Below are 56,951 nucleotides of genomic sequence, written 5' to 3'. Positions count from 1 at the left end.
ATTCGGTGAGGGCGCCGTCGCGATGCACGCCCAGGACCGCGATCCTGGTGCAGCAGTTGGTCTTACCCTGGCGGCAGGCGATGCACTGGCCGCAGGACAGGTAGGGCACCACATAGACGATGTCCCCCGCCTGCAGACGCCCGCTGTCGTCGGTTTCCTCGACGACGCCGGAGATCTCGTGGCCCATCACCCGTGGGTATTCCAGATAGGGCTGGTTGCCTTCGTAGATGTGCAGGTCGGTCCCGCAGACGCCGACCCGGCGGATACGGATCAGGGTTTCGCCAACGCCACGGGCGGGCTTGGGGGTATCGCGGGAGACCAGCAGGCCGGGTTTTTCACAGATGACGGTCAGCATAGGAAGACTCCGCATCGCTCGGGATGCACATTGGATTCATGGTGCGGCGCGCGCCGGGAATGGCAGCCAGCGTCCGGCGCCCGGGAGCGGGGCGGCAAGGGCTGTGCAATTTCATGCCGGGGCTCCTGCCACGGGGGCATCGGCGTCCAGCAGGCCGCGCTGCTTGAGGGTGCTCCAGAAGGCCGCCGGAATGGGCGTCTGCAGCCAGGCCAGGTTGCTGGCCACCTGCTCGGCGCTGCGCGCGCCGATGACCGCGGAGGCGACCGCCGGATGCGCCAGGGGAAATTGCAGGGCCGCGGCGGCCAGCGGGATCGCGAAATCGGCGCAGACAGCCTGCAGGGCCCGCACCTTGGCCACCACCGCTGGCGGCGCGGCGCCATAGTCGAAGTGCTGGCCACCGGCTAGGATCCCGGAGTTGAACACCCCGCCGGCGACGATGGCGTGGCCCTGGGCCAGGCAGCGATCGAGCAGAGGTCTCAGGCTCTCCTGCTCCAGCAGGGTGTAGCGACCGGCCAGCAGGGTGCAGTCCAGCGGGCACTCGTCGAGGCTGTCGACCACGACCTCCCATTCGTTGACGCCCAGGCCGATGGCCTGGATCTGGCCTCCGCTGCGCAACTCCTCCAGCGCGCGGAAACCGCCGCCGCGGGTCAGCGCCTGCCAGTGCCGGTCATGCCGCTCGCCATGGGTGCGGTGGCCGATGTCGTGCACATAGAGGATGTCGATCCGCGCCAGCCCCAGTCGCTGCAGGCTGTCTTCATGGGACCTGAGGATGGCGTCGTAGCTGTAGTCGTAGACCGGCTTGAAGGGCAGTGGCCGGGCCCAGCCGTCGTCGTTGGCGCGCTCGCTGCCGTTGGGCGCGAGCAGCCGGCCCACCTTGCTGCTGAGCACGACGTCATCCCGCGGCAATTCGTCGAGAAAGGCCCCGAGGCGATGCTCCGAGCGGCCATAGCCATAGAAGGGCGCCGTATCGAAATAGCGGATGCCCTGCTGCCAGGCGCCGGCCAGGGTGTCGACGGCCTGCTGCAGGGGCATGTCCCGGTACAGTCCGCCCAGCTGGGAGCAGCCGAGCCCGAGCACCGGCAGGGCCAGCGGGCTTTTCGCCAGGGGACGCCGTTCGGAGAGATTCATCGCCAGGCCTCCGCTCAATAGAGCACGTTGCGTGCGTCAGGGCTGTCCAGGTTGGCCTTGTCGATGAGCAGGACGCCGGTGTCGATGAACTTGGGCACCTTCTGCTTCTCGATGACCTTGATCACCGTGGCGACCGATTCCAGGCCCATGCGATAGGAACTCTGCACCACGATGGCGTCCAGGGTGCCGTCGCGCACGAAGCCCTGCAGGTCTTCGTTGCCGTCGAAGCCGATGGCCTGCAGCTTGCCGGCCTTGCCGGACTGAGCGATGGCCCGGGCCATGCCGACCGCGGTGGGTTCGTTGGCGCCGTAGATGCCCTTGAGGTCGGGATTGGAGGCCAGGACGTCGGTGGTCTGGTTGAGGGCGTTGGCCATCTGCGACTGGGAATAGAAGGGGCCCACCACGGTCAGCTGCGAATGCTGCTCCAGGTATTTGCGGAAGCCGCCGACCCGGCCCGTTTCCGAGCCGGTGCCCGGCACATAGGACATGATGGCGATCTTGCCGGTCTTGCCGACCTTCTCGATCATGCGCTGGGCGGACAGCTCGCCGGCCTTGTTGTTGTCGGTGGAGAGAAAGGACTGGTAGTAGGGCGCGCCGCTTTCCGCCACCGAGGAGTCGATCAGCACCACCGGGATATGGGCTTCCCAGGCCTGCTTGATGGCCGGCACCAGGGCGTCCGGGTCGGACGGCGCCAGCACGATGCCCGAGACGCCGCGGTTGACGGCATTGACCACCATGTTCACCTCGTCGGCGATCGCCGATTCCGAGGCCGGTCCCTGGAAGGTGACCTTGTAGCTGGTGTGTTGCTTGGCCGTCTCCTGCACGCCCTTCTGCACGTTCTGCCAGTAGTTGGAGTTGGCACTCTTGACGATGACGGCGATCTCGCCGTTACCGGCCAGCGCCAGGGAGGTCGCGGCGGAGAGGGCGACACCCAGGACCACTTTCTTGAAGTTTTTCATCGGTCGTTCCTTGTTGTTGTTATCGAGGGTTCACTTCTTGCGGTTGCGGAGCTGGTCGATACAGACGGTAAGCAGGATCACCAGGCCGATGATGATCTGCTGGGTGAAACTGGAGACGCCGAGCATGTTGAGGCCGTTGCGCAGCACGCCGATGGTGAAGGCGCCGATCAGGGTGCCCGACACGCTGCCGATGCCACCGGAGAGCGAGGTGCCGCCGATCACCGCGCTGGCGATGGCGTCCAGTTCGTACATCACCCCTTCGTTCGGCTGGGCGGTGACCAGGCGCGACATCAGCACCGCGCCGGTCAGGCCAGCCAGCACGCCGGACAGCACATAGGTGAAGAGGGTGACCGCGCGCACCTTGACCCCGGAGAGCCTGGCCGCTTCGGCGTTCGAGCCCACGGCATAGATGTGGCGGCCCAGGCGGGTGCGGCTGAGCACCAGCCACAGGGCGATGGCCAGGACGATCATGATGATCACCGGGTAGGGGATGCCCGGAAAGATCACGTTGGGAAAGCCGTCGTCGCCGATGCGTTCGATGCGGCCCAGGGTACCGTTGCCGAGCACGCCAAAGGCCGCGCCGAGGCCGGAGATGGGTTGGGCATCGGTCAGTCGCAGCGCCAGGCCGCGGGCTACCAGCATCATGCCCAGGGTGGCGATGAAGGGCGGCAGCTTGACCAGGGTCACGAACAGGCCGTTGATCGCGCCGCAGATCCCGCCGACGATCAGGCCGACCAGGATGCCCACCTCGATGGACGCCCCGGCCTTGACCGCCATGGCGTTGGCCACGCCGGCCAGGGCCAGCACCGAGCCCACCGAGAGGTCGATGCCGCTGGTGATGATCACCGCCGTCGCACCCAGGCCGAGAAAGGCGATGGAGGTGACCTGCAAGGCCACGCTCATGCCGTTGCCCATGGTGAGGAAGGCACTGCTCATGGAGGAAAACACCGCGATCAGGGCCAGCAGGCTGACCAGGGCGCCAAACTTCTGCAGAAATTCTTTTTGTTTTTCGGTCATTTCTCTGTCTCGCTCGACACGCGTGGCGAGCTGCCGTCAGTGCGACGTGCAGCCGGAGGCGTAGTGCATGATCTGGTCCTGGGACGTGGCCCGGGTCTCGACATCACCGGTCAGGCAACCTTCGTGAAAGACCAGGATCCGATCGCTCATGCCCAGCAATTCCGGCAGCTCCGAACTGATCAGGACGACGCCGATGCCCTGGGCCGCCAGCTGGTCCATCATTTCGTAGATGGCGTACTTGGCGCCGACGTCGATGCCCCGGGTGGGCTCGTCGAAGAACATGATCCGGGCGTCCCGGAACAGCCATTTGCCGATGATGATCTTTTGCTGGTTGCCGCCCGAGAGGTAGCGGGTGACCTTGTCGATCGAGGGCGTGCGGATGTCCAGCCGCCGCACGTAGTCCTGGGCGACCCGCGCCTCCTCTTTGAAGCGGATGAAGCCCAGCGGCCCGCAGAGGGCATCCAGATTGGCCAGGGTCAGGTTGTGCGCCAGGGTCATCTTGACCGCCAGGCCGTCCTTCTTGCGGTCCTCGGACAGGTAGGCGATGCCCTGGTCGATGCCGTCGCGCGGACTGCGGATAGTGACCGCGCGGCCGTTGATCTCCACCTCGCCGGCATCCAGCCGATCGGCGCCAAAGATCGCCCGGGCGATCTCGGTGCGCCCGGCGCCCATGAGGCCGGCGAAGCCGAGGATCTCGCCGCGGCGCAATTCGAAGCTGATGTCCTGAAAGGCCCCCTTGCGGGCCAGGCCTTGCGCCCGCAACAGTACCTCGCCGGTGGGCACCGAGGTGCGCGGCGGAAATTTCTCGTCGAGGGAGCGCCCGACCATGCCCGCCACTATGGCGTCGACACTGGTGTCGGCAAAGCGCTGGGTGGAGACGTAGCGACCGTCGCGCAGGATGGTCACCCGGTCGACGATGTGGCGCATCTCGTCCAGCCGGTGGGAGATGTAGAGCATGCCGACGCCACGCGCCTTGAGGTCCTGGATGACCTTGAACAGCGCCTGGGTCTCGCTTTCGGTCAGCGAGGAGGTCGGTTCGTCGAGGATGAGCACCCGGGCGTCCAGCGACAGTGCCTTGGCGATCTCCACCATCTGCTGCTGGGCCACCGACAGCTTGGCCACCGGGGCGCGGGGGCTGATGGCCACGCCCAGGCGGGCCAGGCAGGCTTCGGTGTCCGCCTGCATCTTGCGTCTGTCGATCAGGCCGAAGCGCGCCGGCTCGCGGGCCAGGAAGATGTTTTCCGCCACCGTGAGGTGGGGCACCAGGTTGAGTTCCTGGTGAATGATGGCGATGCCGACATGCTCGGCTTCCGACACGGACTTGAAGTGCCGCTCTTCGCCCAGGTAGCGGATCCGCCCCGCGTCCGGCGGCTGCTGGCCGCTGACGATCTTCATCAGGGTGGACTTGCCGGCGCCGTTCTCGCCGCAGATGGCGTGGACTTCACCCGGGTAGAGGCTGAGGCTGACGTCGTCGAGGGCCACGACGCCGGGAAAGCGCTTGGAAATGTTTTCGAGCGTCAGGCAGGGCGCGGGCGCGGCCGGTACGGGGCCGCCACCTTCGCCGCCGGGCGATGGGGTATCCAGCATGGTGCTCTCTCTTTTTGTTGTTCTAGGGTCGTTGCCCTATGTGAGATCCATGGCAGGGAAAGCTACACCCCCGTTTGGATGCCTGGCAAGACCAATTTGATTTTTTAGAATTGGTCTTGCCAGATATCCGAACGGGTTAGTGAAGACGTCAGTGCGCAAGGTCGGTGATGGGTGATGGACGGACCAGGCGTTCAGCGGGGCGTGGCTTGGTGGAGAGACTGGTGCGGGAGGGAAACGGAAAGGGCAGACCAACAGGCGCAACGTCTGGTCCATGGGTCCATCTGAAGTATCTGGGGAAAGGCGCTTTGGGTGGCCCGACGCTATTCAGGTCGGGCCACCGCCCGAGAGGTCCTAGCGCACGGGCGCAGCCGCGCCGGCACGCGCCGGGCGGGCGTCGCGGAAGCTGACCAGAAAGGCCAGCAGCACGCCAAGGGAGAACACCGCCGGGAACAGCCAGATGCCCTGCCAGTCGTGGCCGGCGGCGCTGGCATAGTGATCCGAGACCATCCCGGCCACCCGGAAGCCGACCAGCATGCCCACGCCGTAGGTGGCCAGGGTGATCAGGCCCTGGGCCGCACTCTTGTTCGCTTCGCCGGCCTTGGCGTCGGTATAGATCTGCCCGGACACGAAGAAAAAGTCGTAGCAGACCCCATGCAGGGCGATGCCGAGCAGCAGATAGGCGAGGGCGTCACCCTGGGCACCCAGGGCGAAGCAGCCATAGCGCACCGCCCAGGCCAGCATCCCCACCAGCAGGGTGCGCTTGAGGCCGAAGCGGCGGATGAACAGCGGCAGGAGCAGCATGAAGCCCACCTCGGACACCTGGCCGAGGGTCATCATGCCGGTGGGGTTGGCCACCCCCAGCTCAGCGAGAAAGAGGTTGGCGTTCTGGTAGTAGAAGGCCAGCGGAATGCAGATCAGCACCGAGGCGGCAAAGAACACCGCGAAGCTGCGGTCCTTGAGCAGGCGTAGGGCGTCCAGGCCGAGCATCGCGCCCAGTCCGCCGCGGGTGGCCGGCAGCGGCGCGGTGCGCGGCAGGCTGAAGCTGTAGAGGCCGAGGAGGAGGGAGGCCGCGGCGCCGAGCAGGAAGGTGTTGCGCAGGGCGCCGGCGGCGATGCCGCTGCGGCTGTCCCAGGCGAAGACGAAGCTGATCGCCAGGCCGGCGGCGATCCAGCCCAGGGTGCCCCAGACGCGGATCCTGGCGAACTGCCGGGCCGGATCGGCCAGGTGGCGGAAGGCCACGGAATTGGCCAGCGCCAGGGTCGGCATGTAGCAGAGCATGTAGGCCAGCACCAGCGGATAGAAGGTGTTGAAGTCGGCCGCCGCATAGAGCTGGTAGAGCAGCACCGCACCGGCCAGGTGCAGCAGGCCGAGGATGCGCTCGGCGTTGAAGTAGCGATCGGCGATCAGGCCGATCACGAAGGGCGCCAGGATCGCGCCCCAGGACTGGGTGGCGAAGGCCTGGCCGATCTGGCCGCCATTGGCCCCCAGGGTGTTGCCGAGAAAGGTCGCCAGGGTGACGAACCAGCTGCCCCAGATGAAGAACTGCAGGAACATCAGGGTGCTCAGGCGAAGCGAAAGTGCGTTCATCGTCGTTTCCTTATTGTGGGTTATGTGACGAAAAAACGAAGGGGGGCCTTACTCCAGGCCGAGCATTCGCCGATTGCGCGCCGGATCGGCCTCGCTGCCGGCGAAGTCGTCGAAGGCGCGGGTGGTCGGCTGGATCAGGTGACGCTGGATGAAGGGCGCCCCTTCCGCCGCGCCCTGGGCTGCGTCCTTGAGGCAGCACTCCCATTCCAGCACCGCCCAGCCGTCGAAGCCGTACTGGGTGAGCTTGCTGAAGATGGCGCCGAAATCGACCTGGCCGTCGCCCAGAGAACGGAAGCGCCCCGGCCGCTCGGCCCAGTCCTGGTAGCCGCCATAGACGCCGCTGCGCGCATCGGGACGGAATTCCGCGTCCTTGACGTGGAACATGCCGATGCGTGCGTGATAGCGGTCGATGAAGCCCAGGTAGTCCAGCTGCTGCAGGACGAAATGGCTGGGGTCATAGAGGATCCGCGCCCGGGGATGGTCGTCGACCGCTGCCAGGAAGCGCTCGAAGGTGGCGCCGTCGTGCAGGTCCTCGCCGGGATGCAATTCGAAGCAGAGGTCGATGCCCTCTTCGCCGTAGACGTCGAGGATGGGGCGCCAGCGACGGGCCAGCTCGGCGAAGCCCTCGTCCACCAGACCCGCCGGACGCTGCGGCCAGGGATAGACATAGGGCCAGAGCAGGGCGCCGGAAAAGCTCGCCACCGCCTTGAGACCGAGGCGGCGGCTGGCCTTGGCGGCCAGCTTGAGCTGCTTGACTGCCCAGGCCTGGCGCTCTTCCGGGCGGCCGCGCAGTGCCGGCGGGGCAAAGGCGTCGAAGGCCTCGCTGAAGGCCGGATGCACGGCGACCAGTTGTCCCTGCAGGTGGGTGGAGAGTTCGCTGATGGCCACTCCGGCGTCGGCGCACTGCCCGAGCAGTTCGTCGCAGTAGTCCTGGCTGGCGGCGGCGCGCTCCAGATTCGGGCACTGCGGGCCCAGCGTCGGCAGCTGGATGCCCCGGTAGCCGAGGTCCGCCGCCCAGCGCGCCAGATTGGGCAGGGTGTCGAAGGGCGGCTGGTCATCGAGAAACTGGGCGAGAAAGATCGCCGGGCCCTTGAGGCCGGGACGAGCGTTGGCGGCCATGTTCAGGCTCCTGGGGTCGGTAAGGGGGTCCAGGCGCCCTGGCGCCGATGGCTGGCCAGGGCGGTTTCGATAAAGGCCAGCCCGCGCCAGCCCGTATGGATGCCAGGCAGGCCCGGCGCGGGATCGGCGGGATCGCGAATGGCCGCGGCCAGCTGGCGATAGAGATTGGCCAGGGCTTCGAGATAGCCCTCCGGGTGCCCGGCGGGCAGGCGCAGGCGCTGCTGGGTGCCGGCACTCAGCCAGGGCAGACCGAGGCCGGCGCGCAGGTCCTGCGGCGGTTGGTCGAGGCTGCGCTGTAGCAGGCTGTTGGGTTCCTGCTGCCGCCATTCCAGACTGCCGCGCTCACCGTAGAGGCGGATGCGCAGGCCATTTTCCTCGCCGATGCAGACCTGACTGGCCAACAGGCTGCCGCTGGCGCCCGCGGCGGTTTCGAACAGCACCATGACATCGTCGTCCAGCCGCCGACCGGGCAGGTGGCTGCGCAGCTGGGCACTGAGACGGGTGATGGGCTGGCCGCCGATGAATTCGGCGAGGCTGAAGGCATGGGTGCCGATGTCGCCCAGGCAACCGCCCGGGCCGGAGGCGGCCGGATCGTCGCGCCAGGCCGCCTGCCGATTGCCGGTGGCGGCCAGGTCCTGGGCGAGCCAGCCCTGGGGGTATTCCACATGGATCTTGCGCAGGGCGCCCAGCTCTCCGCGGGCGACCCGCTCGCGGGCCTCCCATACCAGCGGATAGCCGAGGTAGCTGTGGGCCAGGGCGTAGCGCAGGGGCAGGGCGGCCAGCGTGTCCGCCAGGCGCTGTACCTCGGCCAGCGAGATGCCTGCGGGTTTTTCCGAGAAGACGTGGAAGCCGGCGGTCAGGGCTGCCTGGGCGATGGGCACATGGAGGTCGTTGGGCGTGACGATCACCAGCAACTCGACCCGCTGCTCGGGGGGTAGCCGGGCTTCATCGGCCAGCAGGGTCTGCCAGGAGGCATGGACCCGCGCGGGCGCCAGACCGAGTTCCCGTCCAGTCGCGCCGTTGTTGGCGGGATCACGGCTGAAGGCGCCGCAGACCAGTTCGAGCGCGCCATCCAGGGCGGCTGCGCGCCGGTGGGCCGCGCCGATGAAGGCGCCCTGGCCGCCACCGATCATGCCGTAGCGGACCTTGCCGCCGGTTTCCGCCTGCATCCTCTTACCCTCGGTTTATTGTTGTGTTGAGTGTAACCGGTTACATCTACAGGTATTTGGAGCCCGTGGCGGTCGTTAGTCAAGCGCCCGGCGGACGTACGGCTTGCCCGTACGCAGGGCTTTGCGCACAGTGACAACCTTTCCCACGCTCACCGAGGCCGCATGTCCAACATCCGCCGGGTCGCCGAACTGGCCGGGGTATCGGTCGCTACCGTGTCGCGCACCCTGAAGAATCCCGAGGTGGTGGCGCCAGCGACCCGCGAACGGGTGCAGGCCGCCGTGACCGCGGCTAACTACCGGCCCAATGGGATGGCGGTGCAGTTCCGTTCGCGACGTACCGGCAACCTGGTGGTGCTGGTGCCGCTGATCGCCAACAGCTTCTTCGCCCGCGTCATCGCCGGCATCCAGCAGGCGGCCCAGGCGGCGGGGTACCGGGTGCTGCTGTGCGATACCGCGGGTGACGAGGCCCGCGAGCGCGAGTACGCCGAACTGGTCTATGCGCGGCAGGCGGATGGGGTGATCCAGTTGCGCGCCTTCGATCCCTTCGCCGGTGATGCCGACGCACCGCCGGTGGTAAATGCCTGCGAGGTGCTCGCCGAGCACACCTGGCCCAAGGTGCGGCTGGACAATCGCGCCGCCGCCCGCTGCCTGACCGAACACCTGCTGGCGCTCGGTCACAGGCGCATCGCCCTGATCAAGGGTCCGGAAGACAGCCCGCTGACCCTGGAGCGCCTGGCCGGTTACCAGGAGGCGCTTACCCAAGCCGGCATCCCGCTGGACCCGGATCTGCTGCGCCCGGGCGATTTCACCTTGGCCGCTGGCGCCGCCGCGACCAGGACACTGCTGGCGCTACCGGAGCGGCCCACCGCGCTGTTCTGCTGCAGCGACGAGATGGCGATCGGCGCCCTGCAAAGCCTTCGCGGCGCGGGCCTGCGAGTGCCCGAGGACCTGTCGCTGGCGGGCTTCGACGACATCGCCTTCGCCGCCTACAGCGATCCCCCGCTGACCACCATCGCCCAACCGGCGGAGGCCTTCGGCCAGCGTGCCGTCGCCCTGCTGCTGGAGATCCTCAGCGGCGCGGCGCCCACCACCCGGGAGGTGGTGCTGCCCTTCGAACTGGTGGTGCGGGGGAGTACCGGGGTCTGCCGCGGCCGCTGACACTCGGGCGCGGCAGAGCCGGCTATCGTCGCTCGGGTTGTCCGGGATCGCGCCGGACAGTTCGTCGCCCTGGAACACTGCGGCCGCTGCCCGCTAATGCGGCTCGGTCGCCAGTCTTACGGCGACTTCCTCGACCAGCTGGATGGTTTCTGCCGTCAGGGCTTCAAATTGAAAGAGGATGTCCTGCAATTCCGGGCTGCCCATATCCACTTCGCGGAGCTGATCGATTCTCCGCGTCAGCAACCGGTGAATGTTCAACAGGCAATCGCGGTCGGGATTGTCGGGTATGGCGAGGCGGTTGCTCATCCTTGTCTCCGTGTTAACTGACCACCATGACCCTCGATATCGTCTGGCAAGCGGGTTTGTTGAGGTGGTTCGTCGCCGACGACGTGCGTCAGAATGCTGCTTCCAGGGGTTGACGCAGCACCGCGGATAGCCAGCGAACAGGGTGGTGGGTGCTAGTCACCCTTTCTGCGGAACCATCGTGAATGATTCGGCGAAACCCCAAGCCAGGCTCGACGTTGATAGCACCCAGACGGTGAAGGGTTCAGGGGCAGGACTTCTTCGATCGACGAACCAGCGCTTCGCGTCAGGCCTGGCAAACATCCGCTATCCGGGCTTTCAACAGATTCGCCAGCTCATCGAAGAGGATCTGCACCGAGCGCAGCGACAGATTGTCCGGGCGGGTCAGCAGCCAGATATCGGTATCGCAACCGGGCAGCGCCGGACCCAGGCGTTCGACGCCGTCCAGACTGCTGATCATGAAGTCGGGGAGGGCGGCCACCCCAAGACCGGCGCCGACCAGGCTGCCGACCGAGGACATGCTGCTGCAGCGATAGCGCGGGGTGAGGCTGGGGTAGGCCTGGCGCAACCAGGTGACCGAGACGTGATCGGCCAGGGAGTCGTCCGGGGCGATCCAGGGCAGTTCGGTGGCCAGCTGGCCGTAACCGGCGCGATAGCGCTCGTGGCCGCAGACGAAGTAGGAACTGCGACCGAGCCGGCGGCCGATGAGGTGTTCCGGCGGGGCGTTGGACAGGCGCAGGGCGATGTCCGCATCCCGCCGGCTCAGGCTGGCGAAGGTGTTGGAGGTGGCGACTTCCAGGGCGACCGCCGGATAGCGCGGCATGAGCTCGGCGAGCCCCGGCAGGAGCAGGCTGCGCAGCACGGCATCGGTGCAGGTCAGGCGGACCGTGCCGCTGATGACGTTCTCGCCCTGGGTGAGGGCGATGCGTGCCGCCTCCAGCGCCTGTTCGGCGCGCTCGGCCTGTTCGGCGAGGGCCTTGGCGCTCTGGGTCGGGGTATAGCCGCGGCGGGTCTTGTCGAACAGCGCCACCTGCAGATTGGCTTCGAGCTTACGGATGGCGCGAAAGACCGTGGAGACGTCCACCTGCAACTGCTCGGCAGCCCTGGCCAGGGTCCGGCCGCGCACCAGGGCGAGGATCAGCTTGAGATCGGCATGGCCTATCTGATATTGCATCCGTGCATTCTTCCTTTGCCGATTCGCCGATATGGGTTGCGCTCATGCCAATTTATACTGGCCCAGCCCGTCGAGGGCAATCAGGTGGAAGGGCGGACCTTGGCAAAGAGGGTCGGCGCCTGCAGCAACCACCGCCCACAGCCACGCTGCCAGACCCGCACGAGCAAGCACAACCAAGCGGGCCAGCGTCAAGGATGCCTCCCATGAATTCGATATCCCCCCGCGTCGTCCAGCTCACCGAAGCCAACGGCTTTCTCAAGGAGCACCCGGAAATCCAGTACGTCGATCTGTTGATCACCGACATGAACGGCGTCATCCGGGGCAAGCGCGTCGAGCGGGCCAGTCTCTCCAAGGTCTATGAACGCGGCATCAACCTGCCGGCCTCGCTGTTCGCCCTGGACATCAACGGCTCCACGGTGGAAAGCACCGGCCTGGGCCTGCACATCGGCGATGCCGATCGCACCTGCTTTCCCATCCCCGGCACCCTGAGCTACGAGCCCTGGCAGAAGCGCCCGACCGCGCAACTGCTGATGACCATGCACGAGCAGGACGGCTCGCCGTTCTTCGCCGATCCGCGCGAGGTGCTGCGGCGGGTGGTGAAGAAGTTCGACGACCTGGGCCTGACCATCTGCGCCGCCTTCGAACTGGAGTTCTACCTGATCGACCAGGAGAACGTGAACGGCCGGCCGCAGCCGCCGCGCTCGCCGATCTCCGGCAAACGACCGGTCTCCACCCAGGTCTATCTGATCGATGACCTGGACGAGTATGTGGATTGCCTGCAGGACATGCTCGAAGGCGCCAAGGAGCAGGGGCTGCCGGCCGATGCCATCGTCAAGGAATCCGCGCCGGCGCAATTCGAGGTCAACCTGCATCACGTCGAAGACGCCATCAAGGCCTGCGACCATGCGGTGCTGCTGAAGCGGCTGATCAAGAACATCGCCTACGACCATGAGATGGATTCCACCTTCATGGCCAAGCCCTATCCCGGCCAGGCCGGCAACGGTCTGCACGTACACATCTCGCTGCTGGACAAGCAGACCGGGCAGAATATTTTCGCCACCGATGATCCCGAGCACCATGCGCCGCTGCGCCATGCCATCGCCGGCATCCTGGAAACCCTGCCGGCGTCGATGGCCTTCCTCTGTCCGAACGTCAATTCCTATCGCCGCTTCGGTGCTCAGTTCTATGTGCCCAACGCCCCGAGCTGGGGCCTGGACAACCGTACCGTGGCGGTGCGTGTGCCCACCGGCAGCAGCGAGGCGATCCGCATCGAACATCGCGTCGCCGGGGCCGACGCCAATCCCTATCTGATGATGGCCTCGATCCTGGCCGGCATTCATCACGGCATGACCCAGCGCCTGGAGCCCTGCGCTCCGGTCAGCGGCAACTCCTACGAACAGCTCGAACAGAGCCTGCCGAACAACCTGCGCGATGCCTTGCGCCGGCTGGACGACAGCGCGGTGATGAATCAGTACATCAGCCCCGAATACATCGACATCTTCGTCGCCTGCAAGGAGGCCGAGCTGGAGGAATTCGAGACCACCATCTCCGATCTCGAATACAACTGGTATCTGCATACCGTCTAGGAGGGGTGATCATGACCGTGATGACGCAACAGGACTGGGAGCAACGCGCCCAGGCATTGACTGTCGAAGCCCGCGCCTTCATCGACGGCCGCTACCAGGCCGCCCTGGGCGGTGCGACCTTCGACGACCTGAGTCCGGTGGATGGTCGCCACCTGGCGCGGGTGGCCAGTTGCATGGCCGAGGATGCCGAGCTGGCCGTACGAGCCGCCCGGGCGAGTTTCGCCCGGGGCGACTGGGCGCATCAGGCGCCGGCGCAGCGCAAGCGGGTGCTGATCGCCTTTGCCGAGCTGTTGCTGGCCCATGCCGAGGAGCTGGCCCTGCTGGAAACCCTCGACATGGGCAAGCCGATCAGCGACTCGCTCGCCATCGACGTGCCGGCGGCGGCCAATGCCCTGCGCTGGAGCGCCGAGGCCATCGACAAGGTCTATGACGAGGTGGCGCCCACCCCGCGCGACCAGCTGGGCCTGGTGACCCGTGAACCGGTAGGCGTGGTCGCGGCCATCGTGCCCTGGAATTTCCCCCTGATGATGGCCTGCTGGAAGCTCGGGCCGGCGCTGGCCACCGGCAATTCGGTGATCCTCAAGCCGTCCGAGAAATCGCCGCTGACCGCCATCCGTATCGCTGCCCTGGCGCTGGAGGCCGGCATCCCGGCGGGGGTGTTCAATGTGCTGCCCGGCTACGGTCACACCGTCGGCCAGGCGCTGGCGCTGCATCCGGACGTCGACACCCTGGTCTTTACCGGTTCCACCCGCATCGCCAAGCAACTGCTGGTCTATGCCGGCGAGTCGAACATGAAGCGCGTCTGGCTGGAGGCGGGCGGCAAGAGTCCCAACATCGTCTTTGCCGACGCCCCGGACCTGAGGGCAGCGGCCAAGGCGGCCGCGGCGGCCATCGCCTTCAACCAGGGCGAGGTGTGCATCGCCGGTTCGCGGCTGCTGGTCGAGCGTTCGATCAAGGCGCGCTTCCTGGCCCTGGTGGCGGAGGCGCTGCAGGCATGGGCGCCGGGTCATGCCCTGAATCCCGACACCCGCGTCGGCGCCCTGGTGGACGAGGGCCATCTGCGCACCGTGCTGGGCTTCATCGAAGCCGGCCGCGCCGAGGGTGCGCGACTGGTGAGCGGCGGCGCGCGGGCCCTGAGCGAGACCGGTGGCAGCTACGTGACCCCGACCATCTTCGACGGGGTGGACAATGCCATGCGCATCGCCCGGGAAGAAGTCTTCGGCCCGGTGCTGGCGGTGATCGACTTCGACGACGAAGCGGATGCGGTACGCATCGCCAACGACACCCCCTATGGTCTGGCCGCCGCCGTCTGGACCCGTGACCTTTCCCGCGCCCATCGCGTGGCCCGCGCATTGCGTGCGGGCAGTGTCTGGGTCAACCAGTATGATGGCGGCGACATGACGGCGCCCTTCGGTGGCTTCAAGCAGTCCGGCAACGGACGCGACAAGTCGCTGCACGCCTTCGACAAATACACCGAACTCAAGGCGACCTGGATCAAGCTCTGAACAGGCGCGGCGGCCCGGGCGTTCGCGCCGGAGCCGCAGGCAGAGGACTCTCACCATGCAACAACACGTCGGCAGTTACTACGCGGCTTCGCGCAACCTCCACACCGAATACCCGGTACTCCAGGGCAGTGTCGACAGCGACGTCTGCGTCATCGGCGCCGGTTACACCGGGCTTTCCACCGCGCTGTTCCTGCTGGAGCATGGCTTCAGCGTGACGGTGCTCGAAGCGGCGCGGGTCGGCTTCGGCGCCTCCGGGCGCAATGGTGGCCAGATCGTCAACAGCTACAGCCGCGACATCGATACCATCGAACGCCAGTTGCCGCCCAGGCAGGCGCAACTGCTGGGCGAGATGGCCTTCGAAGGCGGGCGCATCATTCGCGAGCGCATCGCCCGCTACGACATCCAGTGCGATCTCAAGGACGGCGGCGTCTTCGCCGCCCTGACCGGCAAGCAGCTCGGTCACCTGGAAGCCCAGCAGAAGCTCTGGGAGCGCTACGGCCATACCCAGTTGCAACTGCTCGACAAGGCCGCCATCGGCAAGGTGGTCGGTACCGATCGCTATCTGGGCGGCCTGCTGGACATGAGCGGCGGCCATATCCATCCGCTCAACCTGGCCCTGGGCGAGGCGGCGGCCGTGGCGTCCCTGGGCGGCAAGATTTACGAGCAGAGCGCGGCAGTCCGTATCGACCGTGGCGCCAATCCGGTGGTGCATACCGCCAATGGCCAGGTGAAGGCACGCTTCGTGGTGGTGGCCGGCAACGCCTACCTAGGCGGGCTGGTGCCGGAACTGGCCGCCAAGTCCATGCCCTGCGGCACCCAGGTGCTCACCACCGAGCCGCTGTCCGAGGACATGGCGCGCAGCCTGCTGCCCCAGGACTATTGCGTGGAGGACTGCAACTACCTGCTCGACTACTTCCGCCTCAGCGCCGATCGCCGGCTGATCTACGGCGGTGGCGTGGTCTATGGCGCGCGGGATCCGGCGGACATCGAGGCGATCATCCGGCCGAAGATGCTGCAGACCTTCCCGCAGCTAAAGGGCGTGAAGATCGACTTCACCTGGACCGGCAACTTCCTGCTGACGCTGTCGCGCCTGCCCCAGGTGGGCCGCCTCGGCGACAACATCTACTACTCCCAGGGCTGCAGCGGTCACGGCGTCACCTATACCCACCTGGCGGGCAAGGTGCTGGCCGAGGCCCTGCGCGGCCAGGCCGAGCGCTTCGATGCCTTCGCCGGCCTGCCGCACTATCCCTTCCCGGGCGGGCAGCTCCTGCGCGTGCCCTTCACCGCACTGGGCGCGACCTACTACCAGCTGCGCGATCGCCTCGGTATCTGACCCTGTCCGCCCGCCGCGTACCGGCGGGTTCTCTGGAGATAAGCCATGTCCCCTATGCCCCTGATCGGCGTGACGGCGTGCCGGCAGACGCTCGGCAAATACGATTCCCATACCGTTGGCGACAAGTACGTCGAGGCGGCGGGTCATGCCGGTGTGCCGGTGGTGCTGCCGGCGCGCAGCGTGCCGAGCGACCCGCAGGCGCTGCTGGCGCACCTGGACGGCCTGCTGTTCACCGGCTCGCCTTCCAACGTCGAGCCCCATCACTACCAGGGACCGGCGAGTCTCGCCGGCACCCAGCACGATGCCGCCCGCGACGCCTACACCCTGCCGCTGCTGCGCCTGGCCATCGACCGCGGCATCCCGGTGTTCTGCATCTGCCGCGGCTTCCAGGAGCTGAACGTGGCCCTCGGCGGCAGCCTGCACCAGCGGGTGCAGGACCTGCCCGGGCATGACGACCATCGCGAACCTCAGAGCGAACTGCTCGCCGAGCAGTACGCGCCCACCCATCCGGTCGCGGTGCCGCCCGGTGGGGTATTCGAGCGCCTCGGCCTGCCGGCCAGCTTCCAGGTGAATTCGCTGCACAGCCAGGGCATCGCGCGCCTGGCGCCCGGACTGCGCATCGAGGCCCAGGCGCCGGATGGCCTGGTGGAAGGGGTCTCCCTGGCCGACGCCCCGGGCTTCGTCGTCGGCGTGCAGTGGCATCCCGAGTGGAATTTCCGCGACAACCCGGAATCCCTGGCGCTGTTGGACGCCTTTCGCGACGCCTGCCAGCGCCATGCCGCCGCGCGCTAGGCACCTTGCCGCCTACGCCGGACTCTGAATAACAATTCCAACCGCAGGGCAGAGACCTATGACTGAACAGCGCAAGGGCACGCCGGCCGGCGGCTCGGATACCGCCGGGCCGGCAGCCCTGGCCGATCCGTCCGCCAAGGGCCTGGCTGCCGGCTCCCTGGGGCTGCTCGCCTGCGTGGTGCTGGGCATTTCCACCATCGCCCCCGTCTACACCCTGACCGGCGCCCTGGGCCCCACCGTGCGCGAGGTGGGCGTCTATCTGCCCGCCGTCTTCATCGTCGGGTTCCTGCCGATGCTGCTGGTGGCCCTGGGGTATCGCGAGCTGAACGCCGTCGATCCGGACAGCGGCACCTCCTTTACCTGGTCCACCCGCGCCTTCGGACCCATGATCGGCTGGATCGGTGGCTGGGGGCTGGTGACGGCCACCACCATCGTCCTCTCCAACCTCGCCGGCGTGGCGGTGGACTTCTTCTACCTGTTCCTCGCCCAGCTCAGCGGGCGGGCGGAGTTGGCCACGCTGTCGCAGCACCTGCTGGTGAACATCGTCACCTGCTGCGTGTTCATCGCCATCGCGGTCTGGATCAGCTGCCGCGGCATCGGCATGACCATGAGCGTCCAGTACGGTCTGGTCGCCCTGCAGCTGTTGGTGCTGATCGGCTTTTCCCTGGCGGCCTTCAGCGCCGCGCCGGAGGCGGCGCCGGTGGTCTTCCACCCGGAATGGTTCAATCCCTTCAACGTCGAATCCTTTTCCGCGTTCGCCGCGGGGCTGTCGCTGTCGATCTTCATCTTCTGGGGCTGGGATGTCTGCCTCACGGTGAGCGAAGAGTCGGTGGGCAGCCAGAAGGTGCCAGGGCGGGCGGCCACGGTCACGGTGCTCTTGATCCTGCTGCTGTACCTCTTCACCGCCGCGGCTACCCTGCAATTCGCCGGCATCAGCGAAGCCGGCCTGGGCCTGGGCAATCCGGAGATCCAGGAAAACGTCTTCGCCCACCTGGCCGGACCGGTGATGGGGCCGCTGGCGATCCTGATGTCCATCGCGGTGCTGGCCAGTACCGCCGCCTCGCTGCAGTCCACCTTCATCTCCCCGGCCCGCACCCTGCTGGCGATGGGGTACTACGGCGCGGTGTCGCGGCGCTTCGCCCACATCTGCCCGAGATCGCGCACGCCGCGCTATGCCACCGTTGCCGCCGGCATCGCCACCGGCGGCTTCTATGTGGTCATGCGCATCCTCAGCGACAACGTCCTGGCCGACACCATCACCGCCCTGGGCATGATGATCTGCTTCTACTACTCGCTGACCGCCTACGCCTGCGTCTGGTATTTCCGCCGCAGCCTGTTCGCCAGCCTGCGCCATGCACTGCTGCGCGGCCTCTGTCCGCTGCTCGGCGCCCTCATCCTTTCGGTGATCTTCTGGCAGACCGCCCTCGCCAGCCTGTCGCCGGACTTCGGCAGCGGCTCCCACCTCGGCGGCATCGGCCTGGTGTTCATCATCGCCGTGGTGATCCTGGGTCTGGGTCTGGCGCTGATGCTGTTCGCCCGCTGGCGTGCGCCGGCGTTCTTCCAGGGCGTGACACTGGAGGCGGTCCCGCACCAGGGCTGAATGGGAGCGGGCAGGGCACCCGCCCCCAGGCTCAGTGACCCATAACCGCTGAACCGCTCGCTCGGGTGCCGGCGGGAAAGCCGTGGCGTCGGGCACGGGTGGCGATGGCCAGGGCGCCCAGGGCCAGCGCTACCACGGCCCAGCTCAGGGCCTGGGGGCCGATGCCTTCCAGCAACAGCCCGCCGAGGATGCCGCCCCCGGCGATGGCACTGTTCCAGGTCACCACGTTCATCGCCAGGGCCGCATCGGCACCCCTCCCGGCGGTATCCGCCAGGGCGGTCTGCAGCAGGGTGGCTGCGCCGCCAAAGGTCAGGCCCCAACCGAAGACGCCTAGGTACTGCAGCAGCGCCGAGTCACGATTGAGCCCCAGCAGCAGCGCGATCGCGGCGAAGCCGGCAAGACTCACCAGCACGGCCCGCCGCAGGCTGTGATCGACGATGCGCCCGGTGATCCAGATCCCCGCCAGCGAGGCCACCCCGAAGGTCAGCAGCACCCGGTCGACCTGATCGCCCAGGCCGGCCTGGGCGACGAAGGGCGCGATATAGGTGTAGAGCAGGTTGTGGGCCAGCATCCAGGTAAAGACCACGCCGAGGATGGCGCGAATGCCGGGCGTGGCGAACACCTCGCGCAGTGGCAGGCGCTGGCCTTCGGTCTGCCCCGGATAGTCGGGCACCTTGGCCAGGACCCAGACGATCAGGCCCAGGGTGAGGGCGGACATGCAGGCGAAGGCCAGCCGCCAGCCCAGCAGACCACCGAGCCAGGTCCCCAGGGGCACGCCCAGGGACAGGGCGACCGGTGTGCCGATCATGGCGATGGCCATCGCCCGGCCTTGCAGGCGCGGCACTACCAGACGCCGGGCATAGCCGGCCAGGAGACTCCAGGCCAGGCCGGCCGCGGCCCCGGCGGCGAAGCGGGCGACCAGGGTCAGCGCATAGCTGGAGGAGAGGGCGGGGAGGGTATTGAACAGCAGAAAGCCCAGGATGGTCGCCAGCAGCACCCGGCGCCGCCGCCAGTGCGCCGTTGCCAGGGTGAGGGGGATGGCGGCGGTCAGCGAGCCGGCGGCATAGGCGGTCACCGTCTGCCCGGCCAGGGCAGGGGAAACCTGGAGCCCCTGGGCGATCTCGGGGAGCAGGCCGGCGGGCAGGGTCTCGGTCATGATGCAGATGAAGCCGGTCATGGCCAGTGCCAGCAGCGCGGCGACTGGCAGGCGTTCAGGATCGGGGGTCGCGGTCACGGGTAAACTCCTTAGATATGTATCGATCGGTATATATCTAAGCAGCAGGTGCTCTGGCTGGTCAATGGATTCTGTATCGTCTAGTATAAAAATCGAATCTGACGAGGAGTATGGCGGTGGCTCAGTTGGGGCGGCCGCGGTCCTTCGACCGCACCCAGGCAATCGATGATGCGCTGCTGCTGTTCTGGCGCTATGGCTATGAGGCGACCTCCCTGAGTCGGCTCAAGGCGGCAATCGGCGGTGGCATCACCGCGCCCAGCTTCTATGCGGCCTTCGGTTCGAAGGAGGCGCTGTTCAAGGAGGTGGTCGCCCGCTACATGGAAACCCATGGCCGGGTGAACGATCCGCTGTTCGACGAGACCCTGGCCCCGCGGGAGGCGATCGCCGCGGCCCTGTCGCGCTCCGCGCGGATGCAATGCGATGAGCGCCTGCCCAAGGGTTGCCTGGTGGCGCTCGGCACCCTGGGCTCCTATGCGGATGAAGACTCCAGCCTGCCGCTGCCCCTGCGCGAGGCCCGCGCCCGAATCCGCGCCGGTCTGCTGGCCTGCGTCGGGCGCGGCATCGCCCGCGGCGACCTTGCGCAAGGCACCGACGCTCATGCCCTGGCGACGCTGTTCGAAGGCTTTCTGCTGGGCATCTCACCCATGGCGCGGGATGGCGTGGCATTGCCGGTCATCGAGGGCGCCATCGCAATGGCGATGACGCTGTGGGACGGCCAGCGGCCGCCTGGCCGAGGCGTCGCCTGAGCCTGGTGTCTTGCGCCGTGATCGCATGGGGGGCGCCAGGGGGCCTGTCGTTCACTGGTGGGCGTGGCGCGCGAGGGGTCTGCCAGCGCGATGCGGGCGATGACGTCCTGATAGGGGACGAGATTTAGGCCGCTGCCAGCGGCCGCATAACCGGCGCGCGACTGGACACTCCGGTTAGCGCGCCTTGACGTTAGAGGTCACGAGCCGGACGGTCGCCGGATGAAGCCGGGCGGTCAGCGTCCACGCCATCTCCGCTCACCCCACCAGCGGTGGCGTCCGCGGTGGTATTTGACGCTTGGAGCCGGTTGCCTCATAGGCGGCGGCCAGGCGGAGCAGGTTGGTGTCGTCATAGGCGCGACCGGCGAAGGTCAGGCCCACCGGCATGCCGATGTCGGCCATCACGCCCATCGGCACGGTCACGGTCGGTACGCCCAGGTGGCGGATGGCGAGGTTGCCGTTGGCGACCCAGACGCCATTGCTCCAGGCGATGTCGGCCGAGGCCGGGTTGATCTCGGCATCCGCCGGCGCCACGTCGGCCACGGTGGGAAAGAGCACGGCGTCCAGGCCCTGGGCCTGCAGCCAGTCTTCTAGGTCCAGCTGGCGTGTCCGTTCCAGGCCGCGCAGGCCGTCGGGGAGGCTGGTGATCTGCTCCAGGGTCTTGAGGCCCCGTTCGGCCATGCGCACGTATTCGGCCATGCCGGCGGCCAGGTCGCCTTCCCGATTGGGCAGGGTGCCGGGCTCGTGGGGAAAGATCAGCTCGCCTTCGACGTCCACCAGGCGATTGAGCCTGGGATCGTTGTTGTCGCGCAGGAAGGTGTCGAAGCCCCAGGCGGACAGGTCCCAGAGTTCGTCATGGAGAAACTCGCTGGGGACGATCCCGCGGTTGAACACCGTGGGCGCGCCGGGGCGGTCGCCTTCGCAATTGGAGACCAGCGGGAAGTCCACCTCGATCACGCTGGCGCCGGCGGCTTCCAGCGCCGCGCGGGCCTGTTCCCAGAGGGCAATGACCGAGTCGCGGGTCTGGATGCGCTGACCGGTGGGACCGCCGATGCCGGGATGCTCGCTGGTGCCGGCGTCCGGGTCCTGGTTGATGAACATGCGCGGCACGCCCAGGCGCTTGCCGGCCAGGGCATTGGGACCGGCCGCCAGGGCCGGATAGGACGCCGGGCGTACCGCCGAGGCCGGCGGCAGCGGCACCCAGGGTTGCAGGCGCCAGAGGTCGCCGGAGGTGTCGGGATCGTCCGCCACCACCACGTCGAGCACTTCCAGCAGATCGGCCATGGTGCGGGCATAGGGCACCACCACGTCCATGGTCGGTGTCAGCGGCCAGTTGCCACGCACCGAGATGACCCCGCGCGAGGGGGTGTAGGCGCACAGGCCGTTGTTGGACGCGGGGCCGCGCCCGCTGGACCAGGTCTCCTCGGCCAGGCCGAAGGCGGCGAAGCTGGCCGCGGTGGCGGTGCCGGCGCCATTGGAGGAGCCGGAGGCGAAGGGTGCGGTCAGGTAGCCGGCGTTGTAAGGACTTTCCGCGCGGCCATAGACGCCGCGCTGCATGCCGCCGTTGGCCATGGGCGGCATGTTGGTCTTGCCCAGGCAGATGGCGCCGGCGGCGCGCAGCCGTTCGACGGTGAAGGCGTCGCGCTGGGCGACCAGGTCCTTGAAGGCCGGACTGCCGGAGGCGGCAGTGAGGCCCTTGACCAGGTAGCTGTCCTTGGCGGTGTAGGGGATGCCGTCCAGCGGTCCCAGGGTCTCGCCGCGGGCGCGGCGACGGTCGGACGCGGCGGCTTCGGCCAGGGCCTCGGGGTTGCGCACCACCACGGCGTTGAGCGCCGTGGCGCTGGCGGGCGGGTCGTAGGCGTCGATCCGGGCCAGGTAGGCCTCGACCAGTTGCACCGCAGTGGTCTGGCCGGTTTCGAGTGCGCGACGCAACTCGGCGATGGAGCGTTCGGTAACTTCGATCATGGTAGGTCGCCGTTGAGGATTCTGCGGTCCGGGGGCGGCGGCTGCCAGAGCTCCCGGGAGAAAAAAAGCACCGGTGCAGTGTACACCCGAAGCCTGCCGGCTTCTGATTGCGTCCGCGCATGGAAGCCTTGCCGGCCCGCCCATGCAGGTTGGCCTGGCGACCTCTATCCTTGGCCTGAATTGAATCTCTTCGCCATGCCTGGCGGCGATCGGCAACCGGAGTCGAGCATGTTGAAACGTCTGAGCAACGAGCGCACGGTGCTGCGCTTTTCCATTGCCGTCACCGTGCTGCTGGCGGTCGTGGGTATCGCCTTCGGGGTGCTGTCCGGCTCCTATGCCATCGTCTTCGACGGCTTCTATTCACTGACCGACGCCTTCATGAGCGGTGTGGCGCTGCTGGTGGCCATGCTCATCCACCGACATGCGCAGGAACCGGAGGGCGATCGGCGGCTGGCCGAGCGCTTCAACATGGGTTTCTGGCACCTCGAACCCATGGTCCTGGCCCTCAACGGCAGCGTGCTGTGCATCGTGGCCTGTTATGCGCTAGTCAACTCGATCATCAGCCTGATGAGTGGCGGCAAGGCCCTGGCATTCGGCATGGCGCTGCTCTATGCGCTGGTCGCGGCCCTGAGCTGCTTCGGTTTCGCCGCTCTCGTGCACCGGCTGAACCGCGACATCCAGTCGGACTTCCTCAGGCTCGACATCAAGAGCTGGATCATGTCGGGCAGCATCTCGGCTGCCCTGGTGGTGGCCTTCCTGGTCGGCGCCCTGGCCCAGGGGACGGCCTATGCCTGGATCACGCCCTACATCGATCCCCTGGTGCTGTCGATCATCTGCGTGCTGATCATTCCCATACCGCTGAAGCTGGTCTGGCAGGCCTTCAGCGAGATCCTCATGGTGACCCCGCCGGCGCTCAAGCAGCAGATCGATGAAGTCGCCCGGGGTATGGTCACCCGCTTCGGATTTCTCGACTATCGCGCCTATGTGGCCAAGGTCGGACGGGCGCGGCAGATCGAGCTGTACTTCATCGTGCCCCTGGGGTGGCCGGCCAAGACCCTGGACGAATGGGACGCCATCCGTGACCAGATCGGCGAGGCCATCGGCGGCGAGGGTCCGGACCGCTGGCTGACCATCGCCTTCACCACCGATCCGGCCTGGTCGCGCTAGCCACGCACTGCTAGCGCGCCGTGCAGAGGCGTTCGACGTCCGCGGCCAGTTGCTGGAGGATGACGCGGTCTTCGGCCTGGCCGAGGGTGGCCTCGGCCCGGGCCAATGCCAGGCGTGAATGCCGCAGGCACTCGCGCCTGATCCGCGCATCACCCTGAACCGCCAGGCGCGCGAGGGCTTTCTGCAGGCGCATGCCCACTTCCACCAGCGGCGCCGCATCGCGCCCCACCGGCAGGAAGAAGTCGTCGAACAGATCGTCCAGCGACAGGTCCGGCACTTCGATCCGCGGATAGCGGGGCTCGACCGGCTCGCGTCTTTCGGTGAGGGCGGTCAGCAGCCGTTGCGCGCGACCGAGGATGGCGATGGCGGTACCCGAGTCGCTGCGGGAGGGCACCAGGGCCCCGGTGGCGATCTCGCCCAGTACCGTCAGGCCGAAGCGCGGATCCTGGTCGTGTACCCGGCGGGCATCCAGGGTGAAGGCGGCGCGCAGGCGCTCGTCCTTTTCCGCAGGCAGGCCCTCGACCCAGAGCAACGGCTGCGCCGGATCGAGGAAGGCCCCGGGCAGGGCGGCCAGGCGCAGGCGACCCTGGTCGCCGCAGAGGTCCGCCAGCAGCGGCATGTCCACCCGTTGCAGATAACCGGTGCGGTCGGCCATGACCGGGCGGCCACTGGCGGGCTCATCGACGGGCGCCGCCACCCCGCCCAGGTAGGGGTGGGTCAGCCAGCGCTGCAGACTGTGTGTGGCGGCGTCTTCGATGCTGTCGCTGGTGGCATCCAGTTGGCCCAGTCGTGACAGATGGTCGATCCAGCGCAGCAGGGTGAAGACGATCAGCAGGATCACCACCAGGGTCACGGCAAAGAGCACCACCCGGCCGTTGTCGCCGTAGAGGCCGGTGCTCAGGGCGATGATGCCGACCAGGCTGAACAGGAAGGAGCCGAGAAAGGTGGCCAGGGCGTTCTGGGTGGTGCTGTCTTCCAGCAGCAGCGGATAGGCACGGGGCGTCACGCTGCTGGCGGCGGCGTTGTAGGCCGTCACCATGGTGCTCAGCGAAAAGGTGGTCACCGCCAGCATGCTGCTGGCGATGATGGTGAGGATCTTGTCGACGGCATCGGCGCCGACTTTGGCCGGCAGCGTCGCCGGGATATGGTCCCGCAGGAGCAGGGCGAGGAGGGCGGTGGCCACGCCGGCGACCGAGAACAGCGTGGCGCGAAACCACAGGCGTCGCTGGAATCCGCGCAGGACCCAGCCCAGGCGGGCCAGCACCGGCCGTCAGCCCATGGCCGGCGGGACGGGGGTGGCGCTCAGCTGGGCGAGACGCTGGTCGGCCTGTTGCCTGAGCTTGTCGCGCATCTGCCGGGCGGCTTCGCGGGCATCGCCGGATTTCAGGCCGTTGCGGTCGGCGTCCACGGTAGTGAGCACTGCACCCAGGGCGCCATGCACCAGGCGGCCGCCGGCCAGGGTGTCGCTGCGCAGCGGTTCGACGGTGAGCGGCGTGGCGATGACGGCGAGATCCAGGGCTTCCAGGCACAGCTGGGCGGTGGCGATGGGGATCTGCACGGCGTTGGCCGCGGCCAGGTTGAGCGCCTGCTGGCGGCGTTCGCCCTCCGCGGTGGCGCCGCTGGCCTGACGATCGGCTTCGAGGTAGTTGGCGAATGCCTGGACGTCGGCATCGGCGCAGGTGCTCAGCGCTTCCTGCAGGCGCTCGCCCACGGCGATCAGGTCGGCATGGCGGGTCACCGGCTGGCGCTGCTGGCTGAGCTTCAGGCCCTTGAGGATCAGCGCGACACCCAGGCAGGCCGCTACGGTGGCCGCCGCGCCACTGCCCGGCGTGGGCAGGGTGGAGCCGGTCCCGTCGCGGAACTGGGCGAGGGTCTGCTGCCAGAGAGTAGAGGTTTCGTTCATGCCAACCGCCTGCGAGCAAAAGGGAAGGGGATTCGGTCACGACCGACCGCAGTTTGGATCGTGGGAAACGGCTGAGGTTCGCACGCTAAGTGCAATAAGGGACAGGCTTTATTTCGATTTGCGTCGTACCTTGGGAGGCGTTTCAGTTAGGGTAATCCTGAAACGGGAAGTTACAAGGAGCCTCCTGCGGATGCTGCTGCGCTCGCCTGGATCACCCGCGACACCTGGCTGATCTTCCGCTGTGTGGCCGTCATTCTGGTCGTCGTCCTGCTCATTGGCGTCACCCGTCTGCCAACCTTGCTGTCCATCCTCAATGGTAGCTTCATCGCTGGGCGACCCGCCGAGACCGTGGCCAAGAGGTTCAGCAAGGGGGAAGGTGGCATCCTCGGCGAGGCCGGCATCATCATCGCGCCGGGTTCCAGGCTTGGTGCGCTGATGGCCGAATCCGGCGCCGCCGACCGCATCGCCAGTACTTTGCTGGGACTGGGCAAGGGCCGCAGCCTGCCGTGGGGCATGGCGCGGGTGACCAAGGTGCGCGCGTCCTTCGGCCTGGAGCTCAAGCAGACCCTGGGCGTCTGGCCGGTGCTGCAGACGCTGGTTTCCATCACCGGCCCTGCAGGTACGCTATTGTTGTCGCTCTGGATCTGACGAACACCTGCCCATGGATAACGACTCCACCTCGAACCGGCCACGACGCCGCGATCTCTTTCTTGGCTTCTTCGGCCTGGGCATCACGGCCTTCGGCGGGGTGCTGCCGCTGGCGCGGCGCTACCTGGTGGAGAAGCGGCGCTGGCTGTCGGCGGAGGAGTTCACCGAATTGCTCGGCCTCTGCCAGTTCCTGCCGGGCGGCAACATCATCAACCTCTCGGTGGCGGTGGGCATGAGATTCGCCGGCTGGAGCGGCGCTCTGGCCGCTGCCGCCGGGCTGCTGGTGGGCCCGACCCTGGTGGTGGTCGGCCTGGGCGTGCTCTACGACCGCTACCACGACGATCCCCTGGTGGGTCGCGCCTTCGCCGGGCTCGCCGCAGCGGCAGCCGGGCTGCTGGTGGCCATGGCGGTCAAGCTCGTCCAGCCCCTGCGCGGGCGCTGGCTGGCGTTGGGCATCGCCTGCCTGGCCTTTCTCGCCCTGGCGCTGCTCAAGCTGCCACTGCTCTGGACCATGCTGGTGCTCACCCCCATCAGCGTGCTGCTCAGCTATCGGCAGGGCCTATGAGTACGACGCTGCTGGCGCTGGCGCTGATCTTCACCCAGCTGTCGCTGCTGGCCTTCGGCGGTGGCAACTCGGTGTTGCCGGAAATGCAGCGCCAGGTGGTGACGGTGCATGGCTGGATGAGCGCCGCCGACTTCGCCGCGCTGTTCGCCCTGGCCCAGGCCGCGCCCGGTCCCAATCTGATGATCGTGCCGCTGATCGGCTGGCACGTGGCCGGCTGGCCGGGGCTGCTGGTGACCTCCCTGGCCAAGTTCGTGCCGTCCTCGCTGCTGACCCTGGGCGTGCTGCACCTCTGGCAGCGCTTCGCCGACCGGCCCTGGCGCCGTCATCTGCAGGCCGGGCTGGTGCCGGTCACCGTCGGCCTGGTGGCGGCCAGCGCCTGGCTGGTGGGCAGCAGCGTGGCCACCGCGCCGCTGTGGGTGCTGATCCTGGCGGCGGGCGCCCTGGGCTCGCTGTTCACCCGCTGGCACCCGCTGTGGCTGCTGGCCGGCGGAGCACTGGTCGGGATAGTGTTTGGTAGCTAAGCCAAAAAAGCTGGGCAAGATCGTCTAGCCATCGACCCGAGGACATAACCTTGCAGCTAAGCCATCGGCCGGTCCAGGACAGTGACCTGCCCGCCCTATGCGAATTTTCCAAAAACCCCACGGAGCTGATGTTCTGGTTTCCCCGTGCCCACTTCCCGCTCACCCCGGTTCAGTTGCAGGCCGCCATCGCGGAGCGTCGCGACAGCCGCATCGTGGTGGCGGGTGGGCGAGTGGTGGGATTTTCCAACTTCTGCAGGTGGGCGGATGAGGTGTATGCGATTGGCAATGCCGTCGTTGATCCCGCCTACCGGGGGCAGGGGTCGGACGTTACCTGCTGAAGATGATGATAGAGCGCGCGTTCGAGACGCACGGCGCTCGTGAAGTGGTTCTTTCCTGTTTCAACGCAAACGTGGCGGGGCTACTGCTCTACCAAACCTTGGGCTTCACCCCCTATGCCATCGAAGAGCGACGTTCGGTTGCCGATGAGCGGGTGGCGCTGATTCATCTCAGACTGCCACGGCCTTGCCAGTGATCACCCGTCCCCAGAATCCCTCGCTGCGCGAACTGCTGTTCACGGTGCGCGGCTCCATCGTCCAGGCGATCTGGCCCAAGCTGCTCTATGTGATGTTGCTGAGCCTGGCGGTTACCCTGAGCCATGGTTTCATCCTGCGCTTCGACTTCGGCCTCACCACCACGCCCCTGACCCTCTGGGGCCTGACCCTGGCGATCTTCCTCGGTTTTCGCAACACCACGGCCTACCAGCGCTTCTGGGAGGCACGCGGTCTGTGGGGCGAGCTGCTGATCGCCGGGCGCAACCTGGCGCGCCAGGTCGAGACCCTGCTACCCGGGCTGAACGCGGCCGAGCGCCGCCAGTTGCTGACCCCGCTGCTGGCCTTCGGTTATGCCTTGCGTGACCACCTGCGCCGCGAAGCGCCGTCTGCCGATCTGCAACGGGTGCTGGCGGGGGAGGAGAGCCTGCTCGCCGCCCCTCACCGACCCAGTGCGCTGATCCGCCGGCTGGGCACCATGCTGGTTGCCCGGGCACGACAGGAAGGGCTTGGTGATCCACTGATCGCCAATGTCGACAACCAGCTGGACCGGCTGACCGCGGTGCTCAGCGGCTGCGAACGCATTCGCCAGACGCCCATTCCCTATCCCTACATCCTGATGCTGCACCGGGTGGTGCACGTCTATTGCTTTCTGCTGCCGTTCTGCCTGGTGGACAGCCTGGGTTGGTTCACGCCGCTGGCGGTTCTGGTGCTGGCCTACACCTTCTTCGGCCTGGACGCCCTGGGCGACCAGATCGCCGACCCTTTCGGCACCCAGCCCAACCACCTGCCGCTGGACGCCCTCAGCCGCGGTCTGGAGATCGCCGTGCTGGATCTGCTGGGCGAGCCTACGCCGGAGCCGATCCGCGCGGAGGCGGGGTTGTTGAGATAAGGGTGGACCGCGGCTCTGGCGCCGAACGCCTGCACGAATAGCCCCCTCTCCCCCTGGGAGAGGGCTGGGGTGAGGGCATGCCTCACAGCGGACGCTGGGCATGACGGTACGCCCAGGATGGTAGCCTGATCATTGAGCAGGAGCTTGCCGGTTCCGCCAGAGACGAACGCCAGCACGATTCGCCCCCTCTCCCCCTGGGAGAGGGCTGGGCTGAGGGCGCGCCTCACCGCGGACACTGGGCATGACGGTACACGCAGGATGGTAGCCTGATGATTGATCAGGAGCTTGCCGGTTCCGCCAGAGACGAACGCCAGCACGATTCGCCCCCTCTCCCCCTGGGAGAGGGCTGGGGTGAGGGCGCGCCTCGCTGCGGACACCCAGTGAAAAGGCTGCGCCGTTTTCCACGCTACGCCTGTCGATATGCCCGCTGGCGATTCAGTCGTCCGCGTCCTTGGGTACTCGCCGAGGACGCCTCACCAGCTCCCCGCGACAGTTCGGACAGCGCTCCTGCAGCGGCCCGGCGGCGCATTCCGTGCAAAAGGTGCATTCATAGGAGCAGATCACCGCCTCTTCGCTGCCCATCGGCAAGGCCTTGGCGCAGTGTTCACACGAGGTCCGCATGCCCAGCATGGCTGTCTCTCCCTGATCAGGCGCCAAAGCGCGCCGCGTAGTCCTGGGGGCTGACCGCCAGGTGCTTGTGAAAGGTGCGCCGGAGATTTTCCGGATGGCCGAAGCCGCACAGCCGCGAGACCGTGGCGATGGAGGCCTGACCGTCCTGCAAGAGCACCCGCGCCGTCTCCAGGCGGACCTGCTCGACATAGCGGCCCGGGCCCATGCCGACCTCGCGGCTGAACAGGCGCGACAGGGTGCGCGGTGCCATATGGGCACGCTCGGCCAGGCGCTCCAGCCCCAGGTCTTCCCCCAGGTGACCGGGAATCCAGTCGAGCAGGGCCGCCAGTCGCGGCGTTCGTCCCGGATCGGGCGCCAGACAGGCGCTGAATTGCGCCTGGCCGCCGGGACGGCGCAGGAACATCACCAGCCGGCGCGCCACCGCCAGCGCCAGCGGACGTCCGAGATCGGCTTCCACCAGCGCCAGTGCCAGATCGATGCCGGCGGTGACGCCGGCCGAGGTAAAGACATGGGGATCGCCATCGCGCCCCAGGGGGTCGTAGGTATGCAGGCGATCGCCCTGAACCTCGATGGCCGTAAAGGTAGCGAGTTCGTCGACATAGGCCCAGTGGGTGGTGGCGCGGCGACCGTTCAGCAGCCCGGCGCTGGCCAGCAGCAGGGCGCCGGAACACACCGAGCCGAGCCGTCGCACCCGGGGTTCCAGATCGCGCAGCCAGGCCTGCAAGCCGGCATCCCGGCGTAGCGTCTCGATGCCTATGCCGCCGGGAATCAACAGGGTATCCACCTCGCCCACGTCGAGGTCGTACCAGCTCTGTTCGGCCTGGATACCGATACCGGCCGAAGTCCTGACCAGCCCCTCGGCGGCGCCCAGCAGGCGCAGCTGGTAATAGGCGGGCAGTCCCTGGCGTTCCCGTTCCAGATTGGCCGAGGCGAAGACCTGCAGCGGGCCGGTGACGTCCAGGCTCATGACGTCAGGGTAGAGCAGCGCAGCGATCAGCGGCATGGATGGCTCTCCGTAGCGATTTGGCGAGCATGCCTCGGCGTCCATGTAGGCGACAAGGTCAAAGACCCCACGGATCTCGCCATCCGGTGGCCGGTTGGATTTGGCGTGACCCGCGCCCGGCCTTATCATCGCCGCCCATGAACTACACCGATCCCAAGCAACTGGCGCCCCTGCTGGAAGCCATCCTGCTCGCCGCCGGCCGACCCCTGACCCTGGAACGCCTGGCCGAGCTCTTCGAAGAGTACGAACGCCCCGAGCCCGCGCATCTGCGCGCCGGCCTCGCCGTACTCGGCGGCTCCTGTCGCAAACGCGGCTTCGAACTCAAGGAAGTGGCGTCCGGCTACCGCCTGCAGGTACGCGAGCAATACGCGCCCTGGGTCGGACGCCTCTGGGAAGAGCGTCCGCCACGCTATTCCCGCGCCATGCTGGAGACCCTGGCGCTGATCGCCTATCGGCAGCCCATTACCCGTGGCGAGATCGAGGAGGTGCGCGGGGTGGCGGTCAACAGCCAGATCGTCAAGACGCTGCTGGAGCGCGACTGGATCCGCGTGGTCGGCTATCGCGACGTGCCCGGCCGCCCGGCGATGTTCGCCACCACCAGGACCTTTCTCGACTACTTCGACCTGCGCAGCCTCGACCAGCTGCCGCCCCTTGCCGAGGTGCGCCAGCTGGAACCCGAACCGGCCTCGGTGCTGGAAGACCCCGAGCTGAGCCTGGCGGCGCTGGGGGGAGGGGAGCCGAGGGACGAGGAGGACACCCTGGTGGTCCCCGAGCGCACCAGTTTCCGTACCCTGCTCACCGAGCTGGACGCCATGGAGACCGGCCTCAAGACCGATTTCGATGACCTGCGCCAGGCGGCGGACGAGGAAGACGAGGGTTGAGTCAGGCCTGTTGGGCTTCGCGCTGCTCAACCCAACCTACCCGCTGAACCACCCTCTCCAGCCGGAAGACGACCCCTCGCTCGATCAACCCCCTCTCCCTCTGGGAGAGGGCTGGGGTGAGGGCAGCTCTTACGGGGTATGCCCGAGCGGAAAAGGCTGCGCCGTTTTCCACGCTACGGTTTTCCAGTTATCAGATGCGCATCGCGGCCATGGCAGTGCGCCGTAGCGACCGCTCCTGCAGCAGCTGGACCTTTTGTAGGAGCGGCCCATGTCCGCGATAAAGACAGTTTCTCCTATCTTCGGAACTCTCCGTAAGAGCCGCCGCATCGGCGGACCGACCTTGCCGCAACCGAAAACGAAAAAAGCGCCCGAAGGCGCTTTTTTCCAACCCAGACCTAGAGGTCTCAGGCTGGCGCGTTGACCAGCGCCTTGCAGGTATCGAGCATACGGTTGGAGAAGCCCCACTCGTTGTCGTACCAGGCCATGATCTTCACCAGCTTGCCGCTCACCTTGGTGTGGTTGGCGTCGAAGATCGACGACAGGCGGTTGTGGTTGAAGTCGATGGAGACCAGCGGCTTGTCGTTGTAGCCCAGCACCGGAGAGGCTTCCGCCGCCGCCTTCATGAAGGCGTTGAGGGTCTTGGCGTCGGTTTCCTTGGCGGTCAGGATGGTCAAATCGACCAGCGACACGTTGATGGTCGGCACCCGCACCGCCATGCCGCTAAACTTGCCTTGCAGCTCCGGCAGAACCAGGCCCACGGCCTCGGCGGCACCGGTCTTGGTCGGGATCATCGACTGGGTGGCCGAACGCGCCCGGAAGGGGTCAGAGTGGTAGACGTCCGACAGGTTCTGGTCGTTGGTGTAGGCATGGATGGTGGTCATCAGACCGTTCTCGATACCCAGTTCGCGCTGCAGCACCTGGGCGACCGGCGCCAGGCAGTTGGTGGTGCAGGAGGCGTTGGAGATGATCTGGTGCGACTGGCGCAGGATGTTGTCATTGACGCCATAGACGATGGTGGCGTCCACGTCCTTGCCCGGTGCCGAGATGATTACCTTGGAGGCGCCGGCTTCCAGGTGGGCAGCGGCCTTGTCGCGGCTGGTGAAGAGGCCGGTGCATTCGAACACCACGTCGACCTTCAGATCCTTCCACGGCAGGTCGGCCGGGTTGCGGATGGCCGTCACAGCGATGCGGTCGCCATTGACCACCAGCTTGTCGCCCTCGACGGACACCTCGGCAGGGAAGCGGTCATGAACGCTGTCATACTGTAGGAGATGCGCATTGATGGCGGCGTCGCCCAGGTCGTTGATCGCGACGACCTCCAGGTCCTGGCGATAGCCCTCGGTATACAGCGCCCGCAGCACGTTGCGGCCGATGCGTCCAAAACCATTGATGGCAATACGAATACTCATTGAGAGAAACCTCGCGATAGCTGGGTTTTGTTGTAAAAAACATTACACATGACGCGTGCTAAGCGGAATAATAGCGCCAATTTGGCTGTGAATGTTTGAAATAACAACAAATTTAGCCCGGTGGAGAATCGAAACCATGCATCCTCGCGTCCTCGAAGTCACACAGCGGTTGGTGGAACGCAGTCGTCCGACCCGTGAGCGTTACCTCGCCATGATCCGGGCCGCCGCCAGCGACGGTCCGCAGCGCGGCAAGCTGCAATGCGCCAATTTCGCCCATGGCGTCGCCGGGTGTGGATCCTCGACGGATAAGCAGCGCCTCCGTTTGATGGACCAGGCTAACGTCGCCATCGTTTCCAGCTACAACGACATGTTGTCGGCTCATCAGCCCTACGAGCACTACCCGGAGCTGATCAAACAGGCCCTGCGCGAGATCGGCTCCGTCGGTCAGTTCGCCGGTGGCGTGCCGGCCATGTGCGACGGCGTGACCCAGGGCGAGGCCGGCATGGAGCTCAGCCTGGCGAGTCGTGAAGTCATCGCCATGTCCACCGCCGTGGCCCTGTCGCACAACATGTTCGACGCCGCGCTGCTGCTGGGCATCTGCGACAAGATCATCCCCGGCCTGATGATCGGCGCGTTGCGTTTCGGCCATCTGCCGATGATCTTCGTCCCGGGCGGCCCCATGCCATCGGGCATCTCCAACAAGGAGAAGGCGCGCGTGCGCCAGGCCTTCGCCGAGGGCAAGGCGACCCGCGAGGAGTTGCTGGAGTCGGAGATGAAGTCCTACCACAGCCCTGGCACCTGCACCTTCTATGGCACCGCCAACACCAATCAGGTGGTGATGGAGGTCATGGGCCTGCACCTGCCGGGCTCCTCCTTCGTTAATCCCTACACCCCGCTGCGTGACGAACTCACCCGCGAGGCGGCGCGCCAGGTGACCCGCATCACCCATCAGGGCGGCAACTTCATGCCGCTGGGCGAGATCGTCGACGAGAAGTCCATCGTCAACTCGGTGGTAGCCCTGAGCGCCACCGGTGGCTCGACCAACCACACCCTGCACATCCCGGCCATCGCCCAGGCCGCCGGTATCCAGCTGACCTGGGACGACATGGCCGAGATCTCGGCGGTCACCCCGACCCTGGCCCAGGTCTATCCCAACGGCAAGGCCGACGTGAACCACTTCCACGCCGCCGGTGGCGTCAACTTCATGGTGCACACCCTGCTCGAAGCCGGGCTGCTGCATGAAGACGTCAACACCATCATGGGCCACGGCCTGTCGCGCTACCTGCAGGAACCCTTCCTGGTGGACGGCAAGCTGGAATGGCGCACCGGCCGAGCCGAGAGCCTGGACGAGGACATCCTGCGTCCGGCCAGCCGGCCGTTCAACGAGGAGGGCGGCCTGCGCGTCATGCAGGGCAATCTCGGGCGAGGTGTGATGAAGGTGTCGGCCGTGGCGCCCAACCATCAGGTGGTGGAAGCCCCGGCGCGGGTCTTCCATGACCAGAGCGAACTGGCGGCCGCCTTCAAGGCCGGCGAGCTGGAGCGCGATTTCGTCGCGGTGGTACGTTTCCAGGGACCCAAGGCCCTGGGCATGCCCGAGCTGCACAAGCTCACGCCGTACCTCGGCGTGTTGCAGGATCGCGGTTTCAAGGTTGCGCTGGTCACCGACGGCCGCATGTCCGGTGCCTCGGGCAAGGTCCCGGCGGCGATCCACCTCTGTCCGGAAGCCATCGACGGCGGGCCGCTGGCCAAGGTCTGTGACGGCGATCTCATCCGCGTCGATGGGCGTACCGGAGAACTGAAGATTCTGGTCCCGGCGGACGAATGGATGGCCCGCGAGGCGGTCGAAGCGCCCCAGGGCACCGGGGTAGGCTGTGGTCGTGAGTTGTTCGCCTTCATGCGCGGCGCCATGAGCACCGCTGAATCGGGTGCCAGTGCATTCACTTCCAGTCTGGAGGCGCTGAAATGAGTTTGGCTTTGGTTGGCGACATCGGGGGCACCAATGCCCGCTTCGCCCTGTGGCGCGACGGTCGCCTGGAGGCCATCGAGGTCTTCGCCTGTGCGGATTACGCCTGTCCGGAAGACGCCGTGCGCAAGTACCTGGCGCAGAGCGGCGTGGCGCTGGATGACATCACTGCCGTGTGCCTCGCCTGTGCGGGCCCGGTGGGAGAGGGTGACTTCCGCTTCACCAACAATCACTGGGTGATCAAGCGCGAGCAATTCTGTCGCGAGCTGGGGCTGACCCATCTGCTGCTGATCAACGACTTCACCTCCATGGCATGGGCCATCGCCCGCCTGGACCCGGCGGACTCCGTCCAGGTGCGCGACGGCATCGCCTTGCCGACCCGTCCGCGCCTGGTGATCGGGCCAGGCACCGGCCTGGGTCTCGCCAGCCTGGTACCCAGTGGGAAGGATCGCTGGATCGTGCTGCCGAGCGAGGGTGGTCACGTCGACCTGCCGATCAACACCCAGCGCGAATTCGATATCTGGAAGATCCTCAAGCGCCAGTTCGGCAACCACGTCTCCGCCGAGCGCGTGGTGTCCGGCAGCGGCCTGGTCAACCTCTATCACGCGAGTTGCGAACTGGACGGCCGCACCGCCGCCCTGCACAGCGCGGCGGACATCTGCGAGCTGGCGCTCAAGGGTGACCCCTATGCCGACGCCGTGCTGGAGCAGTTCTTCATCTGGCTGGCGCGGGTCGCCGGCAACGCGGCCCTCACCCTGGGCGCCCTGGGGGGCGTCTACATCGCCGGCGGCATCCTGCCGCGCTTCGTCGAGCGTTTCCAGAGCGGGGCCTTCGCCCATGCCTTCGCCGACAAGGGCAAGACCAGCAGCGCCTACCTCAAGGACATCCCGGCCTGGCTGGTGACCGCCGAGTACCCGGGGCTGTTCGGTGCCGGCGTCGCCCTGGACCAGACCATCGCCGAAGCGCGCCAGGTCTGATCCGCTGGGGCCGGGCGACTACTCAAGGTCGCCCGGCCCCGGTATGCTGCCGGCACTACCGGTAGCTGGCCTCGGGCCAGAACAACAAGAGCGAACATCGCCATGTCCACCCTGGGCAAATCCCTCCTGGTCGTCGACGACGACGGGGAAATCCGTGAGCTGCTCGAAGCCTACCTCACCCGTGCCGGCTATCTGGTGCGCGCCGTCGGCGATGGCCGCGAATTGCGCCGGGCGCTGGGCGACTTCGTCCCCGATCTGCTGATCCTCGATGTCATGCTCCCCGGCGAAGACGGCTTCGCCCTCTGCCGCTGGATGCGCGAGCAGTCGAGTTGCCGACAGGTCCCCATCATCATGCTCACCGCCAGTTCCGACGAAGCGGATCGGGTCATCGGCCTGGAACTGGGCGCCGACGACTACCTGGGCAAACCCTTCAGTCCGCGCGAATTGCTGGCCCGCATCAAGGCGCTGCTGCGCCGTGCCGGCTTCGGCGAGACGCGCCCGGCGGCCACCGGTCTGCTGACCTTCGACGACTGGCGCCTGGATCCGGTCAGTCACCGGCTGTTCCATCGCGATGGCGAGGAGGTCATCCTCTCCGGCGCCGATTTCACCCTGCTCAAGCTGTTTCTCGACCATCCCCAGCAGATCCTCGATCGCGACACCATCGCCAATGCTACCCGCGGGCGCGAGGTGCTGCCGCTGGAGCGCATCGTCGACATGGCGGTCAGCCGCCTGCGTCAGCGGCTGAGAGACACCGGCAAGTCGCCGCGACTGATCCGCACCGTGCGTGGTTCCGGCTACCTGCTCGCCGCCGAGGTCAGCGGACTGGTCGCCGATGCGGTGTAGCGGTCCGCTCGCGCGGCTGGTGCCGCGCTCCCTGCTGGCGCGGATGCTGCTGCTGACCCTGCTGGCGGTACTGCTGGCCCAGGGCGCCTCGGCGCTGTTCTGGTCGGCTTCCCTGCGCAGCGACCGCAACCAGGGCTTGCAGACCGCCGCCCGCAGCCTGGGCTATTCCATCGCCGCCAGCGTGCGCTATTTCAGCCTGCTGCCGCCGGCCTATCGGCCACTGGTGCTGGAGCAGTTGCGCAACATGGGCGGCACGCGCTTCTTCGTCTCGCTCAACGAAAAGCCGCTGACCATGCAGGCGCTGCCGGACACCCCCGGCCGCCGGGCGGTGCTCCAGGGCGTCGAGGCGGTGCTGCGCGAGCGCCTGGGCGCGGCCATGCCCATGTACGTGGAATTCATCGGCCCCCAGCAGCTGCGGCTGTTCAACGGCGCCGTGGCCCTCGACGAACTGCCGCGCTCCTGGGCGCACTATGCCCTGAGTCTGGAGCCGCTGGAGCCGCCGGTACTAGTGACCCAGATCCGCATCGGCGAAGGGGAGTGGGTCTATCTCGCTACCCTGATGCCGGCGCCCTACTACAGCCTGGACGAGTCCTGGCTGCCGTTGCAGCAACTGCTGTTCATGGTCTTCAGCAGCGCCTTCCTGCTGCTGTTCATCGGCCTGCTGATCCGCTGGCAGAGTCGCCCGCTCAAGCGGCTGTCGCGTGCCGCGCGGGAGCTGTCGCTGGAAGTCCATACGCCGCCGGTGCGCGAGGAGGGCGCCCAGGAGATCCGCGAGGTCACCCGGGCCTTCAACGCCATGCGCGAACGCATCGCCCGCTACCTGGACGAGCGCGCCCAGCTGTTCAGCGCCATATCCCACGACCTGCGCACGCCCATCACCCGGCTGCGTCTGCGCGCCGAGCTGCTGGACGACGAGGTGATGCAAGCCAAGCTGGTGCGCGATCTGGACGAGCTGGATCTGCTGGTCAAGGGCGCCCTGCAGTGCGTCAAGGACACCGACATCCACGAGAACCTGGAACCGGTCGACCTGCAGGCGCTGCTGGAACAGCTGGTGGAGCCCTTTACCCAGGAGCAACCGCCGCGGGTGCGCCTCACCGGGGAAGCCCGGGGCACTCTGCTGGGCAAGCCGCTGGCGCTCAAGCGCTGCATCGGCAATCTGCTGGACAACGCCCTCAAGTATGGCTACCGCGCCCACCTGCACGTGGAAGACGACGGCCATGTCTTCGTCCTGCATGTCGACGACGAAGGACCGGGGGTGCCGGAGCAGGAACTGGAGCAGGTGTTCCAGCCCCATGTCCGCCTGGCCACCGACCGCCATGGCTATGGCCTGGGCCTGGGCATCGCCCGCAACCTGGCTCACGCCCATGGTGGCGAAGTGGAGCTGCGCAATCGCCGCGAGGGCGGTCTGCGGGTCACCCTTACTCTCCCGCGCACCTGAGCATTGGTGTGACGTTATGTCACCAGCTCGTGACAAAACTCCTTCCCTTCGTTACCCACGGCCGCAGGCGTCTGACTAGACTCCGCCCAGCTCCAATAAAAAAACAACAAGGAACGACCCCCTCATGAATGCGTTGAATCGTCTCGCTCTCGCCGTTTCCCTATCCTGCGCCGCGCTCGCCGCCCCCCTGACCGCCCATGCCGGTGAGGTCGAGGTGCTGCACTGGTGGACCTCCGGTGGCGAGGCTCGCGCCGTCGATGTCCTCAAGCAGCTGATGCAGAAGCAGGGCGATACCTGGAAGGACTTCGCCGTGGCCGGTGGCGCCGGCGAGGCCGCCATGACCGTGCTCAAGACCCGCGCCGTCTCCGGCAATCCGCCGTCCGCTGCCCAGCTCAAGGGCCCGGACATCCAGGAATGGGCCAGCATGGGCTTCCTGGCGGACATCAGTGACATCGCCAAGCAGGGCAACTGGGACACCATCCTGCCCAAGCGCGTGGCCCAGACCATGCAGCACGATGGCGAGTACGTCGCAGTGCCGGCCGGCATCCACCGCATCAACTGGCTGTGGATTAACCCCGCCGTCTTCAAGAAGGCCGGCGCCAAGGTCCCCACCACCCTGGACGAATTCTTCGAGGCCGCCGACAAGCTCAAGGCCGCCGGCGTCGTGCCCCTGGCCCATGGTGGCCAGAACTGGCAGGACGGCACCATCTTCGAATCCCTGGTCATGGCCATCATGGGTCCGGAAGGCTACGACAAGGTCTTCGTGCAGACCGATGCCGACACCATCCGCAGCGACAAGATGGTCGAGGTGTTCAAGACCTTCAAGCGCGTCAAGGGCTATGTCGATCCCAACGCCGCCGGTCGCGACTGGAACCTAGCCACCGCCATGGTCATCGAGGGCAAGGCCGGCATGCAGATCATGGGTGACTGGGCCAAGGCCGAATTCACCGCGGCCGGCAAGAAGCCGGGCGTCGACTACGAGTGCGTGGTGATGCCGGGCACCCAGGGCGACTTCATCTACAACATCGATTCCCTGGCCATGTTCAAGATCAAGAACAAGGACAACCAGAAGGCCCAGGACGACCTGGTGCGCACCGTCATCGACAAGCCCTTCCAGGAGGTCTTCAACCTCAACAAGGGCTCCATCCCGGTGCGCAACGACATCGACCTGGCCAAGTTCGACAGCTGCGCCCAGCAGTCCGCCAAGGACTTCCAGGCGGCCAATGCCGATGGCAAGGCCGAGCCGAGCATGGCGCACAGCATGGCCAACACCAGCTATGTGCAGGGTGCGATCTTCGACGTGGTGACCAACTTCTTCAACGACGCCAACGCCGATCCGAAGAAGGCCACCGAGCAACTGGTCGCTGCCATCCAGGCCGCCAAGTAAGGCCAGTCGCGGCCATGGCGGTCCGCCGCTGCGGCCGCTCCTGCAGACGCCTGATCGACCTGTAGGAGCGGCCCATGGCCGCGATCATCTAGCTACCTGACACCCAGATAATACCACCCCTTGGGAGCGCCTCATGGCTCTTACCGAAACCCTTCCCGTCGCGACCGTCAGTCGACGCCCGGACCGGCTGCAGCGCCTGCTGCCCAAGCTGGTGCTGGCGCCCACGGCCATCGCCATGGTCGTCTGCCTCTATGGCTACATGCTGTGGACGGCGGTGATCTCCTTTACCAATTCGCGCTTCCTGCCCAGCTACAATTTCGCCGGCTTCGCCCAGTACGCGCGGCTGCTGGATAATGATCGCTGGCTGGTGGCCTGCAAGAACCTGGCGATCTTCGGTGGCCTGTTCATCCTGCTGAGCCTGGCGATCGGCGTCTTCTTCGCCATCCTGCTGGACCAGCGCATCCGTCGCGAAGGCTTCATCCGCACCATCTACCTCTATCCCATGGCGCTGTCGATGATCGTCACCGGCACCGCCTGGAAGTGGCTGCTCAACCCCGGCATGGGGCTGGACAAGCTGCTGCGCGACTGGGGCTGGGAAGGCTTTCGCTTCGACTGGCTGGTGGATCCCGACCGGGTCATCTACTGCCTGCTGATCGCCGCCCTCTGGCAGGCCTCGGGCTTCGTCATGGCCATGTTCCTGGCCGGTCTGCGGGGCGTGGATTCCTCCATCCTGAGAGCCGCCCAGGTCGACGGGGCAGGGCTGCCGACCATCTATCTGCGCATCGTCCTGCCCAGTCTGCGGCCGGTGTTCTTCAGCGCGGTGATGATCCTCGCCCACATCGCCATCAAGAGCTTCGACCTGGTCATGGCCATGACCGCGGGCGGTCCCGGTTACGCCTCGGACCTGCCGGCGGTGTTCATGTACCAGCACACCTTCACCCGCGGCCAGATGGGCCTGGGTTCGGCCAGTGCGGTGCTGATGCTCGGCGCGGTGCTGGCGGTGCTGGTGCCCTACCTCTACTCGGAATTGCGGAGCAAGCGAAATGGCTAAGGCTCTGAACGTCAATCGCGTGGCCATCCACGCCATCCTGATCATCGCCTGCGCGGTCTATCTGGTGCCGCTGCTGGTGATGCTGCTGACCAGCTTCAAGACCCCGGACGACGTTCGCACCGGCAACCTGCTGAGCCTGCCCCTGGACTGGACGATCATCGGCTGGCTCAAGGCCTGGGACGTGGTGCACAGCTACTTCTGGAACTCCTTCATGATCACCGTCCCGGCGGTGCTCATCTCCACCTTCATCGGCGCGCTCAACGGCTACGCCCTGTCGAAGTGGCAGTTCCGCGGTTCGAATCTGCTGTTCAGCCTGCTGCTGTTCGGCTGCTTCATTCCCTTCCAGGTGATCCTGCTGCCGATGTCCTTCACCCTCGGCCAGCTGGGCCTGGCCAACACCACCGCCGGCCTGGTGCTGGTGCACGTGATCTACGGCCTGGCCTTCACCACGCTGTTCTTCCGCAACTACTACGTGGGCATCCCCGATGCCCTGATCAAGGCTGCGCGGCTGGACGGGGCGGGCTTCTTCACCATCTTCTTCAAGATCCTGCTGCCGCTGTCCACGCCGATCGTGATGGTCAGCCTGATCTGGCAGTTCACGCAGGTATGGAACGACTTCCTGTTCGGCGTGGTGTTCGCCAGCGGCTCGTCGCAGCCCATCACCGTGGCCCTGAACAACCTGGTCAACACCAGCACCGGCGCGAAGGAATACAACGTCGACATGGCCGCCGCCATGATCGCCGCGCTGCCGACGCTGCTGGTCTACATCTTCGCTGGCAAGTATTTCGTCCGGGGCCTGACCTCGGGCGTGGTCAAAGGATAAGGAAGGCCACCATGGCAGCTCTCGAACTCAAAAGCGTACGCAAGACCTACGGCAACGCCGCCCAGGAAGCCCTCAAGGGCATCGACATCCGCATCGACGCGGGTCAGTTCCTCATCCTGGTGGGCCCCTCCGGGTGCGGCAAATCCACCCTCATGAACGCCATCGCCGGCCTGGAAGACATCAGCAGCGGCGCCATCTGCCTGGACGGCGAGGACGTCACCCAGGTCGAGCCCAAGGACAGAGACATCGCCATGGTGTTCCAGTCCTACGCCCTGTACCCGACCATGACCGTGCGCGAGAACATCGCCTTCGGCCTGAAGATCCGCAAGACCCCCAGGGAGCAGATCGACGCCGAGGTGGCGCGCGTTGCCAAGCTGCTGCAGATCGAGCACCTGCTCGAGCGCAAGCCGGCGCAGCTCTCCGGTGGCCAGCAGCAGCGGGTGGCCATGGGTCGCGCCCTGGCGCGCCGGCCCAAGCTCTATCTCTTCGACGAGCCGCTGTCCAACCTCGACGCCAAGCTGCGGGTGGAGATGCGCACCGAGATCAAGCTGATGCACCAGCGCCTGCAGACCACCACCGTCTACGTCACCCACGACCAGATCGAAGCCATGACCCTGGGCGATCGGGTCGCGGTGATGAAGGATGGCGAGGTGCAGCAGTTCGGCACCCCCGAGGAGATCTACAACAACCCGGCCAATCTCTTCGTCGCCAGCTTCATCGGCTCGCCACCGATGAACTTCGTGCCGGTGCGCCTGGAAGCGCGCGAGGGCAGGGTGGTCGCCCGCGTCACCGGCGATACCGGCGACAGCCAGGTGGATTTGCCCGATCTGGATCCGGCGCTCGCGGGACGCGAGGCTATCCTTGGGGTGCGTCCGGAGCAGATCCAGTCGGCGCATCCGGCCGACAAAGCGGTGCCAGGCATCCTGACGCGGATCCAGGTAGTCGAGCCGACCGGTCCCGACACCCTGCTGTATGCCGAATGGAACGGCACCAAGGTCTGCTGCCGGGTCGCTCCGGGCGAGGCGCCGCGGGCCGGCGACCAGGTGCTGTGGCGGATCGATTCGCGACGGGCGGTGCTGTTCGATCCTGCGAGCGGTCGCCGACTTTCTTGAACGTAGCTCATGGCTGAAACGTTACAGCAATGGTAAGGTCCGCCCGCCGCCGCGCCTGACGTCGGGTTGCGGCCCTACCAGAGGCCAGGAGTGCACCTCCGGCCGCCGTGACAGACAGGAGAACAACAATGGCACTACCCCGCGTCGTGGTCTTTGGCGAAGCCCTCACCGACATCGTCCAGGGTAATCCTGGCGAATGGCGGGGTTATCCGGGCGGTGCCCCCTGGAACGTGGCGCGTGGCCTGGCCCGGCTGGGCGTGGCAAGCGCCTTCGGCGGCGCCATCAGCCAGGACGGCCTGGGTGACGAGATCGCCTGGCAGTCGGAAACCGCCGGCCTCGATACCCGCTTCCTGCAGCGCGTCGCCGCCGATCCGCTGGTGGCCATCGTGCCGTCGAGCCGTCCGCCGCGCTATTTCTTCGCCGGCGAAGCCGATCTCCAGTTCGACCCGGCGCTGCTGCCCGAAGGCTGGCTGGAGGCCGCCGAGGTCTGCCATTTCAGCTGCATCAGCCTGGCTCGTTATCCGCTGGCAGACACCCTGCTGGACCTGGCCCGCCAGGCCAAGGCTGCTGGCAAGCGCCTGAGCTACGATCCCAACTGGCGCAATCTGATGGACGATCGCTATCGCCAGCAGACCTTCCCCGAGCTGGTGCGCCTGGCCGACGACATCAAGCTGTCCGACGAAGACATCCGCCAGATCTATCCGGGACTGGACGAGCGCGCCGCGCTGGACGAATTGCTCGCCCTCAATCCCCATGCCCGCATCCTCTTCACCCGCGGCGAGCACGGCCTTGTGCTCTACACGCCGGAAGGCGAGTGGCAACAGGCCGCCATCGCGGTGGACGTGGCCGACACCGTGGGTGCCGGGGATGCCTGCATGGCCGGCTGGCTGGCCTCCGGCCTGCTGGGCCTGACCGACCTGCAGCAGCGCCTGAGATTCGCCGCGGCCAGTGCCTCGGTGTCCTGCCGCCATGCCGGCGCCTATGCGCCGACCCGTGCCGATGTCGAAGCCCTGCTGCAGGTGAGCCCTCACTAGACCGTTTTTCCACAACAACAATAGCCGCCAAGGAAACCCGATGGACTTCCCCGATTTTCGTCGTCGCGACACCCTGCTGGAGCACGTCCGCCATACCCTGGCGTTCTACCATCCCCGCTGTGTCGATCCGCAGGGCGGCTTCTATCATTTCTTCAAGGACGACGGCACGGTCTACGATCGCCAGACTCGCCACCTGGTCTCCAGCACCCGCTTCGTCTTCGATTTCGCCATGGCCTACCGGCACTATGGCGATCCGGCCTTTCTGGAAGCGACCCGCCACGGCCTGAGATACCTGCGCGAGCGGCATCGCCAGGCCAACGGTGGCTATGCCTGGCTGCTCGACGGCGACAAAGTGGTGGATGGCACCAATCACTGCTATGGCCTGGCCTTCGTGGTGCTGGCCTACGCCCACGGCCTGCAGGCGGGCATCCAGGAAGCGCGCAACTGGCTGAGCGAAGCCTGGGAATCCCTGGAGACCCACTTCTGGCGTGAAGCCGATGGCCTCTATGTGGACGAGATCAGCGCCGACTGGCAGACCGTGGCCCCCTATCGCGGCCAGAACGCCAACATGCACGCCTGCGAAGCCCTGCTGGCCGCCTTCGAAGCCAGCGGCGAGGTGCGCTACCTGGATCGCGCCGAGACCCTGGCGCGCAACATGACCCAGCGTCAGGCGGCGCTGACCCAGGGGCAGGGCGGGGTGGCCGACGAGGTCCCCGGTGGCCTGGTCTGGGAGCACTACCACAGCGACTGGTCCATCGACTGGGACTACAACCGCGACGATCCGGCCAACCTGTTCCGGCCCTGGGGTTTCCAGCCGGGGCACCAGATCGAATGGGCCAAGCTGCTGCTGATCCTTGAACGCCATCGCCCCCAGCCCTGGTTGCTGCCGCGGGCCCAGGCGCTGTTCGATGTCTCCTGGCGCCTGAGCTGGGATGGCGAGCACGGCGGTCTCTATTACGGGTTTGCCCCGGATGGCTCGCCCTGCGATCCGGACAAGTACTTCTGGGTGCAGGCCGAGGCCCTGGCCGCCGCCGCGTTGCTCGCGGAGCGCAGTGGCGAAGCCCGCTACTGGGAACACTATGAGGCGCTCTGGCGCTACAGCTGGACGCATTTCATCGATCACGAGCACGGCGCGTGGTGGCGCCTGCTCGACCGTCGGAACCACAAGTACTCCGACGATAAGAGTCCGGCCGGCAAGGTCGACTACCACACCATGGGTGCCTGTTACGAAGTCCTCAACGTCCTGCCGTAAGTATTAGAGACGCGGGTTTCGGGCCCTGGGTGTCATCACTTCAATAAAAAGGGATCTCAGTAATGAACAAGCAAAACCACAAGAATCGTCCGGGGCGCGCACTGCCCCTGGTGTCGCTGCTGGCCCTGGCGGTCGCCGCGGGTGCCCAGGCGGCGCCCCAGGCCAATCCGGGTGGCAACTTCAGTGGCGTCAACAACACCGAGGCCGCCTTCGAGCCGCTGGGCAACACCATGACCGGTGACTGGGGTGGCGTGCGCAAGGACCTGCGCGACAAGGGCTGGGACATCAAGCTCGAATACGTCGGCGAGGGCGCGACCAACCTGCGTGGCGGCTACGACGACGATCGCACCGGGCGCTGGAGCTCCCAGTACATGTTCGGCCTCTGGGGCGACATGAACAAGATCGCCGGTTGGGAGAACTCGGTGTTCAAGCTGGCCATCACCTCCCGTGACGGCCGCAACCTGACCGACGACCGCATCACCGATCCGCGCGTCGGCGGCTACTCCTCGGTGCAGGAAGTCTATGGCCGTGGCCAGACCTGGCGTCTGACCCAGCTGTGGCTGTCCAAGGGCTTCTTCGACGGCCGTCTGGACATCAAGGCCGGTCGCTTCGGCGAAGGCGAGGACTTCAACTCCTTCGAGTGTGACTTCCAGAACCTGGCGTTCTGCGGTTCCCAGGTCGGCAACTGGGAAGGCGTCTGGTACAACTGGCCGGTCAGCCAGTGGGCCCTGCGCGTCAAGTACAGCCTGACCCCCGAGCTGTTCGTCCAGGTCGGTGCCTACGAGCAGAATCCGTCGCTGCTGGAAACCGGCAACGGCTTCAAGCTCAACGGCAGCGGCACCAAGGGTGCGGTCCTGCCGGTGGAAATGGTCTGGTCGCCCAAGGTCAACGGCCTGCCGGGCGAATACCGCGTCGGCTACTACTACAGCACCGCCGATGCCAACGACGTCTACGAAGACGTCAACGGCAACTCCGCCGCCCTTACCGGGCTGGATTACAAGGAGCACTCCAGCAAGCACGGCTACTGGGTCGTGGCGCGTCAGCAGATCACCGCGCACAACGATGATCCGAGCCGCGGCCTGTCGGTGTTCGCCAACTTCACCGCCCATGCCAAGGACGTCAACAAGGTCAGCAACTACGTCCAGGCCGGTCTGGTGTACAAGGGCCCCTTCGACGGTCGTCCCAAGGATGACATCGGCTTCGGCGTCGCGCGCATCAGCACCAACAGCGACTTCCGCGACAACCAGCGCGCCCTCAACCAGGCCGCCGGTGCCACCGACTACGATGATCCGGCCTACACGCCCCTGCAGCACAACGAGTACGACGCCGAGATCTACTACGGTGTGCACGTGACCAACTGGCTGACCGTGCGCCCCAACCTCCAGTACATCAAGAGCCCAGGTGGCGTGCGTGAAGTCGACAATGCCGTGGTGGGCGGCCTGAAGGTTCAAGCGGTTTTCTAAATCGCCCCCATAGCCCGCCATTCTGCCGGATGGCGCTGGACAGGGCCCTGCGGTAGTTATACTGCAGGGCCTTTTTCATTTCCGAGGTTGCCGTGGGTAAGGTCGAAAGTCCCTGCATCAGCCAGTGCAAGATCAAAGACGACGTCTGCCAGGGATGTGGCCGCAAACGCTCAGAGATCAAGGGCTGGAAGGAGTTGAAGGACCGCGAGCGCAAGGAAGTCATCGACAAGTCGAAGAAGCGCCTGAAAAAGCTCAAGAAGGGCTGATACGTTCCTGTCGGCACCCTAGGTTGGGTGGAGCACAGCGAAGCCCAACGGTGCCCAGGCCACCGCCGCATTGTTGGGCTTCGACGATAAAGCCGTCTCAACCCAACCTACATCCTGCCCGGCCAGCCCTCTTTCCCGAGAGGGCTGGGGTGAGGGCGCCGGAACCAGCACCTTAGGTTGAGCGCAGCGAAGCCCAAGAAGGCCAAGCCAACCCCCCCACTGTTGGACCTCGAGGATAAAGCCTCCTCAGCCCAACCTGCGCCTGATGGAGTCGAGCGCCCGCTCGGCCAGCCCCCTCTCCCTGCGGGAGAGGGTTGGGGTGAGGGCGCTTTTCGCCAACGAACACCCGGGTGGAAAAGGCTGCGCCGTTTTCCACGCTACGGTTAACCGGGCCATCAAACGCGGCTCACTATGCCCGCTCCACCTCATCCAGCAATCCCATGAACGCCTGCGCCGCATTCGAATGGGTGCGCTCGGTATGCAGGATGTACCCCAGGCGCCGCTCCAACTGAATCCCCGGCAGCGGCAGCCGGCGTACCTGATCGTCCAACAGGGTCCGCGGCAGCACGCTCCAGGCCAGGCCGATGGACACCAGCATCTTGATGGTCTCCAGGTAGTTGGTGCTCATGGCGATATTGGGTATCAGTCCCTGGGCATCGAACAATCCATGCACGATCAGCCGGGTAAAGGTATTGCCACCGGGAAACACCGCCGGATGCCGCGCCACATCGGCCAGGGTGACCTCCGCCTGGTTCGCCAGCGGATGTTCGGGCGCTGCCACGAAGTCCAGGGGATCGCTCCACACCGGCACCGCCTTGATCGGCGCCGCGGTCTGAGGCGCCAGGGTGATGATGGCCAGCTCCACCCGCCCATGCAGGATTTCGTCGTAGGCGGCTTCCGAATCGAGAAAGCGGATATCCAGGGCGACGTCGGGATAGTCCCGGGTGAAGCGCCTGAGGATCGGCGGCAACCGGTGCAGGCCGATGTGGTGACTGGTCGCCAGCGTCAGCCGGCCACCGATGGCACCATTGAGATTGGTCAGCGCCCGCCGGGTGTCATCGATCACGTCTAGAATCTGATAGGCGCGGGGGAGCAGGGCGCGTCCGGCCTCGGTCAGGCTGACCTCGCGGCCGATGCGATCGAACAGTCGCAGCCCCAGCTGCAGCTCCAGGGCCGCGATGCGCTTGCTCACCGCCGGCTGGGTCAGGTGCAGGCGCTCGCCAGCGTCGGAGAAACCGCCGGTTTCGGCCACCGCGACAAAGGCGTTCAGATTGGCAAGGTCCAAGACGTCGAATTCCTATTGGTTATGCGCTTCATGAAAAAGATGAATTTGTTTCATGCGAGCCTAACGCGGTATCTTTGACCCCACAAGCACCAAGGGCATGCAAAGGCCCGTGCCGTTCCACGCCTGATGAGGAATCCACCCATGGCTGGCAAGACGCTCTACGACAAACTCTGGGATATGCACTTGGTCAAGCAGCGCGACGACGGTTCCGCGCTGCTCTACATCGACCGCCACATCATCCACGAAGTGACCTCGCCCCAGGCCTTCGAAGGCCTGCGTCTGGCCGGCCGCAAGCCCTGGCGTCTGGACGCCAACCTGGCGACCCCCGATCACAACGTGCCGACCACCCCCGATCGCAAGGAAGGCCTCGATTCCATCAAGGACGAGATCTCGCGCATTCAGGTCCGCACCCTGGACGAGAACTGCGACGACTTCGGCGTCACCCAGTTCAAGATGAACGACGTCCGCCAGGGCATCGTCCATGTGATCGGCCCGGAGCAGGGCGCCGTGCTGCCCGGCATGACCGTGGTCTGCGGTGACTCCCACACCTCCACCAACGGCGCCTTCGGAGCCCTGGCCCATGGCATCGGCACCTCCGAGGTCGAGCACGTGCTCGCCACCCAGTGCCTGGTGGCCAAGAAGATGAAGAACATGTTGGTGAAGGTGGAGGGTGAGTTGCCCTTTGGCGTCACTGCCAAGGACATCGTCCTCGCGGTCATCGGCAAGATCGGCACCGCCGGCGGTAACGGCCATGCCATCGAATTCGCCGGCAGCGCCATCCGCGCCCTGTCCATGGAAGGCCGCATGACCATCTGCAACATGTCCATCGAAGCCGGTGCCCGGGTCGGCATGGTGGCGGTGGACCAGACCACCATCGACTACGTCGAGGGCCGTCCCTTCGCGCCCACCGGTGCCGTCTGGGAGGCCGCCGTCGCCCAGTGGCGCGGCCTGGTGTCCGATGCCGACGCCCACTTCGACACCGTCGTCGAACTCGACGCCACTCAGCTCAAGCCGCAGGTCAGCTGGGGCACCTCGCCGGAGATGGTTCTGGCCGTCGACCAGCAGGTGCCGGACCCGGCTCGCGAAGCCGATCCGGTCAAGCGCGGCTCCATCGAGCGCGCCCTGAAGTACATGGGCCTCAAGGCCAACCAGCCGATCACCGACATCGTGCTGGATCGCGTCTTCATCGGCTCCTGCACCAATTCACGCATCGAGGACCTGCGCGCCGCCGCCGCCGTGGCCAAGGGTCGCAAGGTCGCCGCCACCCTCAAGCAGGCGCTGGTGGTACCCGGCTCCGGCCTGGTCAAGGCCCAGGCCGAGCGCGAAGGCCTGGACAAGGTGTTCATCGAAGCCGGTTTCGAATGGCGTGAGCCGGGCTGCTCCATGTGCCTGGCGATGAACGCCGACCGCCTGGAGAGTGGCGAGCATTGCGCCTCCACCTCCAATCGCAACTTCGAGGGCCGTCAGGGTGCCGGTGGCCGTACCCACCTGGTGAGCCCGGCGATGGCCGCCGCTGCCGCCATCGCCGGTCGTTTCGTCGACGTCCGCGACTTCGCCAACGCCTGAGGAGCCTGACCATGCAAGCCTTTACCCAGCACACCGGTTTGGTCGCACCCCTGGATCGCGCCAACGTCGACACCGACCAGATCATTCCCAAGCAATTCCTCAAGTCGATCAAGCGCACCGGCTTCGGCCCCAACCTGTTCGACGAGTGGCGCTACCTGGACGTCGGCCAGCCCGGCCAGGACCACAGCAAGCGTCCGCTGAACCCTGAGTTCGTGCTCAACCAGCCGCGCTACCAGGGCGCCAGCATCCTGCTGGCCCGTGAAAACTTCGGCTGCGGTTCCAGCCGCGAACACGCGCCCTGGGCCCTGGATGGCTACGGTTTCCGTTCGGTGATCGCGCCGAGTTTCGCCGACATCTTCTTCAACAACAGCTTCAAGAACGGTCTGTTGCCGATCATCCTCAGCGATGCGGACGTCGACGAGCTGTTCCGCCAGGTCGAAGCCAACGAGGGCTACCAGCTGGTGGTCGATCTCGAAAGCCAGACCGTGCGCCGTCCCGATGGCGTGGCGCTGTCCTTCGAGATCGACGCCTTCCGCAAGCACTGCCTGCTCAATGGCCTGGACGACATCGGCCTGACCCTGCAGGATGCCGACGCCATCGGGAGTTTCGAAGCCCGCTATCGCCAGAGCAGTCCCTGGATGTTCCCCAGCGCCTGAACCCAGTCGCCGGCCCGCGCGGCCGGCGCTCTTTCCGGAGGCTCCATGAGCGGTGACCACGAGCAACACGTACAGCAGCAATTCGGCGCCACCGCCGAGGCCTATCTGACCAGTGCCGTCCATGCCCAGGGCGCCGAGCTCCTCGAGCTGCGCGACGCCGTGGCTCAGCGGGAAGGGGCCAAGGTGCTGGATCTCGGGTGCGGTGGCGGTCACGTCAGCTACAACGTGGCGCCGGTGGCCGGGCAGGTGATCGCCCTGGATCTGGCCGAGGAAATGCTTTCGGTGGTCAAGCGCAGCGCGGCCGAGCAGGGCCTGGACAACATCAGCGTTCAGCCCGGCATGGCCGAGCACCTACCCTTCGGTGATGCCAGCTTCGACTTCGTCTTCAGCCGCTATTCGGCGCACCACTGGCGCGACATCGGCGCGGCCCTGCGCGAAGTGCGCCGGGTGCTGCGCCATGGTGGCGAGATGGCCATCATCGACGTGATCTCGCCGGCCAATCCGCGCCTGGATACCTATCTGCAGACGGTGGAAATCCTGCGCGACATCAGCCACGTGCGTAACTATTCCTTCGCCGAGTGGCACCGCCTGCTGGATATGGCCCGGCTGGGCGTGAGCCGCTGCCGTCGCCAGCGCCTGCGCCTGGACTTCGCGAGCTGGACCGCGCGCATGCGTACCCCCGAGCCGCAGTGCCAGGCCATTCGCAGCCTGCAGAGCAAGATCGGCCAGGAAGTGCGCCAGTATTTCGAAATCGACCGCGACGGCTCCTTCACCGTCGACGTCATGGTTCTTTGGGCTCAGCCCATCTGATGTGAGACAGGAAAAGACAATGAGCAAGCAGATCCTCATCCTGCCGGGCGACGGCATCGGTCCGGAAATCATGGCCGAGGCGGTCAAGGTGCTGGAAGTGGTCAACCGCGACCATGACCTCGGCTTCGAACTGGTCCATGACGACCTGGGCGGCGCCGCCATCGACCGGTACGGCGTGCCCCTGGCCGATGAGACCCTGGCGCGCGCGCGCGCCGCCGATGCCGTGCTGCTGGGCGCCGTGGGCGGTCCCAAGTGGGACAAGCTCGAACGCGACATCCGTCCCGAGCGTGGTCTGCTGAAGATCCGTTCCGCGTTGGGCCTGTTCGGCAACCTGCGCCCGGCCATCCTCTATCCGCAACTGGCCGAGGCCTCGACCCTCAAGCCGGAAGTGGTCTCCGGCCTGGACATCCTCATCGTCCGTGAGCTGACCGGCGGCATCTACTTCGGCTCGCCGCGCGAGACCCGGGTGCTGGAGAACGGCGAGCGTCTGGCCTTCGATACCCTGCCGTACAGCGAAGGCGAGATCCGTCGCATCGCTCGCGTCGGCTTCGACATGGCCCGTCTGCGTGGCGGCAAGCTGTGTTCGGTGGACAAGGCCAATGTCCTCGAGTCCAGCCGCCTGTGGCGCGAAGTGGTGGAGGAGGTGGCCAAGGACTATCCGGACATCGAACTCAGCCACATGTACGTCGACAACGCCGCCATGCAGCTGGTCCGCGCACCCAAGCAGTTCGATGTCATCGTCACCGACAACATGTTCGGCGACATCCTCTCCGACGAAGCCTCGATGCTGACCGGCTCCATCGGCATGCTGCCCTCGGCGTCCCTGGATGCCCACAACAAGGGCATGTACGAACCCTGCCACGGCTCGGCACCCGACATCGCCGGCCAGGGCGTGGCCAACCCCCTCGCGACCATCCTCTCGGTGGCCATGATGCTCAGGTACACCTTTGGCGCCGCCGCGGCGGCCGAGGCCATCGAGGCGGCGGTGGGCCAGGTGTTGGACCAGGGTCTGCGGACCGGCGACATCTGGTCGGAAGGCAAGCAGCGGGTCGGTACCCGCGAGATGGGCGAAGCAGTGGTCGCCGCCCTCGCAAGGCGTTAATCTGATCGGCCGTCGGGGAAGGCGGCCGTCCTCAAGACAATAAAGGTGCAGTAGCGATGAAACGTGTAGGTCTGATCGGTTGGCGTGGCATGGTGGGCTCCGTGCTCATGCAGCGCATGCTCGAAGAACGGGATTTCGACTTGATCGAGCCCGTGTTCTTCACCACCTCTAACGTTGGCGGCGAAGGCCCGGCCATCGGCAAGGGCGTGGCGCCGCTCAAGGATGCCTACAGCATCGACGAGCTCAAGACCCTCGACGTCATCCTCACCTGCCAGGGCGGCGACTACACCAGCGAGGTGTTCCCCAAGCTGCGCCAGGCCGGCTGGAAAGGCTACTGGATCGACGCGGCCTCCAGCCTGCGCATGCAGGATGACGCCGTCATCGTGCTGGACCCGGTCAATCGCCGCGTCATCGACCAGGCCCTGGCCGATGGCCGCAAGGACTTCATCGGCGGCAACTGCACCGTCAGCCTGATGCTGATGGCCCTGGGCGGGCTGTTCGAAGCCGGTCTGGTGGACTGGATGAGCGCCATGACCTATCAGGCCGCCTCCGGCGCCGGTGCCCAGAACATGCGCGAGCTGATCCGCCAGATGGGCGCGACCCACGCCGCCGTGGCCGACAGCCTGGCCGATCCCGCCAGCGCCATCCTCGATATCGATCGCCAGGTCGCCGAGACCCTGCGCAGCGAAGCCTTCCCCACCGAGCAATTCGGCGTCCCCCTGGCCGGCAGCCTGATCCCCTGGATCGACAAGGAACTGCCCAACGGCCAGAGCCGCGAGGAATGGAAGGCCCAGGCAGAGACCAACAAGATCCTCGGTCGCTTCAAGAATCCCATCCCGGTGGACGGTATCTGCGTGCGCATCGGCGCCATGCGCTGCCACAGCCAGGCGCTGACCATCAAGCTGAACAAGGATGTGCCGCTGTCCGACATCCACGGTCTGATCAGTCAGCACAATCCCTGGGTCAAGCTGGTGCCGAACAACCGCGAGGTCAGCATGCGCGACCTCACGCCTGCAGCCGTCACCGGCACCCTGAGCGTACCGGTTGGCCGGCTGCGCAAGCTGAACATGGGTTCCCAGTACCTTGGCGCCTTCACCGTGGGCGACCAGTTGCTGTGGGGCGCCGCGGAGCCGCTGCGGCGGATGCTGCGCATCCTGCTGGAGCAGTGAGCCGACGGCTAAACGTTTGCTTATAGAGGAGGGCCGCCAGTAAAGTGCGGCCCTCTTTCGTTGCGGACCGTCCCATCATGACTGCCAGAGATATCGCCCTCGTCGGTGCCACCAGTGCCTACGGCGAAGCCATTCGCGAACTCCTCGATGAGCGCGACGTGCCCCACGGGCGCCTGCACCTGCTCGCCAGCGGTGAGTCGGCGGGGCAGAATCTGCCCTTCCGAGGCAGCAATCTGCGTGTCATCGGCCTCGACGGCTTCGATTTCGCCCCGGTCGGCATCGTGATCCTGGCCGCGCCGGCCGCCGTGGTCGAAACCCTGCGGCCGCAACTGGTCGCTGCCGGTTGCGCCGTGCTTGATCTCAGCGGCGCCTCGGCCGCGCTGTCCGTGCTGCCACGCATCAATGGCGACCGCCTCGACCAGCTCCCGGCCGCCGCCTGGCTCGGTGTTCCCCTGGCAGCCGCCCAGGCGGCCGCCAGCGTGGCAGCCGTGCTCGCTCGCTTGAATACACTCCATGATGCTTCCCTGACGGCGTGCCTGGCCGCCTCCGGCGCCGGCCGTGGTGGCGTCGAGGAATTGGCGCGGCAGGCCACTGAATTGCTCAACGGTCGACCGGTCGAGGCGCGGCTGTTCGAAGGACAGCTGGCCTTCAATCTGCTCGGTCGCACCGGCGCAGCGACAGCGGATGGCTATACTGCCCAGGAACATCGTTTGCTGGACGAATGTCAGCAGGTGCTGGGAGCGCGCTTGCCGGTGCTGGACGTCACTGCCGTGCAGGCGCCGGTGTTCTTTGGCGACAGCCTGGCGCTCAGCCTGAGGGCCCAGGCGCCCTGGCAGCTGGAGCAGGTGCTGGAGGCCCTGGGTGACGAGCCGGGCCTGGCGCTCGACGAAGAACTCGATTGCCCGTCTGCCGTGGGCGATGCCCTGGGCCGGGAAGAGGTGCTGGTGGGACGGGTGAGGCTGCATCCGCGGGATGCCCGGCGGCTGGAATGCTGGCTGGTGGCGGACAATGTCAGATTATCGGCACTGACGGCCGTTCAGCTGGCCGAATTGTTGCTTAAACAGTCGGCCTAAAAGATACTTCGTGAAATGCTTCGCTCTTTTGGCTTGAGCAAAAGAGCAGTGGACGTGGCACGCAGCGATGGACACAGGCGCCCGCACGGTGGCGCGATCGACAGCTTCTAAAAAGGGACGGTCATGGTTCGAGTTCAGAAACTGGTGCGGGCAATTGCAGCGGCGAGCGCCTTGATGTCTGGCGCGGCCCAGGCCCTCAGCCTGGGGGAGATCCACCTCAATTCGGCCCTCAATCAGCCCTTCGATGCCACCATCGATCTGTCGGACCTGCGTGACCTCGGTACCGCCGAGTTGCGCCCCAATCTGGCGTCCGTCGAGGATTTCGGCAAGGCCGGTGTCGACCGTGCCTTCTTTCTCAACGATCTCAAGTTCACCCCGGAGGTGCGCAACGGGCGCACCGTCATCCGCGTAACCTCGGCGCGTCCGGTGCGCGAGCCCTATCTCAACTTCCTGCTGGAAGTGAACTGGCCGAGTGGCCGGATCCTGCGCGAGTACACCGTGCTGCTGGATCCGCCGCTCTATACCCCCCAGGCTGCGGCAGCGCCGTTCGCGCCCCAGGTGCCGGCCACGCCGCGAGCGCGCGCCAACACGCCGAGCGCACCGCGTCCGGCCACGCCGCCTGCCGCGCCAGCACCGAGCGCGACCCAGACACGGGGCACCTATACCACCGAGCGGCGCGATACCCTCTGGGAAGTGGCGGCGCGCAATCGCCCGGCCGCCAGCGTCACCGTCGACCAGACCATGCTGGCGATCCAGGATCTGAATCCCGACGCCTTCATTGATCGCAACATCAACCTGATGAAGAGCGGCCAGGTGCTGCGCCTGCCCGATCAGGCCCAGGCCGGAACGCGTCCCCAGCGCGAGGCGGTGGCCGAGATCGCCCGCCAGACCCGTGCCTGGAAGCAGGGCGGCGACGGCGCGCCTGCCGGGACGCCGCGCCGGCAGGTGGATGCTTCCGCCCAGCCGAGTGGCAACGAGGCCTCGACGCCTGCCGCCCCCAAGGACAATCTCAAGCTACTCTCCGGTCAGCCTGCCGGACGCGCGGGTGAATCCGCCGGTGGCAAGGGTGGTGATCAGTCCCTGGCCGATCGCCTGGCGGTGACCCAGGAAAGCCTGGACACCACCCGCCGCGAGAACGAAGAACTCAAGAGTCGTCTGGGCGATCTGCAGTCGCAGCTCGACAAGCTGCAGAAGATCATGCAGCTCAAGGACGCCCAGCTGGCGCGGATGCAGGCCAACATGGCCAATCCCCAGGCCGCGGGTCAGCCGGCCCAGCCGCCGGCGACGCCCGAAGCGGCGGCTCCGGTGACGCCTGCGCCGGCCGAGAACACCCCCGCGCCTACGCCCCAGGAACCGACCGCCGCCGCACCGGTCGCTCCGGTCGACGCCTCTGCACCCACCACCTCGCCGCCGGCCAGCGAGGCGGGTACCGGCGCGGCGCCGCCTGCGGCCAGCGAGCCCAAGGTCATCCCGGTCACGCCCAGCACCCCGGCGACCGAGCCGACCGAGGCCACCAACAGTTTCCTCGACGAGATCCTCAGCAATCCGCTCTGGCTCGGCATCATCGGCGGCAGCGCCTTGCTGGCGCTGCTGGTCCTGCTGATGATCAACTCGCGCCGCAACGCGGTGAAGGAGGCCGAGCGCGAGCGTGACGCCGAAGCTGCGCGCACCGACACCGTGTTCGACGCCGATCCCGAATTGGGTGATCACCATGCCCTCGCCGGGCTGGAGCTGAACCAGGGCAGCCAGGACGCGGCGCGTGACGCCGACGCCCAGGACGATGCCCTGGGTCAGGCCGACATCTACATGGCCTATGGCCGCTTCAGCCAGGCGGCCGAGGTGCTCAAGAAGGCCAGCGACCAGGAACCCCATCGCGCCGATCTGCGCCTCAAGCTCATGGAAGTCTATGCCGAGATGGGCGACAAGGACGGCTTCCAGCGCGAAGAGCGCGAACTCAAGGAGATCGGCGGCGCCCAGCCGGCGGTGGAGCACCTGAAGTCGCGCTATCCGGCCATGGCCACCGTCGCGGTCGCCTCGGCTGCGGTCGGGGCCGCCGCGCTGGCCGCCGCCCACGAACTGAGCGAGGAGCAATCGCGCAACCAGGGCTTCACGGCCACCGAGGACAGCCAGGACTTCGATCTGTCCCTGGATGACTTCGGCAGCGAGGATACCCAGGGTCATCAGCCTGCCGGTCCGGCGGAGGAACCCCTGTTCGGCGAAGCCTTCGCCGATGCCCAGGCCAAGGCGACCGACCCGCGCGACGATTTCGACTTCGATCTCAATTTCGATGCCGAACCCGCTGCCACACCTGCGGCGACTCCAGCTGCCAAGGACGATGACTTCGCCCTGGACTTCAGCGAATTCGAGCGGCAGGGCGACCTGGCGCACGACGAGCCGACCGCGGGTTCCAGTGCGGCTTCGGCCTTCGACGAGCCACTGGATGCACCCACGCCGCCGGCGGCCGACGCCGAGCTGCCCGCAAGTTTCGACCTCTCCGACTTCGACGACGAGCAACCTGCGCCCAAGCGCGAAAGCGACGAGGAATTCGCCGCCCGCCTGCAGGAGGCCTCGCGCCAGTTCGATGCGGAGACCACCAGTGGCACGGCGGGTAGCGACGGTCTGGACGACTTCGACTTCCTGTCCGGCGAAGACGAAACTGCCACCAAGCTGGATCTGGCGCGCGCCTACATCGACATGGGCGATCCGGAAGGTGCCCGGGACATCCTCGACGAGGTGATTGCCGAGGGGAATGCCGGGCAGCAGCAGGAAGCCCGGGAGATCATCGCCCAGCTCAGCTAAGGCTGGCCGGACTTGGCAGAGGAGGGGAGGCGCTATAAGCTGCCTCCCCTTTTTTTTGCCTGGCCGTCGCCTTGGATTTTCTAGACCCCACGATCATCGTTCCACCGCAGCGCATCGCCCTGGGCGTCGAGTACAAGGGTGCCCGCTATCGCGGCTGGCAGCGCCAGCAGCCCGGTGTGCGCTCCGTGCAGGAGACCCTGGAAGACGCCCTCTCCGAGGTCGCCGCGGCGCCCATCGCGCTGCATTGCGCCGGGCGTACCGATTGCGGGGTGCACGCCACCGGCCAGGTGGTGCATTTCGAGTCACCCGTCGCCCGGCCGCTCAAGGCCTGGGTGATGGGCACCAATGCCAATCTGCCATCGGATATCAGCGTGACCTGGGTCAAGCCGGTCAGCAACGAA

General features: G+C 66.6%; 50 protein-coding genes and 2 pseudogenes (2 of these 52 only partly in view). 34 read left to right on the top strand and 18 right to left on the bottom strand.

The genetic code is table 11. The annotated features are described in order from the left end of the window. The 8 genes from AABM56_RS13400 to AABM56_RS13365 all read right to left on the bottom strand — a co-directional run. Positions 1–355, bottom strand: partial view of a zinc-binding alcohol dehydrogenase family protein gene (locus AABM56_RS13400; RefSeq protein WP_133860905.1) — the 5' end (the start) only. It extends 656 nt beyond the left edge of the window; only the first 355 of its 1,011 coding nucleotides appear in the window; its start codon is at positions 353–355; the stop codon falls past the left edge of the window. Positions 356–466: 111 nt separating this feature from the next. After that, positions 467–1,483, bottom strand: a complete 1,017-nt coding sequence (locus tag AABM56_RS13395; RefSeq protein WP_133860904.1) for an aldo/keto reductase — start codon at positions 1,481–1,483, stop codon at positions 467–469. Positions 1,484–1,497: 14 nt separating this feature from the next. Then, on the bottom strand, positions 1,498–2,442 hold the full coding sequence (locus tag AABM56_RS13390) for an ABC transporter substrate-binding protein (RefSeq protein ID WP_133860903.1): 945 nt from the start codon (positions 2,440–2,442) through the stop codon (positions 1,498–1,500). 30 nt (positions 2,443–2,472) lie between these two features. Then, complete coding sequence (locus AABM56_RS13385; RefSeq protein WP_347883349.1) at positions 2,473–3,459, bottom strand: ABC transporter permease; 987 nt, start codon at positions 3,457–3,459, stop codon at positions 2,473–2,475. Positions 3,460–3,495: 36 nt separating this feature from the next. After that, positions 3,496–5,046, bottom strand: a complete 1,551-nt coding sequence (locus AABM56_RS13380) for a sugar ABC transporter ATP-binding protein (RefSeq protein WP_133860902.1) — start codon at positions 5,044–5,046, stop codon at positions 3,496–3,498. Positions 5,047–5,397: 351 nt separating this feature from the next. Next, positions 5,398–6,633 (bottom strand): MFS transporter, encoded by a 1,236-nt coding sequence (locus AABM56_RS13375; RefSeq protein WP_263259165.1) that lies wholly within the window; start codon positions 6,631–6,633, stop codon positions 5,398–5,400. Positions 6,634–6,681: 48 nt separating this feature from the next. Continuing rightward, positions 6,682–7,752, bottom strand: coding sequence for a sugar phosphate isomerase/epimerase (locus AABM56_RS13370; protein ID WP_133860900.1), 1,071 nt, complete (start codon positions 7,750–7,752; stop codon positions 6,682–6,684). Positions 7,753–7,754: 2 nt separating this feature from the next. Continuing rightward, positions 7,755–8,921, bottom strand: a complete 1,167-nt coding sequence (locus AABM56_RS13365; RefSeq protein ID WP_133860899.1) for a Gfo/Idh/MocA family protein — start codon at positions 8,919–8,921, stop codon at positions 7,755–7,757. A gap of 162 nt (positions 8,922–9,083) precedes the next feature. Between AABM56_RS13365 and AABM56_RS13360 the strand changes: the two genes are divergently transcribed. Beyond that, a complete protein-coding gene (locus AABM56_RS13360; RefSeq protein ID WP_133860898.1) occupies positions 9,084–10,079 on the top strand; it encodes a LacI family DNA-binding transcriptional regulator in 996 nt (331 codons plus the stop codon). Positions 10,080–10,172: 93 nt separating this feature from the next. On the opposite strand, the gene AABM56_RS13355 is transcribed toward AABM56_RS13360, so the two are convergent. Further along, positions 10,173–10,385, bottom strand: coding sequence for a hypothetical protein (locus tag AABM56_RS13355; protein WP_133860897.1), 213 nt, complete (start codon positions 10,383–10,385; stop codon positions 10,173–10,175). 283 nt (positions 10,386–10,668) lie between these two features. Further along, positions 10,669–11,556: a LysR family transcriptional regulator gene (locus AABM56_RS13350; RefSeq protein ID WP_133860896.1), complete on the bottom strand. Its 888-nt coding sequence runs from the start codon at positions 11,554–11,556 to the stop codon at positions 10,669–10,671. Positions 11,557–11,759: 203 nt separating this feature from the next. On the opposite strand from AABM56_RS13350, the gene AABM56_RS13345 reads away from it, so the two are divergent. Genes AABM56_RS13345 through AABM56_RS13325 form a run of 5 tightly spaced genes read left to right on the top strand, consistent with a single transcriptional unit; the run spans position 11,760 to position 18,372 of the window. Next, positions 11,760–13,142 (top strand): glutamine synthetase family protein, encoded by a 1,383-nt coding sequence (locus AABM56_RS13345; RefSeq protein WP_263259168.1) that lies wholly within the window; start codon positions 11,760–11,762, stop codon positions 13,140–13,142. A gap of 11 nt (positions 13,143–13,153) precedes the next feature. Then, positions 13,154–14,647: an aldehyde dehydrogenase gene (locus AABM56_RS13340; RefSeq protein ID WP_263259169.1), complete on the top strand. Its 1,494-nt coding sequence runs from the start codon at positions 13,154–13,156 to the stop codon at positions 14,645–14,647. Positions 14,648–14,702: 55 nt separating this feature from the next. Further along, on the top strand, positions 14,703–15,980 hold the full coding sequence (locus AABM56_RS13335) for an FAD-binding oxidoreductase (protein ID WP_133860893.1): 1,278 nt from the start codon (positions 14,703–14,705) through the stop codon (positions 15,978–15,980). Between the two features lie 45 nt (positions 15,981–16,025). Further along, on the top strand, positions 16,026–16,772 hold the full coding sequence (locus tag AABM56_RS13330; protein WP_133860892.1) for a gamma-glutamyl-gamma-aminobutyrate hydrolase family protein: 747 nt from the start codon (positions 16,026–16,028) through the stop codon (positions 16,770–16,772). 58 nt (positions 16,773–16,830) lie between these two features. Further along, entirely contained in the window at positions 16,831–18,372 is a 1,542-nt protein-coding gene (locus AABM56_RS13325; protein WP_133860891.1) for an APC family permease, read from the top strand. A gap of 31 nt (positions 18,373–18,403) precedes the next feature. On the opposite strand, the gene AABM56_RS13320 is transcribed toward AABM56_RS13325, so the two are convergent. After that, entirely contained in the window at positions 18,404–19,549 is a 1,146-nt protein-coding gene (locus AABM56_RS13320; protein ID WP_347884126.1) for an MFS transporter, read from the bottom strand. Between the two features lie 173 nt (positions 19,550–19,722). On the opposite strand from AABM56_RS13320, the gene AABM56_RS13315 reads away from it, so the two are divergent. Then, positions 19,723–20,352 carry a TetR/AcrR family transcriptional regulator gene (locus tag AABM56_RS13315; RefSeq protein ID WP_133860889.1) on the top strand — a complete coding sequence of 210 codons (630 nt, stop codon included), beginning with the start codon at positions 19,723–19,725 and terminating at the stop codon, positions 20,350–20,352. A 255-nt stretch (positions 20,353–20,607) separates the two neighbouring features. Here AABM56_RS13315 and AABM56_RS13310 read toward each other — a convergent pair whose 3' ends face one another. After that, entirely contained in the window at positions 20,608–22,314 is a 1,707-nt protein-coding gene (locus AABM56_RS13310) for an amidase (RefSeq protein WP_133860888.1), read from the bottom strand. A gap of 228 nt (positions 22,315–22,542) precedes the next feature. Here AABM56_RS13310 and AABM56_RS13305 point away from each other — a divergent pair, with 228 nt between their 5' ends. Next, entirely contained in the window at positions 22,543–23,481 is a 939-nt protein-coding gene (locus AABM56_RS13305; protein WP_347883348.1) for a cation transporter, read from the top strand. A gap of 10 nt (positions 23,482–23,491) precedes the next feature. Here the strand turns inward: AABM56_RS13305 and AABM56_RS13300 are convergent, their stop codons facing one another. After that, positions 23,492–24,745, bottom strand: coding sequence for a DUF2254 domain-containing protein (locus tag AABM56_RS13300; RefSeq protein WP_133860886.1), 1,254 nt, complete (start codon positions 24,743–24,745; stop codon positions 23,492–23,494). Positions 24,746–24,751: 6 nt separating this feature from the next. After that, complete coding sequence (locus tag AABM56_RS13295; RefSeq protein ID WP_133860885.1) at positions 24,752–25,384, bottom strand: cyclodeaminase/cyclohydrolase family protein; 633 nt, start codon at positions 25,382–25,384, stop codon at positions 24,752–24,754. Between the two features lie 210 nt (positions 25,385–25,594). Here AABM56_RS13295 and AABM56_RS13290 point away from each other — a divergent pair. From AABM56_RS13290 to AABM56_RS13265, 5 genes and pseudogenes are all read left to right on the top strand, one after another. Next, positions 25,595–25,909 (top strand): annotated as a pseudogene (locus AABM56_RS13290) (gluconate transporter); the annotation flags it as partial. Positions 25,910–26,045: 136 nt separating this feature from the next. Next, the gene (locus AABM56_RS13285) at positions 26,046–26,597 is read left to right on the top strand and encodes a chromate transporter (protein WP_133860883.1); all 552 of its coding nucleotides are present in this window, start codon (positions 26,046–26,048) and stop codon (positions 26,595–26,597) included. Then, a complete protein-coding gene (locus tag AABM56_RS13280) occupies positions 26,594–27,118 on the top strand; it encodes a chromate transporter (protein WP_133860882.1) in 525 nt (174 codons plus the stop codon). Before AABM56_RS13285 ends, AABM56_RS13280 begins: the two co-directional genes overlap by 4 nt. A 128-nt stretch (positions 27,119–27,246) precedes the next feature. After that, positions 27,247–27,650: pseudogene (locus AABM56_RS23125) on the top strand (GNAT family N-acetyltransferase). Then, positions 27,647–28,558 carry a bestrophin family protein gene (locus AABM56_RS13265; RefSeq protein WP_133860880.1) on the top strand — a complete coding sequence of 304 codons (912 nt, stop codon included), beginning with the start codon at positions 27,647–27,649 and terminating at the stop codon, positions 28,556–28,558. Before AABM56_RS23125 ends, AABM56_RS13265 begins: the two are co-directional and overlap by 4 nt. A 435-nt stretch (positions 28,559–28,993) precedes the next feature. On the opposite strand, the gene AABM56_RS13260 is transcribed toward AABM56_RS13265, so the two are convergent. Both AABM56_RS13260 and AABM56_RS13255 read right to left on the bottom strand, forming a co-directional pair. Further along, complete coding sequence (locus AABM56_RS13260) at positions 28,994–29,188, bottom strand: DUF1272 domain-containing protein (protein WP_133860879.1); 195 nt, start codon at positions 29,186–29,188, stop codon at positions 28,994–28,996. Between the two features lie 16 nt (positions 29,189–29,204). Continuing rightward, on the bottom strand, positions 29,205–30,191 hold the full coding sequence (locus AABM56_RS13255) for a GlxA family transcriptional regulator (RefSeq protein WP_133860878.1): 987 nt from the start codon (positions 30,189–30,191) through the stop codon (positions 29,205–29,207). A gap of 137 nt (positions 30,192–30,328) precedes the next feature. Between AABM56_RS13255 and scpB the strand changes: the two genes are divergently transcribed. Then, positions 30,329–31,072, top strand: coding sequence for an SMC-Scp complex subunit ScpB (gene scpB / locus AABM56_RS13250; RefSeq protein ID WP_133861244.1), 744 nt, complete (start codon positions 30,329–30,331; stop codon positions 31,070–31,072). Positions 31,073–31,476: 404 nt separating this feature from the next. Here the strand turns inward: scpB and gap are convergent, their stop codons facing one another. Then, the gene (gene gap / locus AABM56_RS13245) at positions 31,477–32,481 is read right to left on the bottom strand and encodes a type I glyceraldehyde-3-phosphate dehydrogenase (protein ID WP_347883345.1); all 1,005 of its coding nucleotides are present in this window, start codon (positions 32,479–32,481) and stop codon (positions 31,477–31,479) included. A 136-nt stretch (positions 32,482–32,617) separates the two neighbouring features. Between gap and edd the strand changes: the two genes are divergently transcribed. From edd to AABM56_RS13185, 12 genes are all read left to right on the top strand, one after another. Then, positions 32,618–34,447, top strand: a complete 1,830-nt coding sequence (edd, locus tag AABM56_RS13240) for a phosphogluconate dehydratase (RefSeq protein ID WP_263259645.1) — start codon at positions 32,618–32,620, stop codon at positions 34,445–34,447. Next, positions 34,444–35,421, top strand: a complete 978-nt coding sequence (locus AABM56_RS13235) for a glucokinase (protein ID WP_133860875.1) — start codon at positions 34,444–34,446, stop codon at positions 35,419–35,421. The genes edd and AABM56_RS13235 overlap by 4 nt, the downstream gene beginning before the upstream one ends. A gap of 102 nt (positions 35,422–35,523) precedes the next feature. Further along, the gene (locus tag AABM56_RS13230; RefSeq protein WP_133860874.1) at positions 35,524–36,264 is read left to right on the top strand and encodes a response regulator; all 741 of its coding nucleotides are present in this window, start codon (positions 35,524–35,526) and stop codon (positions 36,262–36,264) included. Further along, on the top strand, positions 36,254–37,702 hold the full coding sequence (locus AABM56_RS13225) for an ATP-binding protein (RefSeq protein WP_133860873.1): 1,449 nt from the start codon (positions 36,254–36,256) through the stop codon (positions 37,700–37,702). The genes AABM56_RS13230 and AABM56_RS13225 overlap by 11 nt, the downstream gene beginning before the upstream one ends. Before the next feature lie 124 nt (positions 37,703–37,826). After that, the gene (locus tag AABM56_RS13220) at positions 37,827–39,089 is read left to right on the top strand and encodes an ABC transporter substrate-binding protein (protein WP_208691501.1); all 1,263 of its coding nucleotides are present in this window, start codon (positions 37,827–37,829) and stop codon (positions 39,087–39,089) included. 133 nt (positions 39,090–39,222) lie between these two features. Beyond that, complete coding sequence (locus tag AABM56_RS13215) at positions 39,223–40,140, top strand: carbohydrate ABC transporter permease (protein ID WP_133860871.1); 918 nt, start codon at positions 39,223–39,225, stop codon at positions 40,138–40,140. Continuing rightward, a complete protein-coding gene (locus tag AABM56_RS13210) occupies positions 40,133–40,963 on the top strand; it encodes a carbohydrate ABC transporter permease (protein WP_347883344.1) in 831 nt (276 codons plus the stop codon). Before AABM56_RS13215 ends, AABM56_RS13210 begins: the two co-directional genes overlap by 8 nt. A gap of 11 nt (positions 40,964–40,974) precedes the next feature. After that, complete coding sequence (locus AABM56_RS13205; RefSeq protein WP_133860870.1) at positions 40,975–42,075, top strand: ABC transporter ATP-binding protein; 1,101 nt, start codon at positions 40,975–40,977, stop codon at positions 42,073–42,075. 128 nt (positions 42,076–42,203) lie between these two features. Then, positions 42,204–43,109 carry a carbohydrate kinase gene (locus tag AABM56_RS13200; protein ID WP_133860869.1) on the top strand — a complete coding sequence of 302 codons (906 nt, stop codon included), beginning with the start codon at positions 42,204–42,206 and terminating at the stop codon, positions 43,107–43,109. 40 nt (positions 43,110–43,149) lie between these two features. After that, positions 43,150–44,361 (top strand): AGE family epimerase/isomerase, encoded by a 1,212-nt coding sequence (locus AABM56_RS13195; protein ID WP_133860868.1) that lies wholly within the window; start codon positions 43,150–43,152, stop codon positions 44,359–44,361. A gap of 62 nt (positions 44,362–44,423) precedes the next feature. Then, positions 44,424–45,824, top strand: coding sequence for a carbohydrate porin (locus tag AABM56_RS13190; RefSeq protein WP_133860867.1), 1,401 nt, complete (start codon positions 44,424–44,426; stop codon positions 45,822–45,824). 92 nt (positions 45,825–45,916) lie between these two features. Beyond that, positions 45,917–46,090 carry a DUF1289 domain-containing protein gene (locus AABM56_RS13185; RefSeq protein ID WP_082900493.1) on the top strand — a complete coding sequence of 58 codons (174 nt, stop codon included), beginning with the start codon at positions 45,917–45,919 and terminating at the stop codon, positions 46,088–46,090. A 409-nt stretch (positions 46,091–46,499) separates the two neighbouring features. On the opposite strand, the gene AABM56_RS13180 is transcribed toward AABM56_RS13185, so the two are convergent. Further along, positions 46,500–47,375, bottom strand: a complete 876-nt coding sequence (locus tag AABM56_RS13180) for a LysR family transcriptional regulator (RefSeq protein ID WP_133860866.1) — start codon at positions 47,373–47,375, stop codon at positions 46,500–46,502. A gap of 141 nt (positions 47,376–47,516) precedes the next feature. Between AABM56_RS13180 and leuC the strand changes: the two genes are divergently transcribed. The 8 genes from leuC to truA all read left to right on the top strand — a co-directional run. Then, positions 47,517–48,941, top strand: coding sequence for a 3-isopropylmalate dehydratase large subunit (gene leuC / locus AABM56_RS13175; protein WP_133860865.1), 1,425 nt, complete (start codon positions 47,517–47,519; stop codon positions 48,939–48,941). A gap of 11 nt (positions 48,942–48,952) precedes the next feature. Then, positions 48,953–49,597 (top strand): 3-isopropylmalate dehydratase small subunit, encoded by a 645-nt coding sequence (leuD, locus tag AABM56_RS13170; RefSeq protein ID WP_133860864.1) that lies wholly within the window; start codon positions 48,953–48,955, stop codon positions 49,595–49,597. 45 nt (positions 49,598–49,642) lie between these two features. Continuing rightward, the gene (locus AABM56_RS13165; protein ID WP_133860863.1) at positions 49,643–50,407 is read left to right on the top strand and encodes a class I SAM-dependent methyltransferase; all 765 of its coding nucleotides are present in this window, start codon (positions 49,643–49,645) and stop codon (positions 50,405–50,407) included. Between the two features lie 19 nt (positions 50,408–50,426). Next, positions 50,427–51,509 (top strand): 3-isopropylmalate dehydrogenase, encoded by a 1,083-nt coding sequence (leuB, locus tag AABM56_RS13160; protein ID WP_133860862.1) that lies wholly within the window; start codon positions 50,427–50,429, stop codon positions 51,507–51,509. Positions 51,510–51,565: 56 nt separating this feature from the next. Further along, on the top strand, positions 51,566–52,678 hold the full coding sequence (asd, locus tag AABM56_RS13155) for an aspartate-semialdehyde dehydrogenase (RefSeq protein ID WP_133860861.1): 1,113 nt from the start codon (positions 51,566–51,568) through the stop codon (positions 52,676–52,678). Positions 52,679–52,755: 77 nt separating this feature from the next. Then, positions 52,756–53,751 carry an aspartate-semialdehyde dehydrogenase gene (locus AABM56_RS13150; protein WP_347883343.1) on the top strand — a complete coding sequence of 332 codons (996 nt, stop codon included), beginning with the start codon at positions 52,756–52,758 and terminating at the stop codon, positions 53,749–53,751. Positions 53,752–53,874: 123 nt separating this feature from the next. Continuing rightward, on the top strand, positions 53,875–56,550 hold the full coding sequence (locus AABM56_RS13145; protein ID WP_178083896.1) for a FimV/HubP family polar landmark protein: 2,676 nt from the start codon (positions 53,875–53,877) through the stop codon (positions 56,548–56,550). Between the two features lie 71 nt (positions 56,551–56,621). Next, on the top strand, positions 56,622–56,951 hold the start of the coding sequence (gene truA, locus AABM56_RS13140) for a tRNA pseudouridine(38-40) synthase TruA (RefSeq protein WP_133860858.1). 522 nt of this gene lie beyond the right edge of the window; 330 of the gene's 852 nt are visible here — the first part of the coding sequence; it begins with the start codon at positions 56,622–56,624; its stop codon lies beyond the right edge, outside the window.

The organism is Pseudomonas aestiva, assembly GCF_039908605.1.
Classification (GTDB): Bacteria; Pseudomonadota; Gammaproteobacteria; order Pseudomonadales; family Pseudomonadaceae; genus Chryseomonas; species Chryseomonas aestiva.
The sequence above is the reverse complement of the archived record's forward strand: the minus strand, read 5'-3'. Positions and strand labels throughout refer to the sequence as shown.

Excerpts from the sequence above, each read along its gene's own strand:
- AABM56_RS13395 (WP_133860904.1), bottom strand. The coding sequence starts at position 1,483 with ATGAATCTCTCCGAACGGCGTCCCCTGGCGAAAAGCCCGCTGGCCCTG.
- AABM56_RS13390 (WP_133860903.1), bottom strand. The coding sequence starts at position 2,442 with ATGAAAAACTTCAAGAAAGTGGTCCTGGGTGTCGCCCTCTCCGCCGCG.
- AABM56_RS13385 (WP_347883349.1), bottom strand. The coding sequence starts at position 3,459 with ATGACCGAAAAACAAAAAGAATTTCTGCAGAAGTTTGGCGCCCTGGTC.
- AABM56_RS13380 (WP_133860902.1), bottom strand. The coding sequence starts at position 5,046 with ATGCTGGATACCCCATCGCCCGGCGGCGAAGGTGGCGGCCCCGTACCG.
- AABM56_RS13375 (WP_263259165.1), bottom strand. The coding sequence starts at position 6,633 with ATGAACGCACTTTCGCTTCGCCTGAGCACCCTGATGTTCCTGCAGTTC.
- AABM56_RS13370 (WP_133860900.1), bottom strand. The coding sequence starts at position 7,752 with ATGGCCGCCAACGCTCGTCCCGGCCTCAAGGGCCCGGCGATCTTTCTC.
- AABM56_RS13365 (WP_133860899.1), bottom strand. The coding sequence starts at position 8,921 with ATGCAGGCGGAAACCGGCGGCAAGGTCCGCTACGGCATGATCGGTGGC.
- AABM56_RS13360 (WP_133860898.1), top strand. The coding sequence starts at position 9,084 with ATGTCCAACATCCGCCGGGTCGCCGAACTGGCCGGGGTATCGGTCGCT.
- AABM56_RS13355 (WP_133860897.1), bottom strand. The coding sequence starts at position 10,385 with ATGAGCAACCGCCTCGCCATACCCGACAATCCCGACCGCGATTGCCTG.
- AABM56_RS13350 (WP_133860896.1), bottom strand. The coding sequence starts at position 11,556 with ATGCAATATCAGATAGGCCATGCCGATCTCAAGCTGATCCTCGCCCTG.
- AABM56_RS13345 (WP_263259168.1), top strand. The coding sequence starts at position 11,760 with ATGAATTCGATATCCCCCCGCGTCGTCCAGCTCACCGAAGCCAACGGC.
- AABM56_RS13340 (WP_263259169.1), top strand. The coding sequence starts at position 13,154 with ATGACCGTGATGACGCAACAGGACTGGGAGCAACGCGCCCAGGCATTG.
- AABM56_RS13335 (WP_133860893.1), top strand. The coding sequence starts at position 14,703 with ATGCAACAACACGTCGGCAGTTACTACGCGGCTTCGCGCAACCTCCAC.
- AABM56_RS13330 (WP_133860892.1), top strand. The coding sequence starts at position 16,026 with ATGTCCCCTATGCCCCTGATCGGCGTGACGGCGTGCCGGCAGACGCTC.
- AABM56_RS13325 (WP_133860891.1), top strand. The coding sequence starts at position 16,831 with ATGACTGAACAGCGCAAGGGCACGCCGGCCGGCGGCTCGGATACCGCC.
- AABM56_RS13320 (WP_347884126.1), bottom strand. The coding sequence starts at position 19,549 with ATGACCGGCTTCATCTGCATCATGACCGAGACCCTGCCCGCCGGCCTG.
- AABM56_RS13310 (WP_133860888.1), bottom strand. The coding sequence starts at position 22,314 with ATGATCGAAGTTACCGAACGCTCCATCGCCGAGTTGCGTCGCGCACTC.
- AABM56_RS13305 (WP_347883348.1), top strand. The coding sequence starts at position 22,543 with ATGTTGAAACGTCTGAGCAACGAGCGCACGGTGCTGCGCTTTTCCATT.
- AABM56_RS13295 (WP_133860885.1), bottom strand. The coding sequence starts at position 25,384 with ATGAACGAAACCTCTACTCTCTGGCAGCAGACCCTCGCCCAGTTCCGC.
- AABM56_RS13285 (WP_133860883.1), top strand. The coding sequence starts at position 26,046 with ATGGATAACGACTCCACCTCGAACCGGCCACGACGCCGCGATCTCTTT.
- AABM56_RS13280 (WP_133860882.1), top strand. The coding sequence starts at position 26,594 with ATGAGTACGACGCTGCTGGCGCTGGCGCTGATCTTCACCCAGCTGTCG.
- AABM56_RS13260 (WP_133860879.1), bottom strand. The coding sequence starts at position 29,188 with ATGCTGGGCATGCGGACCTCGTGTGAACACTGCGCCAAGGCCTTGCCG.
- AABM56_RS13255 (WP_133860878.1), bottom strand. The coding sequence starts at position 30,191 with ATGCCGCTGATCGCTGCGCTGCTCTACCCTGACGTCATGAGCCTGGAC.
- scpB (WP_133861244.1), top strand. The coding sequence starts at position 30,329 with ATGAACTACACCGATCCCAAGCAACTGGCGCCCCTGCTGGAAGCCATC.
- gap (WP_347883345.1), bottom strand. The coding sequence starts at position 32,481 with ATGAGTATTCGTATTGCCATCAATGGTTTTGGACGCATCGGCCGCAAC.
- edd (WP_263259645.1), top strand. The coding sequence starts at position 32,618 with ATGCATCCTCGCGTCCTCGAAGTCACACAGCGGTTGGTGGAACGCAGT.
- AABM56_RS13235 (WP_133860875.1), top strand. The coding sequence starts at position 34,444 with ATGAGTTTGGCTTTGGTTGGCGACATCGGGGGCACCAATGCCCGCTTC.
- AABM56_RS13230 (WP_133860874.1), top strand. The coding sequence starts at position 35,524 with ATGTCCACCCTGGGCAAATCCCTCCTGGTCGTCGACGACGACGGGGAA.
- AABM56_RS13225 (WP_133860873.1), top strand. The coding sequence starts at position 36,254 with ATGCGGTGTAGCGGTCCGCTCGCGCGGCTGGTGCCGCGCTCCCTGCTG.
- AABM56_RS13220 (WP_208691501.1), top strand. The coding sequence starts at position 37,827 with ATGAATGCGTTGAATCGTCTCGCTCTCGCCGTTTCCCTATCCTGCGCC.
- AABM56_RS13215 (WP_133860871.1), top strand. The coding sequence starts at position 39,223 with ATGGCTCTTACCGAAACCCTTCCCGTCGCGACCGTCAGTCGACGCCCG.
- AABM56_RS13210 (WP_347883344.1), top strand. The coding sequence starts at position 40,133 with ATGGCTAAGGCTCTGAACGTCAATCGCGTGGCCATCCACGCCATCCTG.
- AABM56_RS13205 (WP_133860870.1), top strand. The coding sequence starts at position 40,975 with ATGGCAGCTCTCGAACTCAAAAGCGTACGCAAGACCTACGGCAACGCC.
- AABM56_RS13200 (WP_133860869.1), top strand. The coding sequence starts at position 42,204 with ATGGCACTACCCCGCGTCGTGGTCTTTGGCGAAGCCCTCACCGACATC.
- AABM56_RS13195 (WP_133860868.1), top strand. The coding sequence starts at position 43,150 with ATGGACTTCCCCGATTTTCGTCGTCGCGACACCCTGCTGGAGCACGTC.
- AABM56_RS13190 (WP_133860867.1), top strand. The coding sequence starts at position 44,424 with ATGAACAAGCAAAACCACAAGAATCGTCCGGGGCGCGCACTGCCCCTG.
- leuC (WP_133860865.1), top strand. The coding sequence starts at position 47,517 with ATGGCTGGCAAGACGCTCTACGACAAACTCTGGGATATGCACTTGGTC.
- leuD (WP_133860864.1), top strand. The coding sequence starts at position 48,953 with ATGCAAGCCTTTACCCAGCACACCGGTTTGGTCGCACCCCTGGATCGC.
- AABM56_RS13165 (WP_133860863.1), top strand. The coding sequence starts at position 49,643 with ATGAGCGGTGACCACGAGCAACACGTACAGCAGCAATTCGGCGCCACC.
- leuB (WP_133860862.1), top strand. The coding sequence starts at position 50,427 with ATGAGCAAGCAGATCCTCATCCTGCCGGGCGACGGCATCGGTCCGGAA.
- asd (WP_133860861.1), top strand. The coding sequence starts at position 51,566 with ATGAAACGTGTAGGTCTGATCGGTTGGCGTGGCATGGTGGGCTCCGTG.
- AABM56_RS13150 (WP_347883343.1), top strand. The coding sequence starts at position 52,756 with ATGACTGCCAGAGATATCGCCCTCGTCGGTGCCACCAGTGCCTACGGC.
- AABM56_RS13145 (WP_178083896.1), top strand. The coding sequence starts at position 53,875 with ATGGTTCGAGTTCAGAAACTGGTGCGGGCAATTGCAGCGGCGAGCGCC.